Raw genomic sequence first — 57,671 nt, 5'->3', positions numbered from 1 at the left:
TTACAAGCTGATTTGCTGTCGTTACATGAACTTGAAGAAAAAAATACCCAAGGTCGTGAAGATCGTATTCAAGCCCAAAAACAATTAGATTCAACTCAAGAGCGTTTTTATACCATTGATGGTGAAATGAATCGTTTGCAGCAATCAATTGAACACAGCAGCGAACGCAACGAGCAATTGCAATGGGACTTAGAACAAGTTGAAGACAGTTTAAATACTAACCGTGGACAGTTGGAACAAGATCAGCAACAACTAGATGATTTAGCAGTGGATATTGCCGAATCTGAAGCACAATTAGACTCAGCTCAAGAATCTGAACAAGAAACGCAATTTGGTTTAGAACAAACCGAAGCACAGCTACAAGACTGGCAATTGCAATGGGATGAATTTAATCTAAAAGCCGCTGAACCCACGCAACGTTCCCAAGTGGAAAAGACCCGTTTAGAACACTTAGAGAACCAATTAGATCAAAGTCAGCAACGTTTATTTAAATTAGAGACTGAAAGCCAGCAAATTGATGTCAAACTGGTTGAAAATGAATTAAAAGTGCTTGAAGGTGAAATGGACGGGGTGAAATCGGAATTGGATGAATCCGATCTGCAACTGGCTGAATTTCAAGCTTCTGTAACTCATTTACGTGATGAAACCCAGCATTTATCCTCAGAATTGCATCAAAATCAAACGAAACTCAATCAACTCACTGGGCGTTTATCTTCTTTGGAAGTGTTGCAAGAGGCGGCTTTAAGTCAAAATGACGATGTGTTAAATCAGTGGTTAGCGGCACAGAATTTAACGGATGCTGAGCAAATTGCCCAAGCGATTCAAGTTGAAACAGGCTGGGAATTGGCAGTGGAAACGGTATTAGGTTCAGCTTTGCAAGCATTACGGGTAGCCAATTTTGATAATTTAACCACTTCATTGCAAAATCCGCCAACGGGACATTTATTCTTATTTTTAGAAAATTCTGCAACGCAATCGATACCTGAAAACAGTTTATTGCAAAAAGTCAGCACTGATTTAGATTTAGCTCCATTGTTAGCCCACATCAAAATGGCTGAAGATGTAGAGCAAGCTTTTGCGATGCAAGCTGATTTGTTGCCGCATGAATCAATTATCACAAAACAAGGTGTGTGGCTGGGACAGAATTGGTTATGCAGCGAACAAGGCGGTGATGCACAAACCAGTGTGCTGGCGCGAGAGCAGGAAATTAAGCACATCAAAGCTGAGTTAGTTGAGTTGAATTGTGTGGTTGAAGAATTAGAGCAACGCTTAGATATTCAGCGCGATGCTTTACGTCAAGCCGATAATCAACGCGATCAAACCCAAGCCCAAGTTAATGAAATCCGTCATCAATATTCACAATTGCAGTCACAACATGGTGGCAAGTCTGCACGCTTGGAAAATCTAAAATTACAAGTGCGGCGTTTAAATGATGAGAAAGACGAGTTAAAGCAAAGAATTGAGCAAGACAGTGAAAACTTAGATATTACCCGTGAAAATCTGTATCAAGCCCTTGATGAAATGGAAAAATATGCGGATGAACGTGAGCAGTTATCACAACAAAAAGCCGTATTGCAGGAAGCCGTTTTACAAGCCCGTCAACGTTATCAAATGACGAAGGAAAATCGGCATCAAGTACAAATGCGTTTAGAAACCATGCGTACAGATCACCAACGTTTACAACAGGGTATTCAACGTTTAGAAGAGCGTTTAGAGCAGTTAAGTGAGCAAAAATATGAATTAGAGCAAAATATGCAGAAAAATGATCCTGTTGCTGATTTACGTGAGGAATTAGAAAACTTTAGTCAGGAAAAAGCTGCGATTAGTGAGACATTAGCCGAAGCCAAACAAACCGTTGAAAATATTGAGAATAGCTTAACTGAATATGAAGAGCAACGCCGCCAATTAGAAGCCTGTAGTACCGAATTACGTGAACAATTGGAGAAATTGAAAATGGATTGTCAAGGCAAAGAAGTGCGTCGCCAAACCATTGAAGAGCAATTGGAAGAACAAGAATTAAGTGCGCTGAGTTTGTTGGCAGAATTGCCAGAATATGCGGATGAGGAAAGCTGGCTGTCACAAATTGAAGCGGTGGAACGTAAGTTGAGTCGTTTGGGTTCGGTGAATATGGCGGCGTTGGAAGAGTATCAGGAAGAGCAAAACCGCAAGGAATATTTAGACCAGCAGTCAGGAGATTTGACGGAATCGCTACAAACTTTAGAAAATGCAATTCGCTCCATTGACCGTGAGACTCGTAATCGCTTTAAGCATACGATTGAATCGGTGAATACCAGTTTACAGATGTTGTTTCCGCGTTTATTTGGCGGTGGTCAGGCGTATTTAGAAATTGTTGGCGATGATTTACTAAAATCTGGGGTGACGATTATGGCGCGTCCACCGGGCAAACGAAACAGTACCATTCATTTACTTTCAGGTGGTGAGAAGGCATTAACTGCAATTGCGTTGGTTTTTTCAATTTTCGAGTTAAATCCATCGCCATTTTGTATGTTGGATGAAGTCGACGCGCCGCTTGATGATACTAACGTTGGGCGTTTTTGTGAGTTGGTTAAGGATATGTCTGACCGAGTGCAAATTATTTTTATTTCCCACAATAAGATTGCAATGGAAATGGCTAAGCAGTTGATTGGTGTGACGATGCAAGAAGCGGGTGTGTCACGTCCTGTGCCTGTCGATGTCGATGCGGCGGTTGAGATGATTTTGGGGTGATTTATTAAAAGAAATATATCATTTTTAATAATAATCATGTGAGCTTGCAATAGTTGCTGCTAATAATTATGTTAATATACATAAAATCAATAAATACAAGCAGGGGTATAAGTAAAAATGAGCTATTACATGGTTAGAGCATATCAAAATCAATTTAAAGAGTTTTTTGACAATAGCATAGTGGCTGTTGGCTGGAGTAATGTTGATTTTTCTTCATTTTCGGGTACAAAAAAACTGGTTGATGAAATTCAATTAAAATACAAATATTTAGCAAGTCGTTCCCCTACATCAAGAGGAAAAACTCTAAATCAAATACGCCGATTCAAATTGATTAAAAAAGACGATAAAATACTTGTCCCCTATTGGAGTAATATTTGTCTAGCAATAGCAACAGGCAAAGAGGTTTATAAAGCAACGGCGGGTTCTCACGATCAATCTAATCAGCACGAAGTGGATTATCTTAGAGATGCTAGTGGTGATATTATTTTCATCCCAAGAACTCATTTGAGCGAAGCTTTACAAAGAAGACTTAGAGTCATGGGAAGTATTGTAAGTGACCTTGATAACTTTAGTAAAGAACTTGATGACTTGTTTTCTGGACAAACTTTTGATTCTACTTTTAGCTTAAAACAAGATAAAGAAATTGAGAAATTTAAACAAGACTTGTTGGGAAAAATCAAAAGCGGAAGCACGCTCTTAAAAGCAGGTGGTATTGGATTAGAACGCCTAATCAAGCACTTATTAGAACTCGAAGGTTATAATGCTAAAATTTGCGGAAAAAGTACTTTTTCTGGGCTTGCAGACGCGGATATTATAGCTACCAAGGAAGACAGGTTTTTGCCAACAAAACTGCTTGTTCAAGTTAAACACCATCAAGGAGTCGAAAGTACTTGGGGTGCAGAGCAATTAACAGCGATAGAAGAAGAGTGCCTTGATTGTTGTAAATTAGTGCTGGTCACTACAGCTAAGGCATCCGATGATTTAATAGAGATGTGTGAAAAAAAAGATATTACTTTGTTGGAAGGTGAAGATTTAATGGATTGGATTTACGACATGCTTCCTAAAATGAATGTTGATTTTAAAAAGAAACTGAGAATTAGCGATGTTCCAATAATCATAAACTAGCTCTATTTTTCTCTTCATTCAATTCTCCAGAGCTTTTTAAACCATGAAGTGTGTTGATCTTTTTGCAGGTTGTGGCGGATTATCCTTAGGATTTCAACAAGCCGATTTTGATGTTGTTGCCGCATTTGATAATTGGCAGCCTGCTATTGAGGTATATCAAGCCAATTTTTCGCACCCTGTTATTGAACAAGATTTAGCCAACGAAGCTGAATCAATAAAAAAAATACAGCAATACCAGCCAGATATAATAATGGGGGGTTCTCCATGTCAAGATTTTTCCAGTGCGGGTAAACGAGATGTCACATTAGGACGGGCAGATTTAACCTATAATTTTGCAAATATTGTCTGCTCAGTTAAACCAAAATGGTTTGTGATGGAAAATGTGGAACAAATCAAAAAAAGCTATATTCTTCAAGATATTGTTGAACAATTTATACAATGTAATTATGGTTTATCTTCTGTCATATTAGATGCTTCTTACTGTGGCGTTCCACAAGCTAGAACTCGTTTTTTCTTAATTGGTCACTTAGATGACAAGCATAATCAACTAAATCCAATTTTCAAAAAACATATTGCAACAAAACCGATGACAGTAAAAGATTATCTAAGAGACACTTTAGGCATCCAATACTATTATCGCCATCCTAGAAATTATAGCCGTAGAGGTATTTTTTCAATTGATGAACCCAGCCCTACAATACGTGGTGTTAATCGCCCAATTCCTCCTACCTACAAACTAAGCCCTTGTGATCCTAAGCATGTGGATATTAAAGATGTTAGACCACTAACGACAGTGGAACGAAGTTATATACAAACATTTCCAAAAACATTTAAATTTTTCGGTACAAAAACCAATTTAGAACAAATGATTGGGAATGCTGTTCCAGTTAAAATGGCTGAGTTTGTTGCAAATACAATTAATCGTTATTTAGACAATGAAATGATGACCGAAATAGATTTATTTAGTTCTATATTACATTCTTTAGATAAAAACGTGCAGTTTGAAATGCCTAATAAAGCCCTGAGATAGAAAGTATTTTTATTTCTTACAATAAGATTGCAGAGGTATTGGGTAGGACTCAATCAATGTGATTTTTGTAATACGATATGTCGAAACCAGCCATTCAATAATGCTGCTTGGTCACATTGTAATGTAAGGCCAGTGATATCCAAAGATTCAAATTCAACATTAGTACGCGTGGCAATTTTTCCCATGATAGGACTTAATAAGCGGCGGAAAGGGGCAAATTGATGTGGCCTAAGGAATTTATCAAAAATAATAAGCTGCCCATTTGGCTTTAAAATCCGTTTGGCTTCATCTAAAGCCTTCTGAGACTCTGGCACAACGGCAAGAATTAAGTGCATTACCACAAAATCAAAACTATTATCTTGATAAGGCAACTGCATGACATCACCTTGATGTAAGGTAACAGGGTGTTGCTGAATTCTTTTTTGAGCACGATGCAACATTGCGGCAGTTAAATCAATGCCTATATAATTTGCATCATCAATGAGATAAGGAATATCTAAACCACTACCAATTCCACATAGCAAAACATTACCATGTAAATTGACTTGAGTTAAGCTATGTTGACGGGCTTCTGCTGTGGGCAATTGCACTATTCTATCGTAAATCGGTGCAATAAACGTATAGCTCCATTGTAAGCTACGTTGAATCATTAGTGTAATGTATGCGGTAAGCTAAGTTGAAAGCGTGGAATTTCCACTTCAAATTCTGTACCATCTTCTGCTTGCATATAATAAGTACCATGCATATAACCCATTGGTGTTGCAATCATTGCCGTACTTGTATATTTAAATCCTTCACTTGGCTCTAAATAAGGCTGCTCACCAACAACGCCCACCCCGCGAACTTCTTGGATTTGTCCATGTGCATCTTGGATAATCCAGTGCCGTCGCATCAATTGTGCACCTGTGATACCAATGTTGTACATTGTAATGGTATAGGCAAAAGTATAACGCTTATCGTTTGGGCGAGATTCTTCAGGAATATATTTGGTTTCTACATCAATATCAATGTCGTAAGACGAAACCATGACGTGATGTCCGTATTTAACTTGAAGGAGAAAGATGGGGTGAATGATGGGGCTCGAACCCACGACCACCGGTACCACAAACCAGGGCTCTACCAACTGAGCTACACTCACCATAGATATTATATTATTTGATTAGCATCAAGCATGGCGCGCCTGGCAGGATTCGAACCTGCTACCCTCGGCTTAGAAGGCCGATGCTCTATCCAAATGAGCTACAAGCGCAGGATAGAAAGACACTAAAACATAATTAAAAAAAACTTGGTCGGGGCAGAGGGATTCGAACCCCCGACCCTCTGCTCCCAAAGCAGATGCGCTACCAGGCTGCGCTATGCCCCGAATTGAGTTGCACATTATATTTAGGCCTTTTTAGTTTGTCAAACATTATTTTATTTTTTATCATTATTTTGTTTGTCACAAACCTATCCTATGTTTGATTTAAGAACCCATCTTAACTTATGCAGAAAAAAATGGAAAAATGGAAATCAATAATTTACATCTTTAGGCATAATTCTGTAAGTCTATTGATTCTTCATAACAACTAACTAAAAACTTTCTTTGTATAAGCTGAATTATTAAAGTTAATAATCAGTCCATTTATACTGCTTAGTTTAGTAAGGTAAACAAGAGATGTCTCTTTGTACATAAATTGTTTGTAAAATAAAAAATTACTGGTACTAACGATTGTTAGCTCAATTAAAAGAGGGGAAATACAAATATCAAAAACAATACAAAATAGACTCCAAACGATTTTGTGGCTTATTTCCAACACACATATCTTAAAAAAACACAATATGCTACAATTTGTGTAAATATCGCAACATAAATATCAAGATGACAACAACGCAATTTGGTAAAGTGGCTGTGCTTATGGGTGGCAACTCGGCTGAGCGTGTCATTTCACTTAAAAGTGGACAAGCTGTATTAGAAGCACTACTCAAGCAACATGTTGATGCTATTGGGATTGACACCGCAACTCAGCTCCATTTATTAACTGAGCAAGAGATTGATACCGTCTTTATTGCGTTGCATGGGCGGGGTGGTGAAGATGGGACAATTCAGGGCTATTTAGAAACCTTGGATTTGCCTTATACAGGTAGTCGGGTTTTAGGTTCAGCTTTGGCAATGGATAAATTGCGCACCAAACAAATTTGGCAAGCAACAGAATTTCCTACACCAGCCTCTATTATCTTAACTAAAAATACTGATTTTGCCCAAGTCGCAGAGTTATTAGGTTTGCCGTTAATGGTTAAGCCTGTATTAGAAGGCTCAAGTGTAGGCATGGCAAAAGTTAAAGCTGTGGATGAATTAAAACAAGCATGGCAACAAGCAGCAGAATACCAATGTACTGTGATTGCAGAAAAATTTGTCACTGGCGTGGAATATACTGTTGCAATTTTGCATAATAGAGCGTTACCTATCATTCGTTTGGAAACGCCACGCGATTTTTATGATTTTGCAGCGAAATATACTGAAAATACCACACAATATATTTGTCCGTGTGGTTTGTCTGCAACAGAAGAGCAGAAATTACAAAATTTAGCGTTATGTGCATTTCATGCAGTCGGTGCAAGTGGTTGGGGTCGAGTCGATTTTATTTGTGATGAACAAGGGCAAGTGTATTTGCTAGAAGTGAATACCATACCGGGAATGACAGATCACAGTTTAGTGCCGATGGCGGCGAAAGTCAGTGGGATGAATTTTGAACAATTGTGTGTAGAAATTTTAAAAACGGCTAAAAAATAAGATTGATGCAAAAACTTAAAGAGTGCTAGTAGATAAACTGGATATAACTAAAAGAGTGCTAGTAGATAAACTGGATATAATATGAAAATAAATCAACTAACATATTTTGGATTTTACTTAAACGGGGCTCAAGGTTCTGGGCGTTATAACTCAATAACTATTGAAGATATTAAGGCACAACTTGCTAAAGGAACATTGTTTGAGTATTTACAAGTTTGAGTATTTACAACAGCATTTAGATCACGATATAGAAGTAGATATATTTTCAGATGAAGAAAAAACACTTCTAAGTAATGACTGGTTAGATATGTCTGAAGTGGTTGATGAAACTCGTAAGTTTGCTGTAGAAAAAGGTGGTCTTTGTTTGCTTATGGCATATACCTTAGAAAGTATCCAACGATTAAATAGTAAGTAACGATATGATTTTCACTAAAATTATAACCTAGTAAATCATAAAGTTTTGACTTTGCTATAAATAACATCATGAACATAAGCAATTTACAAGCCCGTCGTAAAGCAACAGATAACGAACCGTTGCAACGTATTAATGGCGGTCAATATTGGTTGATGGTGTTAATAATATTGGCAGGCAGTCTATTGATTGTCGGCATATTATTATGGTGGCTAAGCCATCCACAGAGCTTTTTAGTCAAAAAAATCATAATTGAAGGGCAACAACAAACAGACCCTAGTGAAATACAAAAAGCGATTGTACCTTACTTAAATGTAGGCTTATTTTATTTACAATTAGATAAAATTGAACAAGCGGCATTAACTTTGCCTTGGATAAAAAACGTTACGGCTAAACCCGTGTGGTTCAATAAATTACAGCTACAGATAACAGAATATCAACCACTGGCGAAGTGGCAACAAAATATGTATATAGACTCAACAGGCGAATTATTTAATATACCGCAACAACTTGTAAATGTGCCCCATTTTACAGGTGATAAAGACTGTATACCAGAAATGATAACACGCTATCAGCAAATACAAACAACCATGCAAGCTATACAATTAAAACTACAAAAATTAAGCTGTCAGCCACGCAAAGCATGGGCGATTCACTTAGATAAGGGTATTCAATTAAATTTAGGTCGTGGTGAAATTATGCCACGTTTACAACGTTTTACCAAAGTTTACCATCGCATCCTAGCACAGTACGCGTCTTCACTGGGTGGAGATTTAGGATTATACATTGATCTGCGTTATGCCAATGGCATTGCGGTGCGGTTAGCTAGGACAGAGTGAGGAGCTTATGCCAAGAGACAAAAATCTAATTGTTGGTTTAGATATTGGGACATCCAAAGTCGTAGCAATTGTTGGAGAAGTGTCTCCTGAAGGTGATGAAGTCGAAATTATCGGTATTGGTCAACATCCCTCACGCGGACTAAAAAAAGGCGTGGTTGTCAATATTGAGTCAACGATTCACTCTATCCAACGGGCGATTGAAGAAGCGGAGTTAATGTCTGGCTGTGAGATTCACTCGGTTTACACGGGGATTGCAGGCAGCCATATTCGCAGCATGAATTCTGAAGGTATTGTGGCAATACGTGACAAAGAAGTGACACAAGATGATGTCGATCGTGTCATTGATGCAGCACGCGCGGTCGCGATTCCAGCCGATCAGAAAATTATTCATGTTTTGCCCCAAGAATATGTCATCGATAATCAAGAAGGCATCCGCGAACCGATTGGTATGTCAGGAGTACGTTTAGAAGCTAAAGTGCATTTAGTCTCAGGCTCTGAAAGTGCGGCGCAAAATATTGTCAAATGTATTCGTTCTTGCGGCTTAGAAGTCGATGATATTATTTTAGAACAGCTCGCTTCTAGCTCTGCGGTGTTAACCGATGATGAAAAAGATTTAGGCGTGTGTCTAGTCGATATTGGTGGCGGTACGACAGATATTGCAATTTGGACAGAAGGCGCGATTCGTTACACTTCAGTGATTCCAATTGCAGGCGACCAAGTGACCAATGACATTGCAGTAGCGATGCGCACACCGACCCAATATGCAGAAGACATCAAAATTAAATACGCTTGTGCTTTAACCAAGTTAACCAATGCTGAAGAAATGATTGAAGTGCCTAGCGTAGGTGCAAGACCACCGCGTTATTTAGCACGCCAGACTTTGGCTGATGTGGTTGAGCCGCGTTATGAAGAATTATTTAATCTAGTGCAATCAGTGATTCGCCGTAGCGGTTATGAAGATTTAATTGCAGCGGGTATCGTGGTGACAGGCGGTAGTGCCAAAATGGATGGTGTAATCGAACTTGCTGAAGAAGTATTCCACATGCCTGTACGCGTCGGTTATCCAAAATATGTCACAGGCTTAGTTGATGTGGTGCGTAACCCAATTCATGCCACAGGTGTTGGCTTATTATTATTCGGCTACAAACACCGTGACGAAAGCATTTCTGACATCACAATGATGGGCGGTGACAGCAACATATTCACCCGTGCAATCAACTGGGTTAAAGGTAATTTTTGATAACTGGCGAATTTCGTGCGATGATAGCGAAATAGTGGATTTCAATCAGAATTTAAGTATTATCAGTAGACAGATGGTTTACTGTTAGAGGAGATTTCATCATGCCATTTGAACTAATGGATACTTATAGCAATAATGCTGTGATTAAAGTCATCGGTGTGGGTGGCGGTGGCGGTAACGCGGTTGAACACATGTTGCTTAGCAATATCGACGGTGTTGACTTCATTTGTGCTAATACAGATGCGCAAGCGTTAAAAAATTCATCTGCCAAAACAGTTTTACAATTAGGCACAGATGTCACTCGTGGTTTAGGTGCAGGTGCAAACCCTGAAATCGGTCAGCAAGCAGCTTTAGAAGATCGTGAACGGATCATGGCATTGTTAGAAGGCACTGATATGGTGTTTATTACCGCAGGCATGGGCGGTGGTACAGGCACAGGTGCAGCACCCGTATTTGCACAAGTCGCCAAAGAATTAAATGTCTTAACTGTCGCTGTAGTCACACGTCCATTCCCTTTTGAAGGTCGTAAACGCCGTGCAATTGCCGAAGAAGGCATCAAAGAATTATCCCAGCATGTTGACTCGCTCATCATCATTCCAAATGAAAAATTACTCAGCGTTTTAGGTCGCGATGTCACTTTAGTTGACGCATTCAAAAAGGCCAACGATGTATTGTTTAGTGCAGTACAAGGTATTTCAGAACTGATTACCCGCCCCGGTTTAATCAACGTGGATTTTGCTGACGTAACGACTGTAATGCAGGAAATGGGCTTAGCAATGATGGGTTCTGGCTATGCAAAAGGCGAAGGTCGTGCAAAAAAAGCTGCGATGGAAGCGATTTCCAGCCCGTTACTCGAAGATATCGATTTATCAGGTGCACATGGCATATTAGTGAATATGACAGCAGGTATGGATTTAAGTATTGGCGAATTTGACGAATTAGGTGAAGTGATTCAAGACTTTGCATCTGATGAGGCAACCGTGGTTGTGGGTACAGTACTTGACCCTGATATGACAGACGAATTACGCGTAACTGTGATTGCAACAGGGGTTAATTCTATCAGCACCCAACAAGTAAAACCGGGTGAACGCCCACCGATTAAAATCGTACCTAAAACAGCACCTGCTGAAAAAGCAGCGGCTAAAGTTGCAAATGTAGCTGATTACAAAGAATATGATAAACCAACCGTAGCCCGTTTGCATGGCGTAGAAACTAAACCGAAAGGCAATACTAATTTAGAAGATGCTGACACTCAGTTAGATAGTTATTTGGACATTCCGTCGTTCTTGCGCCGCCAAGCAGACTAATAGTTTTTTAATTGATAGACAACTGCTTTGACTTGACAGGCTGATATAATCATTTTATTGTGCATTGCAACAATATGTAACTAGTGATTTATCAGTTGCTTAGTTATTAGAAAATAGGGCTTTATTCGTTCGGCATGTTTAATCTAAGGAGTCCAAAACTTTAGTTTTTATGAGTATTTTTGAAAGCTAAAGCTTTGAATTTCTTGAAAGCTGACATAATTTAATCCTGTTTCTTCTAAGACAAGCCTGTTTAACATTTGACTGTGTCAAGTCATTTTGCCTTATAACTGGAGAGACGAATAAGAATGATAAAACAGCGTACTTTAAAAAATATCATTCGTGCAACAGGCGTGGGTTTACATACTGGCGAAAAAGTATTTTTAAGCCTTCGCCCCGCTCCCATTGACACAGGTGTTGTATTCAGGCGCACGGATTTAAATCCCGTCGTGGATATTGTTGCGCACGCTGAAAATGTGGGAGACACACGTCTTTCAACGACATTAAGCAGCCAAAATGTTCGTATTTCTACGGTTGAGCATTTATTATCAGCTCTTGCTGGTTTGGGCATTGATAACGCTTATATTGACATCAGTGCACCCGAAGTTCCTATTATGGATGGTAGTGCGAGTCCATTCGTATTTTTGATTCAGTCCGCAGGTATTGAAGAGCAAAAAGCCCCAAAACGTTTTATTCGTATCAAGCGTAAAGTTGAGTTCAAGCATGAAGATAAGTGGGCATGTTTTGAGCCTTTTGATGGGTTTAAAGTCAATTTTCAAATCGAATTCGATCACCCCGTATTTAAACGCAGTTCTCAACAAGCCACAATTGATTTCTCAAAAACGTCATTCGTGAAAGAAGTCAGCCGTGCCAGAACCTTTGGTTTTATGCACGAAATGGAATTGTTGCGTGAAAATAATTTAGCCTTGGGTGGCAGCTTGGACAATGCGATTGTAATGGATGAATATCGGGTACTGAATGAAGACGGCTTACGTTACGAAGATGAGTTTGTAAAACATAAAATTTTAGATGCAGTAGGCGACTTATATTTATTAGGTCATAGCTTAATCGGTGCATTTAGTGGTTATAAATCAGGTCATGCGTTGAATAATCAATTGTTACGTGCTCTACTTGCAGACAAGCAAGCTTGGGAAATGGTCACATTTGAAGAAGACCAGCAAGCTGTACCACATTTTTATTCGCAACTTGCATTTGCACACTAGTTTTTATGTGCTTGACCACCGTGTTGAGCCAGTTTTAATAAGGCAGATTTCAGTTTAGGGTGAGTGACTTGCTCGGCGGTGTCTCGTAGTAGTGACTCACTTTTTTTTGACAGGCTTGGATGATGGGTATAGCGTCGTGTGGGCTGGTGATCGAATCTGACTTTAATTTCTACTTTCTGAATCTCAGGCAAATAGGTTTCATTCTGCCATTGCTCCATCAATTTCGGTAGTAAATAGCGTAATTGGCTTGCCCATAATGCTGAGTCAACGTGCATAACCAGTGTCGTATGACGTAGATTTGCAATGTGACAATGTTCGCTGAGAGGGTTAGGAATAGTCTGATGTAGAACCACATCGATTTGTTTTAAAGCTTGGCATCTCTGATGGAGGCGTTGCAACGGCGTTTGATTTTTTTTTAGTACTTTCTTAACCGATTCCATGATTTTCTCACTTTACCGCTTTTCTTACATTTCCTTATTTATTTATACACTAAAATTAGGATTTTGAACAGATTTAGATAAATTAACCTAAGTTTTTTCACATTAAGTGTTTTTAACAAGGCTTGGGGTGACTTTTAAAATATAAAACAATGGTGTCATTTACAACTAATTGATATATTTTGTATTTTCTAAGGACAGCAAGAACCAGTCTGAAGTGTTATTCAATAAATTACAAACTATCAGAACATTTTTGAGCTTATTATTTATATACTTTGCGCGGTCATATTTTGGGATTTTAATATCGTGACCAAAAGCTCGATAAAACGATGATCCCATTTTTTTCCGAAAGCCTGAACGCGCGAAATATATACATAAACCAACTCAATATAAGCTTAAGAAAATAGCTTTTGATCTTGCGCTAACATATCTAATAATTGTTGCATGTCTGCGGGTATAGGTACAGACCATTGCATCCATTCTTGTTTTGTAGGGTGTTGCAAACCTAAAGTAGCCGCATGTAAGGCTTGGCGTTTAAAATCTTTTAGTATTTGCACAAATTCTTCACCGCTTTGTTTAGGTAGAATCACTCGCTTACCATACACGGGATCACCTACGATAGAGTATTTAATGTAGGCTAAATGCACTCGAATTTGATGTGTACGACCTGTTTCCAGTTTTACATTTAAATGGGTGTGCGCACGATAACGGGTTTTAACTCGATAATGTGTAATCGCAGGTTTGCCACTGTCGGTCACAGCCATTCGAGTCCGTAATGTAGGATGACGACCAATCGGCGCATCAACCATCCCTCCTGAAATCATCACACCATTAACAATCGTCTGGTATTCACGCAAAAACTCACGAGCCTGTAATTGCTCAGTTAAACGGGTATGTGCCACAACCGAACGAGCAACCACCAATAGACCACTAGTATCTTTATCTAAACGGTGAATAATCCCCGCACGCGGAATCCGATCTAATTCAGGCGCATGATGCAATAAAGCATTGACTAAAGTATTGTTTTGATTACCCGCTCCCGGATGAACCACCAAACCCGCAGGTTTATTAATAATCAGAATATCTTCATCTTCGTAACAAATATCCAATGGAATATCCTGAGCTTCCCATGTCACTGTTTGTGGCATGTCCGCTTCAATCTCAATTTGCTCACCGCCTTGCACTTTATCTTTACTGCGCATTTGCTCATCATCGACTAAAACTTGCCCTTGCTTAATCCATTGCTGCAAACGGGCACGTGAATAGTCTGGAAATAGTTCAGCCAATGCTTTATCTAAACGATAGCCTGCCATTGTCAACGGAATTTCTGTGCTAAAATGTGTTGTCGTCATTGTTCTCTAAACGTTATAAAAATTATGAAAAAGTTACTCTTGATTGCAATTTGTTTGCTCAGTTTAGCCAGTTGCAGCTCGTTACGCGATACGGAAAATAAGACTGCTGACTGGACTGCCCAACAAATCTACGCTGAAGCTCGAAATTTTTTAAATGAAAGCGATTTTGATTCAGCCATTCGCTATTATGAACTGTTAGAAGCACGTTATCCATTAGGACGTTATGCACAACAGGCACAATTAGACATGATTTACGCTTACTATAAATATGGTGAGTCTGAATCTGCCATCGCGGTTGCTGACCGTTTTATCAAATTTTACCCACGTCATCCTAATATTGATTATGCTTATTATCTCAAAGGTTTAGTCCATTTTGAAATGAATTCAGGTCTGGTTGACCGTATCGTAAAACTAGATAAATCTCAGCGGGATGCCTCAGCAGCGAAAGCCTCATTTGAGAATTTTTCTGAATTGGTTGAGCGTTTTCCAAACAGTAAGTATAGTGAAGATGCCCGCCAACGGATGGTTTTTTTACACAATAATTTAGCAAAATATGAATTGCATGTAGCTGAATATTATATCAAACGCGGGGCATTTTTAGCAGCAGCTAACCGTGCAAAAACCGTTGTAGAAGGTTATCCAACTGCGCCAAGTATGCCAGAAGCGTTAACTTTGATGGCAAAAGCCTATAAGATTTTAGATTTACATCCATTATATGAAGATGCGCTACGGGTTTTAAAAGCCAACTATCCTGATTATGCTGGAATTAATAAAGTTGAAAATCTTATTGTGAATTAATATTTAGGGCTGCTGGTCTTTGAAAGATAAACAGCCCTGTACGCTCTACATGTCAAAATTATTAGCTGCTCAACTCACTCATTTCCTAAGCCAATTCCCTGCCACACAACATATTTGGATTGCCTATAGTGGTGGTGTTGATTCGCATGTGTTGTTACATCTTTTGGCACAACAAGTTCCAACAACGACACTACATGCCATTCATGTTCACCATGGCTTACAAGCTCAAGCAGATGATTGGGCGCAACATTGTTCACAAATCTGCCAACAATTAGACATTGACTTTCATTTAGTACATGTACAAATTGATGTTGATTCAGGGCAGAGTATAGAAGCCTTAGCACGTGAAGCCCGCTACCAAGCGATTCAAAAATCAATCTCTGCTGATGACGTGGTTTTAACAGCACAACATGCTGATGACCAAGCCGAAACACTATTATTGCAATTGTTTCGTGGAGCGGGTGTAGCAGGCTTATCAGCAATGCCGAGTTTGATTCAGTTTGGCCAAGGCTGGTTAGGACGGCCATTTTTAACTTGTTCGAGACAAGATATTTTAAATTATGCTGAAACTCATCAATTACAATGGGTTGAGGATGGCAGTAATCAAGATAGGCGTTTTGCACGTAATTTTTTACGTCATGAAATGCTCCCTAAATTGACCCAACGCTGGCCACAAATCACACCGATTTTAGGACGTGTTGCACAACATCAGGCAGAAGCTAATCAATTATTAAACGAATTAGCAGAACATGATTTACAAACCTGTTTAAGCTCTCAACAAGGCTTGAATATTGAAACATTACAGATTTTATCCGAAGCCCGCCAACGCAATGTGATTCGTTATTGGTTGAAATCAAAAAAATTTATTATGCCATCCAGCTTGCATTTGCAACAAATCTTAAGCGAATGTATACAAGCCAAATCCGATGCACAACCGCTGATTAAATGGGCAAATGTTGAAGTCAGACGTTATCAAAATATATTGTTTTCAATGCCTGCTTTACCAAAAATACCAGAAACCCAAGCCTTTGATTGGCATCCTAAACAGATTTTAAATTTACCATTGGGACAACTTAAAGCCAATTCAGTTGCAAATGTGGGTTTATTCATACAAGGCGAGATACAGGTGCGTTTTCGGCAAGGTGGTGAAAAACTGTATTTGCGTGGGCATTCGCGGAGCGTGAAAAAACTATTGCAGCAATCACAGATTCCACCTTGGTTACGCCCATTTATTCCATTGATTTATATTGATAATCAACTGGTCGCGATTCCTCATTTAGGCATAGACCAACATTTTCAGGCAAAACAAGGGCAACAAGGTTGGCAATGTGAATGGCTTATCTGAGTGATATGTTTTGAGAGCGTAGAGATATAACTTTGCATTAACGCTGTGTTAGAATGAGCTGATATGTACTGAAAATAGGGTGCAATTAATGGCTGCAATTAGACTTTCTCACCGCTTGACAACTTGGCAACGCATTACAGGTTTCCTATCCAAAATTAGAGAGCTGTACCCCAAACTCATTAAATTCATGCTATCTGCATTATTTCTATTGATTGTATTCTTAGCCGCTTATGAACTGATCCGTTATGATTTGACGATTGAAGCATTTCAAGTGCCCAGTAATTTATCAAAAGAAGGCTATACAGGAAAAGTAGTGGCCTATCAGCTTGGTGAACAAATCCAACTGACCAATCTCCAAATTACCTCACCTTTGATGCTGAAACAAAAAGAAAAATCCTCATGGCTACCACAGGACTTGCAAAAGCCTAGTTCGCTAGTTGCTGCATCTCCTATCATTACCAATGAACAAGCCATGTCTATGCAGTTTCAGGGCTTAAACAAAGCGCAAAATATTTCTGTCCCCGGTATCGGCTTATCCCTTGATGTGATTATGAATTATTTGTCTGATTTGTTTGGTATTCAACAAAATCGGATTTATGGGGAACTGATTGAGAAAGATCAAGGCTATACGATAACCGTACGGATTACGGGACGAGCATCTAAGAGCATGTATTATGAGGATGTTAATAGTGCGATTGAAGCTGCTGGCGAATACGTGGCACGAACACTTGCACCGTTGCCGATTGGGGTCAATTACTGTTTTGAAGGCAGTCCAAAGAATTTAGATAAATTAAGTGATTTAATCACTGAGTTACAATTACAAACCGCCAGTTCTTCTGATGCAGAAAAATCAGTGACTTTCACTTTGCTGGGTTGTTGGTTAAAAACCTTAGGTGAATATGATAATGCTTTAAAAAGCTTAAAAAAAGCGGAAGTGCTCACTTCGGATAACCCCGTTAACAGTATTATCAGCGGCGATATTTTAATTGCTTACGGCGATCAGAATAATGATGAAGAAAAATATAAACAAGCGATACAAAAATATGAATACGCGCTTAAGTTACAAAAACAACAAGATAATTTAGATAATTTAGCGGTTTACTCACGTTTGGCTCAGGCTTATATTAAGTTAAACCAAAAGCATAAAGCCTTTTCAGTATATCGACAAGCATTGAAAAAAGGCTCGTTTATACACAAGTCCTTAATTTATGCGAACTGGGGTAATATTCTATTACGAGAAGAACCTGAAGCCGCGATTGAAAAATATCAACAAGCTTTAGCAGAAAATCCAGCTTATTATCTGGCTTATGCGTTTTGGGGCGATGCGCTTTATAAAATGAAACAGTATGACCAAGCCGCCGCCAAATACTCAAAGGCGTTGCGCTTGAATGACACCAATCCTGATTATGCCATTATTTACGCAAATTGGGGTGAAGCCTTGTTAAAACTGAAAAACTATGAAGGTGCAATTCAAAAATACAAACAGGCTCTGGGCCTAAACCCACAAATTTTATGGATTTATGGAAATTGGGGCTATGCTTTACAGAAGCAGAAAAAATATGAGCAAGCCATCGCAGTCTATAAACAAGCAACCGCTAAAGATAAATTAGATTCTTGGATTTTACGTGATTGGAAAGTGGCATTGACGGAAATAGGCAAACCACAATTAGAAATGTTGGCCTATTATCAAGCTTATACAGATGCCTATCTTGATCGTACACCTGCTTCAATTTATGGTGATTGGGCAGATACCTTGCGTAAATTAGAGCAATATGAGCAAGCGGTCAGCAAATATCAACGCGCCATTGAAACCATGTCGAGTAACAACACCAATTATAAAGCGATTGTTTATGCGAACTGGGGATACACTTTAGCAAAATTAAAGCAATATAATGCCGCTGAAGATAAATATAGACAGGCAAAAAATACCAAAGAAAAAAGGCGCGAAGTGTTATATGAATGGGTATACGCGTTTTGGGCTAGTGCGCTAAAAGATCAAGAGAAATTCCAAGAGGCACTTGATGTTTATAAAGAGGCCGCGCTGAAACATGATAAATTGCCATTGTGGATGCTCAAAGCATGGGGCAGTACGTTGAAACAGCTCGGTTATCCGAATAAAGAAGTATTGGTTTATTATGAAACTTATGTCAAAACCAATCCAAAGCAAGCGTCAACCTATCATGCTTGGGGCAATGTGCTTAAAGTCACAGGTCGCTTTAAGGAAGCTTTATCTAAATTTAAACATGCCGTGGCCTTGAGTGCAAATAAGCCAACTTATTGTGATGATTGGTGTAAAACGATTAAAAAGTTGCCTAAAACTTTAGAGCAAGATGCGTCATTACATCAGACTGAACTCTCAGCTTATCAAAAAACCAGTTGTCAGCGTTTAAAACCATGTATGGAATTAATTGATGGTTTTGGCGAGGTTTCGACAACAAGATAGTCATCTTAATTCATTAGGACTGCTAATCTGTAAAAGACTCGTAGTCCTATAAAATTTTAAATATCAATTACTTTTAAAACTAAGGACTGCCAGTCCTGTATCATTTTAGAATAAAACGACTATTATGACACCCAATAATTTACAACCAACTACCGATTAATAAAAATGCCGACCAATGATTAGGGTGATCGCCCGCTTCAATCAACTGCTTTTGTGCTGCTTGGAATGCTTTTGCTTTAGACATTTGAGTTAATTGCTGATAAAACGCCTGCATTAATCGCGAAGTCGCATCATCTTTGACCGACCATAAACTAGCCAAGGCACTTTGTGCTCCAGACTTAATCGCAACACCTGCGATGCCTAGCGCGGCTCGTTCATCGCCTGCGGCAGTTTGACAAGCACTCAAGGTGAGTAATGCCACAGGATGACCTTGTTTCTGATTTGATTTCAACACCGTTTCCAAACCATCAATATTTAAACGTCCATCAAAGGTGAGCAAAAAAGTTTCTGTTGGATCAGCGTTAAACTGCCCATGTGATGCAATATGTATGATTGAATAAGGTTTTAATTTCATATTTTGAGCAAAACGATCCAAGGTGAAATTCTGATTCAATAGCACCATGGGCTGATTAAACAATGCTTGAATATGCTTAATTTCAGATTCTACATTTTCTAATGGCGGAAAATCTGCTTCTACTTGCTGAGACAAACCATTTAATAAAATTGAAAACTGATGAATAGCTTGTTTATTATTGTCGATAGAATCATAACTGGGAATCGTTGCTAAAGCCACTTCTTGAATTAAAAATTGCTGGGTTTTCGGATTGAGCAAAGCAGAAAAAGGAATGGTACGCAATAATTCATCGGGTACAACAATTAGGGTTTCAATTTGATTTTGTTGCAATAAATCCCTGATTGGACTGATAAGCAGTTGATACAGACTTTTGGCTTCACGTTTGTAATGACGGCTTTCTGTTTCTAAATTCTGCCGTAATCGATACACTTGTTCTTTGATTTTATTGGCAATATTAGGCTTATTTTGTTTGATATGATGAATATCCCCATTGGCTAAGCGTAACAATAATGAAATTTGATTTTCAAAAATAATCGGATATAACAAAGCCGCATTCGGATCAGGAATCACCCACTGCTTTTGTTTTCTGACTTGCTGTGGCTTAGGAGGCAATTTTGCGGCTGGGGCTGGGTTGTGTTGCATCACATCAGTTAATAAATTATATAGTACGTCATTTTCTTCATCTAGCAGGCAATTGGATTGAAAGTATTCCTGCAATTCTGTTTTCTTAATAGACTCAATGCTTTGAATTGCACTTTCTAATAAAGTTTGACGTTGTTCAGGGCTGTGTTCCGCATGTTGTAACAACAATTCTGCTAAGCCAAAATAAACGGGTTTAATTCTTTCTTGTAAAGCTTCTTGGCTATTACGCTGTCCTGTAATCAATTCAGATTGAATCGGTTGTAATACTTGAACTGCATTTTGATAAGCCAACAACGCATTGTATAAATGTTGACTGCATTGTGTCTTAGACTGTTGTTCACAAACTAATTTCGCTTTATTTTGCAACATTCTCCCAGTATGCCAATACCATAGATACAACAAGCTTGGGGTATAGGTTTCTGCATTTTGAAGCGCATAACTGATAGCCGTTCTGGTTTGCAACAAACCGATTTCATACGCGGCTAATTTATTGGCATTAGCATCTTGTTTACAAAATAAAATGTCTTGATTATGATCCGTACATGCTTGCTGATGTTCTGGGCAATATTGACAGGCAATGTTCTTCGCAATTCGCTGACCTGTCATCAAATTATTAGTACAAGCACGATAAGCATTGTTTGCAACATCAGGGTTGGGACTTTGAATATAATATTCGCAAATTTGCCCCAATAAGCCATTAGCATAACTTTGGATATAAGTTGCATCATAATGGCTGTTTTTTTCATGAGCTAAGAACGCCAGCTTAAGTGTATATTTAAACAGTAATTCTGCAATTTGTAATACTACAATCGGTGATTCAGGCTGCATTCGATAATGGCGCAAAGCCAACTGACCTAAACTTAACATTAAGAATGGTTTGTCTTGATTACTATCGGAAAGGCTGAATAAAACGTGATCTCGCGCAATTAATAACTGAGGCAAGGCATTTTTTATATTAATTTCAATTTCTTGCTTTAGTGGACGTAAAATCCGACTTAGTAATTTGCCTAATAAAGCTTCTAGCGCAAGCAATTTTTCCTTTGCTTTTAAATGGGCTTGGATTTCATTACTGAGAATATTGACCAGCATCGCTTGGTTGTCAGAAAAAAGGGTAGCGTAAAACGCAATATCATAATCTTTGATTGCTTGACGATAATGCTTTTTAACAATTCGATGGTCTTTTGATTCAGATAGCAGCAACATCCACATATTTGCCCGATTATTGAAAAAATGGGCTTGTACCGCGTCATCATTGGTTTCACGGGCTAATTGGGTAATTTCAGCATTATCAAGATAATAAGCAGCAGCTTGCAATTGATTACTGGCCAATTTTGCATCGCCTAACAAGCTGTAAGTCAGAATTTTTTTATCTTTATCTGGCGTGCTGGTAGATAAATATTGTTGCCAATGTTGGATCGCTTCAGCATAATTTTGCTGTTGATACGCGGTAAAACCTTGTTGCCATGAATCCGCATTGGCGATAGGTATCAATAACAGCAACCAGATAAAAACTAACCCGTGTTTCAACATGACATTAATCGCTTTAGTAAGTGAGTCCAACAACGTTGAAATAATACGGCTAAACAGGCACGAGTGTAAATCAGTTTATCGCTTCTCCCCCGGCCCTGCAGGCACTGATTTGCCAAATAAAAACATATTCGGATTTTTTTGCATTTCTTGGCTCAAAGAGCGCAAAGCCTGACTTAAAGCATTAAGTTCCATGACTAAAGTATTGATTCGCGGCAAAGCATCGCCCGTAAAATGTCTAACATCACGGCCAATTTTTGTCACTTCTGTGCCGACGCTATCAGCCGCCTTAGCTGTGGATTCAGTAATTTTCTGGATATTTTTCTGATTACTGACCAAAGTTTCAATTGCTTCGCCCGCAGTCTCATTGATTGTAGAGGCTGTTTTAACTAAAATCCCCGTCATTTTCTCTACAGAAACCAAGCTCTTATTTAACTCTGTGACCATGGGTGATAAGGCTTGGGTGGTTTTTTCAATATTTTGCATGGTTTTGGCCATATCTTTTAAACCAGAGTCCATGAATTCAGCATTATTCGAAAAGGTTTTAGTAATCGTTTCAACATTGACTAGGGTTTTATTTAATAAATCAGCATTGTCATACAGCAGCCCATAATACTCATCAATTTTCCCTGCAAGTTGTTGTGTATACTGATTTTTAGCATGTTCAGATAATGACTCGATTTGCTTATTAATCTCTTTTCCACCTGAATGGATTAAAGATTCCGCTTGCCATTTCAGACTATAAACCAAGTAAAACAAGGCAATATTCAAAATTACCATAAACACCATTGTGCCATAAATAATTTTACGGCTGCGACGCTCTGCTTTTTCAATAAATTCAGAACGTTGCACCATTGTTTGCTGAAATTGAAACATGGCATTTTCAATGATTTCAGCCATTTCACGGGTTTGCTGTTCAGGCATTGTGTATCATCTCTTCAGTTTTTGCATAATTGGTGGATGTCGAACTAGCAGTAATGTTGCCAAAATAGTCATATAGATTGCGGGTTCAGTGATATGGGCTTTACTTTGCGACAGCCAAAAGAAATGCACCACCGCTCCAATTGCAACTAAATAAACTAATTGATGTAATTGTTTCCATTTTTTACCTGTTAGATAACGGATCGCCGCATTATAAGATGTCAAAGCCAGTGGCAACATGAGCAAAAAGCTTATCATACCCACCATGATAAAAGGGCGTTTTAAAACGTCATTGAGAATGTCGATGATATCCAGTGATTGGTCAAAAGCACTGTAAATACAAACATGTAATAAGGCATAGAAAAAGCTGAACAGGCCTAACATGCGTCGTAGTCGAATCAGACTTGACCAGCCAAAAATCTGCCGAATCGGGGTGACAGCCAATGTCACGAGTAATAAACGTAATGCCCATTCCCCCGTTTCTTTTAATAAAAGCTGGATTGGGTCTGCACCTAAATTATCATTGATAAATCCATAGCTTAGGGTTGCAAAGGGCAATAAACATACGATAAAAACAATCGGTTTGATAAATTTCAGGGTAATTTCGGTTGAAAACATATAAAGTCTCTTAAAAATGCTTGTGTAAATCCATGTCTGAATACAGGCTGGCAACCTGTTCAGCATAGCCATTGAACATTAGGGTTTTACGTTTGAAGTAGTCTTTGCCAATTCGACGTTCCTTGCTTTGACTCCAACGCGGATGAGACACTTCAGGATTCACATTCGCATAAAAACCATATTCATCTGCTGCAGATTTTGTCCAGGTGGAAATCGGTTGTTTTTCAGTGAAGCGTAATTTCACCACTGATTTGATACTTTTAAATCCATATTTCCAAGGCACAACTAAACGAATCGGCGCACCATTTTGATTTAATAAATTATTCCCGTATAAACCCACACTTAAAATCGTCAATGGATGTACAGCTTCATCAATACGCAAGCCTTCTTCATACGGCCAGTCCAACACATCTTTAGTTTGCCCAATCATTTGTTGTGGATCATGCAAGCTAACGAAGTGGACGTATTTTGCATTTGATGTTGGTTTGCAACGTTTAATCAAATCTGCCAATGGAAAACCAATCCAAGGAATCACCATTGACCAGCCTTCAACACAGCGCATACGATAAATATATTCTTGTAGTGGGAATGCTTGCAAAATGTCTTCAATATCTAAAGTGAAAGGTTTTTCTACTTCGCCTTCAATCTCAATTGTCCATGGCCGAGTTTGTAATAAAAAGCTATAAAAAGAGGGTGCAGATTTGCTGGGGCCAAATTCATAAAAGTTGCAATAGCTGGTGATTTTTTCGTAAGCGGTTATATCTTCTTGGGTACTAAAAGCATGGCGGACAATATCAGGATAATCTTGGTAGGATTGGAGCGACTCTGCCACAGCATTGCTTGGGTTTTGACAGGCTGTGAGTTGTGATGCACCTAAACCAATTGCGCTAGCGGCAGCGAATTTGCCCATTTGCTGTAAGAATTGGCGACGATTTTTATAATCGGACTCGGCGGTAATTTCGGAGGGTTTAATATCAGTTGGAGGTTTGATGAGCATAACGATACCTCAGTATTAATTAGCAGGAAAGCATTAGTCATTAACAAGTTAATGTGTAATCTATTTGCTTACATGATTGAGGTAAAATAGTGGTTTCACAACGTATTAAGGAATGAAAAACTATCAGCCCCAGAATTAAGCATTCTGCAAGACTGAGTCATATTTTTCATCCCAAACCATTATTTACTTAGTCGTCAGTTTGTGTTTGTTGTTGCATACCTTCATTATTATTATCATTACGACGGTATTTGTTGATAATATCTTTTAAATTCATTGGGTCTTTAATACCTGAGATTTCAATTTCAAACCCCGAATGTGCCGCGCTGGCAATCCGCATTGTACCGACGTTAAATAGGCGTTGGAATAAAGTTTGTTCAATTTCGATATTACGGATATTGCTGTGAAAGACTTCACTAATGTGACGTGAGAAAAAGCCTTTTTGTAAAATAGTGCGTTTTTCAGTAATAGTGAGGGTAATGAATAAAGTGCTAATCCACCAAGACAATAGGCATAGTGCGCCTGTAGCAAACATAAGGCCGCCAATAATCCAGCTAAAATCTTTGATTACTAAAGGTAAAATCAAACCAGATAATGCCAATAGTTTACAGAAACTAAAGGAAATCGGTTTATATTTAAACATCGCAGGGTGTGATGAGAATAAGGTTTTTTCGTCCATTTGAGCCTCGATGAATTAATAGGGAATTTACCGCATGATAGCCCATTTATGTGATTCTTTACACCAAGAAACAAGAGCAGATGAGAACTTTTTACACAAAAATGTTAAAGATGTTGAAATGTTCAATTATTATCAATAGATTAAGTGCTACTTATGTAAAAAAATAGGTAGGGAGGAAAAGCACAATATCTTCCAGTAAATGTTCTAACATTGCTGTTGATTTGGAACTGTGGAAAATGCTTAACCCCTACATATTATTGGATTGAACAAGATAGAAGACGATACGTGAAAAATCGTGGCATTTAAAATAAAACCTATTTTTCATCTTGTTGCAATAACAAAGGCAAACCCGCACGCAAATACAAATACATAGACCACAATGTTAACAAAGCGGCTAAACCTAAACAAATCATACCTGCCCAATACAAATCAATGCCTGCAATAGGTTGCTGATACATTAATAAAACCAAAGCTAACATTTGTGCAGTGGTTTTCAATTTACCAATGAAAGAAACTGCTACTTTAGAACGTAAACCCAATTCCGCCATCCATTCACGCAATGCAGAAATCACAATTTCACGACTAATAATAATCGCAGCAGCAATTGTAATCCAAATAGAATCATAAGTTTGCACTAATAATATGAGCGCGACTGAGACAATCAACTTATCGGCAACAGGATCAAGAAATGCCCCAAAAGCCGAAGTTTGTTGCCATTTTCGAGCTAAATAGCCATCAAACCAATCAGTAATCGCAGCCAAAGCAAAAATAGCCGTTGCCCAAACCGTGGCGTTAGCAAAAGGCAAATAATAGACGGCAACCAAAATAGGAATGAACACCACACGGATTAAAGTTAAGATATTAGGAATATTCACACAATTTACTCTTTGGATAAATCTACGATATTTTAGCACTATTTTGAAAACTGCCCGTTATAGTCTAAAGGATTCAATTATCATTCAATGCGTCACAATTCAAAATAATCCCAGCCAATGGTGGCAAACTCACTAACAACGAATAAGGACGACCCATCCACGCTTTAGGCTCTGTACTCAATGTACCATTGCCCATATTACTACCACTATAATAAGCTGAATCTGAATTGAAAATCTCGTGATATTCACCACTTTGATCCACCCCAATTCGATATAAATGACGTGGCATCGGGGTAAAATTCAACAACACAATCACTTGTCTTAATTTACCATCCACTTGAATTTGGCGGACAAACGAAATCACCGATTGTTCTGCATCATGACGGTCTATCCATTGGAATCCCATTTGAGTAAAATCATCAGAATGCAAGGCAGGCTCAGTCAAATAGAGTTGATTTAAATCACCAACCAGTTGTTGCACCCCTTGGTGTAGATCAATGTCCAACAAATCCCAATCTAAACTTTTTTTAAACTGCCATTCTTGCCCTTGAGCAAATTCACAGCCCATAAACAATAATTTCTTACCCGAATAACACCACATATAAGTGTAGAGCAAACGCAAATTAGCAAATTTCTGCCACGCATCCCCCGGCATTTTATCCAATAACGAACATTTACCATGCACCACCTCATCATGAGAAAACGGCAACACAAAATTTTCGCTAAAGGCGTATGACAAACTAAACGTGAGGTGATCGTGATGATAAGCCCGATGTACAGGGTCTTTGGACATATATTGCAATGAATCGTGCATCCAACCCATATTCCATTTCATGCTAAAACCCAAACCACCAACATAAGGCGGCTTCGTCACTTGCGGCCAACTGGTTGATTCTTCAGCAATTACAACAATACCTTTACACTCAGTATGCAATACCGTATTCATTTGGCGCATGAATTCAATCGCTTCCAGATTTTCATTGCCACCGTATTGATTCGGAATCCATTCTCCTGGTTCACGTGAATAATCCAAATATAACATCGAAGCCACCGCATCAACTCGCAAACTATCAATATGAAATTCTTTCAACCAATACAAAGCATTAGAAATCAAAAAACACATCACTTCGTAACGACCATAATTAAAAATCAGCGTGCCCCAATCTTGGTGTTCCCCTTGGCGTGGATCAGCGTACTCATATAATGCAGTACCATCAAACCAAGCTAAACCATGCGCATCTTTAGGGAAATGTCCCGGAACCCAGTCTAAAATCACCCCAATATCATGAAGATGACAATAATCAACAAAATAGCGAAAATCATCAGCCGAACCAAAACGACTGGTGGGCGCGAAATAGCCCGTGACTTGATAACCCCAAGAATCATCTAGCGGATGCTCTGCAACAGGTAATAATTCAATATGGGTAAAATGTAATTTTTTGACGTAATCGACTAATTGATGTGCCAATTGGCGATAATTTAAAAAATCATTGGTTTCATCACGTAACCAAGAGCCTAAGTGCACTTCATAAACACTCATAGGCTCAGTTTGCCAATCATATTGTTCCCGCTGTTTTAACCAGTTTTGATCTTGCCATTGATGTTCGCTAGGATGGACAACATAAGATGAAGTTTGAGGGCGTTTCTCAAATCCTTTGCCATAAGGGTCTGATTTAAGATGAATCGTATCATCAGCCCCTAAAATTTCGTATTTATACAAAGTATTGGCTTTTAAGTTAGGAATAAATAATTCCCATACTCCAAATTCAGCATGACAAAACATTGGATAGCGTCGCCCGTCCCATTCACAAAAATCACCAACCACACTAATACGTTGTGCATTTGGCGACCACAGTGCAAATAAAACCCCTTCCACACCATCCACGATATGTAATTTCGCGCCTAAAAATTGATAGGCATACCAATGTTTACCTTGTTGTAGCAAATGCAAATCAGCTTCATCCACTTGTAAATCAAAACTGTAAGTATCGTAATTTTTATGCTTTTTACCTGTGTCATCTTGCCATTGAATTTGATATTTATCTGAAACAGTGCCAACAACCCCGCGCCATTCAAATAAACCCGCATTGTCTATTTTTTGCAGTGGAATATCACCTGGTTGAATAAAGACCGATTGGGCTTGAGGTAGCCATACACGGACAATTTGTTGTTTCTTAGTTTGATGTTTGCCCAGAATACAAAAAGGGTCTGCATGGCGACCTTCAATGAGTTTTTGGATATCGGCTTGTGTTGTGTTTGACATAATTCACCCATTGAACAGAAGGAAACTGTGGTTTATTTAAATAATAATCTAGTGTCAGCGACTTATTTGCAAATATAATTTAAATCATTAGGCTTTAAACTTTAATAAATAATATTATTTTTAGTATAAAACCTGTGTTTGATGCAATAAACCAATGGCCTAACAATTTCAGAATAAAAAATAAATCTATAGAATCAAATGATTAAAAGTCATATTAAACTCAGATTACTTATCTAAAAATGAATGACTAAAATAAATGATCTTGAACAGGTTGAATTTGCATTGTAGGTATATGTAATTGAGTCTCAAAAATTTGGTTTAGGCGTTGAGTCAGATAAATTGCTAATTGCGGGGCTAAAAGATTATGTTGTGGTTGGTGCACAAAAAAATAAATTTGCTGCAATCCTTGTTGTACCCACAATCTTAAGCGTTCTAACCACGCATCTAAACGTTGATAATCCGTGTCATGCAAGCTATTGCCTACAAAGCGAATAAATGCAATAGGTGTAGTCAAACGATTGTGTAATACGTCACGCCGCCCTGCCACATCAGTTAAAACCGTGGTAATGCCCAAATATTCTAACCACGCTGCAATATGTTCAAAATAATCCTGTTCAAACCAGCTTGGATGTCTAAATTCAACCGCAAGTGGTTTTATAGCTGTGTTTTGCAAATAATGAATCAATGAATGGACTTTATGCGCGGTTAAAGTCGGTGGTAATTGTAAAAACTGAATCCCTAATTTTTGCCCTAATTGATCCATTATTAATTGAAATTGTTGGGATGCTGCTAGTCCCTGCGGCGTAAATAAGGTGTGATGACTGATGGTTTGCGGTACTTTGGGACAGAAATGGAATTGACTCGGCGTGGCCTGCAACCATTTATCTAAGGTTTCAAGCGAAGGCGGGCTGTAGTGAGTTGAGTTTAACTCAATGCAATTAAACTGTTGGGCATAACAATGTAAAAAATCAGTGGCTTTGGTTTGCTCAGGATATAGTGTGCCGACCCAGCCTTTATTGCCCCATTCTGGACAGCCAACATAAATAGAGAGTTTCTGCTGAGGTTTTGCAAGTCGTTGTAGTAAGGCTGCGGTTTGTGGTGGGTCTGGAGGTAAACCAAAATCAACGAGGTCTATATTTTTTAATTTGCCAAATTCCATTAGTTTAAACTCTGTTGCATTTTTTGCCTGATTAATCCTTGATTTCCAAAGGTGTTTTTTTTCTTTGGTCACCTCACTACATTTAACTTGAGATAAATGTTTAAATACGGATTGGATCAGTTGCGATAAACTCTACAACAAAACAAGCTCCTTTGCCTAATTTACTCTCACACCATACCTGACCATTGAGGGCATTAACCAGTTTTTTCACAATAAACAAGCCCAACCCTGTTGAATGCTCATCACCCGTAGGTTTAGTGGATAAACGTCTAAATTTACCAAATAATTTGGCTTGATCTTCTTGGCTTAAGCCTTCGCCTTCGTCTTGAATTTCAACTCTAATTTTTTCTGTAGGATGTGAAATCCGAATGTAAACTTGTTTGTCAAATGGTGAATATTTCACCGCATTAGAGACTAAGTTATCCAAAACCTGATACACCGTACTTTCATCCACACGGGCTAAATATAATGAAGCTTCTGGCTCAAAGTTAACTTGAATATTTTTCTGCTGGGCTTTTTGAATATATTCATTTACCACTCTTTGTAAAGTCGGGAGAATATCAACATCAGCTAAGTTTATTTGTATTTGCCCTGATTCAATGGCATTAACATCTAATAAATTAGTAATTAAGGCAAACATACGCTCAGAACTCACACTAATCATTTCTGAAAATTCTAGTAACTCAGCATCCTCAGTCATCATTGTAATTAATTCAGATGAGCCTTGAATCGCTTGGAGTGGGTTTTTCAAATCATGTGCTGCAATCCCTAAAAATTCATTTTTTTCTTGGTTTAAGTGCACTAAGTTGGAATTCGCTGTTTCTAGTTCTAAAGTACGCTGTTGTACTCTTCGCTCTAATTCTTGATTAAATTGTTTTAGCTCTTGTTGTGCGTTATCGGTTAGTTTTTGACTTTCGTACAAACTGCCCGCCATTTTTTCAAATTGTAGGGCTAAATAACCTATTTCATCTTTCCGATGCCAATTAAGCTGTATGTCAAATCGACCTGATTCAATATGCTCAATTGCAAGACCTAATTGAAGCAAGGGTTTAACAATCAGATAATCTAAAACCAAAAATAATAAGGCCACAGTCATGATAATAGTTAATAGTAATATACTGATTACAATGACTCTTAATGAATTTGCCCCTTGTAATAAAGCTTGTTCTGGTAAGGCTGTGAATAGTATTAATTGATTATTCAACTGATGTGCTTGAAATAAAAATTTCTGGTTTTTAATCTGGCTCAATATAGGTTCACTAGTATCGGCGTGTTGTACTCGTCCAAGTAAGGATGACGGCAGTTGAAACCCTGCGGGGAAACTGTTTGAACCAAAGATGATATTGCCACTGGTATCAGTTAAAAATAAAGTGCCATCATCACCAATTTTTGTATTTTCAATTTGCTGCTGGATAAAGTCCAAACGTATACTAATCAGTAAATAAGCCCGTAATTTAGGTTTTGCCGTGGTGTCATCAAGGACGGGGTCTGTGTAATATAGAGGTTTTGCCACTAATAGTATGGTGTTTTTGGTATCAGGGCTAAGTAGGTATTCAGAATAAACTTTTTCACTCTGGGCTTGAATATGTTGAAAATAAGGAGCTTCGCTTTCATCTTCAGTTATATTAGGTATCTCTTCTGAAGCAAAACGCACATCTTCATATCCGTCGAGCAACAAAACGCGGATTTCGTAATAATCAGGGTAGGCTTGATTATAATTGGCAAATAAATTCATTAATGATAACAATCCGACAGCATAACGCTCATACTCAGGCATAAATATATAGTTTTCAAGCAAATCAGAACCTGCAAATAACTCTATATTAGCCTGAGCTGTATTTTTATGAGAATTAATATGTAATTCTACTTGATCCAACAACGTTGTCATCTGGCGGAAGACGACATTTTCATTAGTCGATTTGAGCTTGCCAAAAGCAATCCAACCCACACCTAGTAAAGGTAAAATGACTAATGGAGCCAAAATCAAAAGAATTTTAGTTCTAAGTAACAAAATTGCGTTACCTGTCAGAGGTATTTAGTGAGTGAGTTTAGACCATATCATAACGAATTTCCGCTTTACCCGAGATGAAGACGTTACTGATGCAAACTCTGAATTTTTCAATACTGCTTCATCTGGATAAATGATGGGATTACCCAAATGTTCTGCTGACAAAAATGCTTTGGCTTCGGTATTTGTTGCTGCAAACGAAAGCGATTCTGCACAGCGCGCATTAATTTGAGGCTCTTGCATGAAATTGACAAATTGTGTAGCCAATTCTGGCACTTTTGATTGGCTCGATACGGTAAAGTAATCTACCCACATTTCAGTCCCTTCTTTTGGTATGACATAACGTATCGATTCACTAAACTCTTGTAGTGATAAGGCATCGCCATTCCAAGCTTGCCCCATTAATATATCACCTGTGATAATGCCTGAATCTTCAGCAATGCTAAAAGAATCATAAGCTTGAACGCTTGGTTTTAGGGCTAATAGGAGTTTCTCAGCCTCAGCTAATTGTTTCATATTTTCGCTATTAAAAGAATATCCCAAGGCTTTCAAGGCTAGACCAATAGTGGCTCTATAGGTATTAAGTAATATGAGTTTGCCTTTTAAATATGCTTCAGGCTGATAAAGTTGCTTCCAACTTGTAATGTCTTCTTTAACTAAATCAGAGCGGTAAACAATGCCAGTCGTTCCCCAAAGATAAGGCACTGCATACTGTTTTGTTTGTGGCCAAGCATCAACCCAACGTGACATAGCATATTTGAGGTTTGGAACTTTTTCTTCACCTAGCGGTAAAATCCAACCCCGTTTTTGATAGACACCGATATCGACACCAGACACTAAGATAACGTCATAACCTTTACCATTGGTTCTAAACATGGTTTCACTGCGCATATCATCTGATTCAAAATAGGCTTGGTTGATTTTTGCGTTAAAGCGTTGTTCAAATTCTTGGATAACTTCTTCATCTAAATAATCTGACCAATTGTATATTATCAACTCTGTAGGCTCTGCAGCCATAGCATTAGATGCTATACATATAAAAAATAATAACCATAGTTTTTTCAACATAACCTTCCCTCCGTTTATTATGCAGATAACTAAGTTCACGACCTAAATGTGATATTATCTATACTGGGACTTAGGCTTGCTAAACCTTAAGTAGCAGGCAAAATAATAGCTACTTTATTCTATCATTTCATACTCACATTGTAGTCATTGTTGAAGCAGACATAGATTAGGAATATTGTCAGTTAAATCTAAAACCCCTAGTAATTTGCTGATTAATAATAACTTGAAAACAGCACCTTTTCCATAGTAACTTGAGCTATTAATATTTAAATAAATATATGAAAATACATCTTTTTGATAGAATCAACGGGGTGTATTATATTCCAAAACAGGGTCAATGGTATTGAATTAATATATCATGTTTTTTATAAATTATAACCGCTTCGGCATCATTCTAAACCTATTGACTTCTATGAATTTTATGTGGTTTATGCTTGCTTGCATCATTACAGTTTTCAATATACTTTTATAACATTTAGCAAAAAAAATCATATATGATTGTCACCAATGCAATAAGTCAAAAGATAAGCGTTGGAAATATAAACCTGATATTTAATTCAACGACAGTACCCACACAAAAATACATTGCAAAATATATGCGGATAAAGAGACTGGCCTTGTTTATTTTTTACGTAACTTATTCAATATAGAATGTATCAAACAGGTTTAGATTAAAATTTTGCCAAAAAAATAGCGTGCTCTGCATCAACTTAAAACACGCTATTCAACCCTAAGTATTATTCCAGTAAATCAACTTCAATCATACCGATGCCTTGACCTGATAAGACATTGAGTAAGATTGCATACGCTCCAGCACCAATTTCAATTATAGAGCCTTTTGCTAATGTGCCATTGATGACAGTTTGTGACGTTGCCAGATTTAACATGAATAACTGTGTTGAGGCTTGGCCGCTTAAAATCCGTGTATTGACTTTGATTTGCTGTGTGCCTTCTCCATCAACAATAAAATTAAGTGCTAAAGCATCTTGCAAATAACCGCGAACACTGAGATTGGTCAAATTGAGCTGATTATTTTTCAGACTGATGCCAGCCATCCCCCGACCTTTCGTACCCATTGATCCCAGCTGAATAGTGTAAATACCAGGATTAATTATTCGGTTCTGGGTGAAACTATTGGCGTGTTGTTCACGGCTGAGCAATTGGCCGTACCAACCAATATTGGTATCAAATAACACTTCGTTTAAGTCAAGCAACGGCATGACACCTGTGTCCAAAATATCAGCATGAAGCGTTATATTAGTAGTGCCTTCACCCTTGAGAATAAAACCTAAGATGACATCTTCAGCATCACCACGTAATAGGCTATGACCACTAAAATTTAAGAAATTAAGCTGACCTGTTGTCGTATTATTTGAACCCGTAGAGTAATCAATTCCTTGTTTGCCATATACTTGAACTAAACATTGATAACTATCATACATGGTCATCGTATGAGTTGAATTACCACAGCCACCATCCCATATGACGGTGTAATCATCTTGTGTCATACCTGTTGCAACATCAATCGATTCAAGTACAAGCTGTACCGTTTCACCTCGATCAAATAAGTGTGAGCATGTGCCAGCACCATATTGACAATCAATACCGCTGGGTTGACTGGTGATATGGGCTTTTGTACCTGCAACTGAAAGTAAGTGGTAATTAGGCTGTGGCGCAGGAGGTGCAGCATTTGAGCTTGATGAGTTGGTATGAGATGAGTTATCAGAGCTGTCTGTGTCACCTGAACTACTTGAATCCGATGAATTATCAGAGCTGTTTGTATCATCTGAACTATTTGAATCCGATGAGTTATCAGAATTGCTGCTATTTATCACTGTACCTGTGAAATTAATACTAAAACTACTTTCATCAGTATCATTGCTGTCAAAGCTTAATGTGCCTGAATAATTTCCTGAGCTTGAAGTATTGGATAATTCAATTGCAAACTCATAGCTGCTCGATGCTGAAATCGTAATGTCAGAAGCAACAGAATTACTAAAACTAAAGTTGCCTGTTAAAGATATTGAACTGAGTTCTAAATCCACATTGCCTGTATTTTCAATGGTTAAAGTTTTAGTTAACGCGCCATTTATCAAAGCACTTCCTAAATCAACGGTTGCAGAAGTGATTAATTCATCCTCTCTGTCTTTTACCGCAATTTCAGCCGCGCTGCTTAAACTGAGACCAATAACAACAGGGTCATGATCGGATGCACGGTAAGGCGTTGTTGGATCAAATAGAGTAATATCATTAAAATTTTCATCATAATCGAAAGCATCAGGCTCATCCGCATTAGTATGCCAAATTGTGCTACCCGTTACTTGTGTGTTTAATGTGGGACTGGCAAAAGCATAATCTAACGCACCTTTTTGACCATCATATACATAAGAATAGTTATTTACGCCAATGAGATTGGTATAAGTTTGTTCCATTTCAATAACAGGGTCTTCTTTCACATACGCATTGAAATCACCGACAATTAAAAAATCATCATCATCACTATTCGTCGGGTCTGTTGCCAACCATGCTTTTAAAGCCTGTACGCCTAACAACCGAGTTTGATTAGAGTAACCTTGCCCATCATTTGAGTCATCATCATCGGGATAATTGCCTGCACTGCTTTTAGATTTCATGTGAGCAACAACAAAGGTAAACGTTTCATCTGTGGCTTTGTGTGTAAACGTCATCGCAAGTGGGGAGCGGTTTGATCCAGAACCATTAAATATAGGCTCACTCATGCCCAGAGTAGGTAAATCAGAATCATCTAAAACTTGTATTGAAGTGCTGGCGGCTTGCTGAAACACAGCGGATTTAAACAAAATGCCAACCGCAATATCATCATCACCAATATCCTCTCCCGCATCTGCATAGGTATAAGTACCCGCTCCAACTCTGGCATTCAATTCATCTGTTAAATATTTAGCAGCACTATTACCTCCCTGATAATTATTCTCTAACTCAGTCAAACCAATAATATCTGCCTCCAAAGTATCAAGTAGTCTTATTAATTTATCCGTTTGGCGAATAAGCTCAGATGAGGTATCAGCGCCACGTTCATTTAGCGTTGTAAAATAATTGTGTACATTGATGGATGCCGCTTTGAGTGTGCCACCGACATTTTCTGGACTAGAAGGGCGTGTATTGATATGAGTAAAAGAAGGGTTTTCGGTAGGATGTAAGCGATAAGTCTGTTTGCCATAATTACCAGAGCCTCGGCTGTAATGGATAACTCCCTTTAAATTGGCGACCGTATCACCCATACGAAATACATCAAAAATGTCTAATTCATCATCAGGATAGATAGGGATATTATTTTGCGTAAAACGTCCATCATCAATCATAATACTGCGCGTCGCAACATCTAATAAATGTGTACTATAAGCGGTTATATCAGGCGCGTTTGATTGGGTAAATTGACTTAATCGCCCACCTTCAGAAGCAACAAATTCACCAAAACGATCTAAGTTATATAATTCATTCACCGTCAATGTGTCGTTAAATGTTACTAACATGCCTTCATATTGTTCTAAATTGCCAATTAATTCGCTATCATCATTAAATACCGTTGAACTAAGTGGTAAATCGATATTTGTAACAATGGGCAATGTATTGCCTTTATTTATGACAACAATTGTTGGGTCAATGAGTTCTGTAATGCCAAAATATTCTCTGACTTCAGCCGTTACACGTACTTTATCCCCTATATCCATATCATCAATAGGAGAATTTCCATCATAAACAAAAATCCCTTCTGAAGTATTGGTATCTTCATCAATATCACTGTCTTCTTCTTGGACAAAAAAACCACCTAAATTTCGCACTTCATCAACATCACTATATTGAAAATCACCAACAACAATACCTTCAATCGTTACTGTCATTCCATCAAGTGGACTTGTTACATCTGAGCCTTGAATGGTATGAATACAGTGCGTAACAGGTGCACTCCTATCACAACTTACTTGGTTTAAAAAAGTTAAATTGGTGTTATCACTACCCGTCCAATTAGCATTATTGTTAATTGCTGCGCGTAAAGTTGTTTTATCACCTGTTATTGTTCCTGTATATGTGGCGTTATCAATTTCATTTAGCACAACCGCATTTGTCCCATTGGTTAACCCTTGTGGTAGTGCAGAAGTATTGGTATTAGTTGCATCCGCTTGCCAAACTGCCGAACCTTCATTATTTAATGCAGCAATCATTGTATCTGTATTTTGATAAGCAATAATCTGATCGCCAGTTACAGCGAAGTTTAAATTTCTATATTCAGTGACAGAACCTTCAGAAGCTGAAGGCATTGTGGTAATGGTGATAACGCGACTTGTTGCAATGCCTCCTACAGGTGCAGTCCAAGTAATAATACCTTCACCCGTGCGCCAAGTATTATCACTTTTCCACCCATTATCAGTAAATTTAATCTCTTCATCTGCTGCAATATCGACTAATGCCACAAAACTAAAATTATCTAAATTAACCGCGTTATATGCTACAAATGCGATGTCACCTGCATTTAAAGCCGCATTAGCATGAGAACCCGAAAAAAATATAATACAGATACCTAACATCAGTACCCGTTTAATAAGATAACTCATTGCGCCTACCTCTGCTTAATTAAAGAAATTAAAATAACGATATGACTTTTATAATTCTAATTTGATACACATGAAATTCCAATGTTTATTTTAAATAAGCAGCGATTTAATATTGTGATTTATCGTATTACCCCATTTGAAATTATCTCAATTTTAAAAATGGGCTATTCAGTCTATTTTACTCAAATCTTTAAAACCATTAGAAATTTAAAATTTATCTACAAGATGCTGTTTATAAATAATTCCAATATTGAAGCCTATAAAATGTGAGGTATAACCCCAATCTATATAAAAAATCTGGCGAGAGATAAAGGAAGCATCATGAGTCAATTTAAATACGGCCATGCCAACGCATTACATTGGAAAGAAGCGGCAGTTAGTTGTTCAAAACAAATAGGAAAAATCAATAATGAAAATTTAGGTTTTTTATATATTACCGACCATTTTGAAGAAGAAATAAATCAAATAACCTATTATTTTCAAGAACAGACAGGTATTGAAAACTGGGTTGGAACAATTGCCATTGGTATTTGTGCCACAGGACAAGAATATTTTAATGTGCCTGCAGTTGTCGCAATGGTTGGGGAATTTCCTGAAGGCTCATTTAAAGTGTTTACTCGAGTTAATGAAGAAGATGACGGCTTAGAAAAATTTGTATTAGAACATCAGTCATGGTTTGACAGTAAAATCCCACTGTTTGGTCTTGTTCATGCCAATCCACGCAACAGTGAATTACCCGACATGATTTTGCAATTAAGTGAAAATTTAGGAGATGGCTTTTTAGTTGGTGGCTTAACCAGTTCACATAAAGAGCAAAGCCAACATCCACAAATTGCGAATGATGTTTTTGTTGATGATGATTTAGATGTATCGGGGGTTATTTTTTCCAGTGCTGTCACCGTTTCAACACGTTTAACTCAAGGATGTTCAATTATCGGCAAACGGCATGAAATCACCGAAGCTGACCGAAACATTATTGTGCGCATTGATAACCTACCGGCATTGCAAGTGTTTAAAGAAGATATTGGTGCAGAGTTTTCCGATGATCTACATAAAGTTGCAGGGCAAATATTCACCGCGTTACCCATTCAAGGCTCTGATACGGGCGATTACATGGTACGCAACATCATCGCGCTTGATCCAGAACATCAGTTGATGGCGATTGGTGATTTTGTTAATGCCGGGATGCCAATTTTATTTGCCAAACGAGACGTGCGCAGTGCAAAAGAAGATTTGGTTAAAATCCTGAATAGCTTAAAACATGATTTACGTGGTAAAAAGCCGAAAGGCGGTGTGTATATTTCTTGCCTTGGACGTGGAGAGAGCTTATTTGGTAAAGATTCGCAAGAGATGAAGTTAATCCAAGAAGTATTAGGCAATTTTCCTCTTGTCGGTTTTTTTGCCAATGGCGAAATTTCACATCAACGTTTATATGGTTATACTGGTATTTTAACCTTATTTTTATAGAAACTGAGGTCAAGTTTATGAAACAGCGTTTACTTTTCACCCTATTTGCTTTGTTATTGCCTTTACAAGTTATAGCTGAAACATTGCAGTTCACAGGTGAAATCACCGAATTAGCAGAAACAGGACGCGGAGCAGAGGTCTGGTTGCGTTTAACTCAAGCTGAAGATGGGAGTAGTTTAGATTTTATTCTATCAGATGAAAAAGCATTAGAGCTTGAAAGAAGTCAATGGTTAACGATCACTTATCAAAAAGTTTTAGAGCCATTAATGATTGGTTTGCGTTTAACTAGTGAGCCCATCAATGCACGCTTTTCATCTGATACGCCCCAACGCTTTTTAGAACAAGCACAATACACTCAAGTAGGTGACTATATTTCAGGTCAGTTAGGTGATGCGGGTATGTATTTGCAGTTAAAAGATCGCTATCAAACGGTGTATGAATTTGTTGGGGTATTTGAGTTAGATGCAGATAATGCAGAAAAATATACAGGCAAAGAAATCGAAATCACTTATATTAAGGAAGAAAAAACCAAAGTCCTTGATTATGAAAATCCAGCTTCTAATGCAGATGAAACCATCGATTGTACTGAAAATGCTGTGACTCAAGTTGATATTAATCGTTGTAGTTATGAAGGTTATGAGCAAGCTGATTTAGAATTAAATAAAATTTATCGTAAGATTTTAACAACATACAATGATGAAGTTGAATTTGTTAAAAAATTAAAAGTAGCTCAACGTGCTTGGATCGCTTTTCGTGATGCGCATTTAGAAACAATCTATCCTGAAGAAGATAAACGCTTTGCTTATGGCTCAACCTATCCATTATGCTCCAACAATGCGCTAACTGAATTAACCAGACAACGTATTACACAATTACAACAATGGTTAACAGGTTTGCCTGAAGGTGATGCATGTGGCGGCTCAATTCGAGTCAGCACTGAATAATCCAAATATTTTGGCAAGCAATGGGGTTGTTTGCCAAAAAACGATGTTTACCTATTTCAATTAATAAATTCCATATTAAACTCAACTCGGCTTTGCAATACAATTTCTTCAATCACGTATATTCCATTACCATCATTTAGTACTTTTTCAAATATTTCTATCAGCTTTGGAATATTGATAACTTCTTCTATTGATTCAATGTATTTTTGTACAATAGTCTTAATTTGATATTTATTTTTAGCCTGCGTTTCTATTTTTTGTAATATGATGTGAATAGGGTCTTCAGTTTTAACAACAAAAGTGATTGGATAACGTTGCACTTTATCAATATCTAAAAAATATTTGCCTGCATTTATCGTTTCTGTAACTTGAAAAAAGCGTCCTAAAGGCTTCATCACAAAATCAATACCACCATCATTTGCATTAGTTCTGCCTGTTTTATAAAGTGTTAGAGATTCTTCAATCAATTCTTCAGGCGACCATCCCCAATAAATTCTTTGTTCTGCATAATATTGTTTTAGAACAGCAAAACTTGCTATTTCAAAAATGCGGGCATCAACATTAGGTTCAAATAAACTTTTTATAAATTGGATCGCTTTTTCTGGTGAGGTTTGCTGCATATCTATTATTTTTTGGCAATAAGACATGAAATCAGAAAAGGCACTTTGTCTTGCTTCAATATAAGTCTCAATAATTGCTTTAACTGCTGCGGCAATATTTATTTTTTCTGTACCCAATTTCACCTTAATTAATTGCTCATTTATCCAATAATAATTTGTTTCTGCATCTCTTATAATTGGTAAGTATTCACAAATAGGAAAATATTTTTTAAATTCTTGATTTAAGCGATGATTAAGAGCGTGATTTTGCAATTTACTACCAAATGGAAGCTCACGTTGGCGGTATAGTAAATCGTTAAATTTTGCGCCTTCATAATTTAGGTAGTTTTAATTTTTATCAAATCCATGATTCAAATAGTCCTCAACTAATACATAAATAGCATAATTATTGGCAAAGCCTGCTCGTGATTTTGATCCACGATTAGCTGCTTTAGTTTTGATGTTTAAGTATTGGATTATTTCACTCTGCTGTAATAATGCTTCACCTTGATTATTAGTATGCATATCTAAGATAGAAATTATTTTTTGTGTGAAATCATGCTTTTGAATTAACATGGAAAAGGTCTCCCATTGATTCTTGCCTTTTTACACCACCTGTGTTTTTGACTTTAGTATTTTTAGTCAGTTTTTGTAATTTTTCATCTCGATAAGTCTGAAAGCCTAGCACGCGACGCAAACCTATTTTGAGATATTCTTCTTGTGATTCTATGCTAATGGATTGTCTATTTAAAAATTTGGCGACTGCACCCGTTGTAAATGTGCCAGAAAAAGGATCGAGTACGATACTATTTTGATGACTACTTGCACAAATAATCCGCTTTAATAATGCCTCTGGTTTTTGCGATGGATGTTGTTCATATTCATCCATTCGATACCTTACTCTAGGAAATTCCCAAACATTCCCTGGTACTTTCTTTGTGTTATAAGGCTTTGGTGTTTCTCCACGATAATCAATCAATTTACGTTTTGCGCCTGTTTTTGCTTCTACTAATATGTCATCAGCATTGAAAATATAAGATTTAGGATTTTTAACACAGTGTAATATCGGTTCATACATTGAGCCAAAATATTTTTTTGCTTGGACACCAGAGCTATCATAAGACCACACAATACGACTCAAGACTGTTAATTTTTCCCGTACGTACAAATCAAAATAAGGCATTGCTTGAGTGCTGGTCATAAGATACATCGAGCCTGTTGGTTTTAACACGCGGATGCACTCATCAATCCATTGATAAGCCCACTGGACATATTCCAAATCTGAAGCCCATTTATCCTCAAACTCAGAAAATGTTTTTCCAATATTGTATGGAGGATCAACAAATATTAAATCAATAGATTCATCATCAATACAGGTTTTCAACACATCAAGTGCATTACCATGATAAATAATGTGTTTACCTTGTTCATATTTATTCATTTAACCGAACTATTTTGGGAACAGACTTATATCTTGTGTGAAAGCGCTTATTAAGCAGGCAAGCTCTGAGGTATTAATTGAATAACAATCTCAGAGCTTTTTTAGTTATTCCCAAATAATTTAGGAATGAGCAGGTTTAATCAAAAATTCAATTACATACTAATTGTTTTGGCTTTCTCAATTAAGTTTTCAGCCATTTTGATACTTGCAACGTCAATCAAACGACCGTCTAAACTCACTGCGCCTTTACCTTCTTTTGCCGCTTGTTCCATTGCTTCTAAAATACGTTTAGCGTGAGTAACTTCTTTATCTGATGGGCTGAAGACTTCATTGGCTAAATCGATTTGTGAAGGATGAATTGCCCATTTGCCTTCATAACCTAAAATCGCCGCTCGTTTTGCCGCAGCAACATACGCATCAGGATCGCTGAAATCACCGAAAGGTCCATCAATTGGACGTAAACCATAGGCGCGACACGCAACAACCATACGCGCTTGAGCAAAATGCCACATATCATTCCAATGGAAATCACGCGGGCTGTCATCTTCATTTTTATCAGTCAATACGCCATATTCAGGATGTGCACCACCGATAACCGTTGTTCTAGCACGGGTTGATGCAGCATAATCTGCTACGCCGAAACTCATTGCTTCTAAACGTTTGCTTGATTGTGCAATCGCTTCCACATTTGCCATGCCTAAGGCAGTTTCGATTAATACTTCAAAACCCATTTTTTTCTCACGTTTTTTCGCAATTTCAATTTGAGAAACTAAAGTATCTAAAGTATAAATGTCAGCAGGAACACCCACTTTAGGAATCAATAACATATCTAAACGTGGGCAGTTTTCAACCACATCAATCACATCTTTGTACATGTATTGTGTGTCTAAACCGTTAATCCGCACCAACATAGTTTTATCACCCCAATCAATATCATTGAGTGCTTCAACCACATTTTTACGTGCTGTTTCTTTTTCATCTGGCGCAATTGAATCTTCTAAATCTAAGAAAATACAATCCACATTTGATTGAGCTGCTTTCTCGAAAAACGCGGGGTTTGTACCTGGAACGGCTAATTCTGAACGGTGTAAACGTGGCGTTGCTTGTTCGATAATCGTTGCACTCATTTGCGACTTCCCTTTTTGTGTTTAGTTGATGCGGTTATGTATTAAGTAGTGTAAAAAAATTGTTTATCAATGCCTACAACATGTGCATAAAATCACAGGCGGTTATACTATCATATTTGATAGATTTATCTTATAGTTGCTGAATGATATTCAAAATAGCCCAGTCTTATGCCTATTCGTGTAATTTGTTTTGATTTAGATGATACATTATGGCCTGTAGCACCCGTGATTCGTCATGCAGAAAATGCTTTGCGTCAGTGGTTTTTTCGCTATTATCCGAGAATTCCTCAAAAATTTAGCATTTCAGATATGCAGGCAATGCGACAAGATTTATTGCGTGAACAACCTGAATTGTATACAGATTTACATGAATTACGCCGTATCAACATCAAACAGGTGATTAATACAGTTGGTTATGACGAGTCAGTTATTGGACCTGCTTTAGAGGTTTTTGATAACGCTCGACACAAAGTAAAACCCTATTATGATGTGATTCCTACCTTGGAACGCTTGCATAAAAACTATACTTTATGTGCATTGACCAATGGCACAGCCGATGTGAAACGGATTAATACATTGTCACGTTTTTTCACCATATCGCTACGAGCAGGTGATGTTGGACACGCAAAACCCCACCCCGCCTTATTTGAAACCGTGTGTCAACAATGCGAAGTTGAACCAAATCAAGTGTTACATATTGGTGATTGTGCCAATGCTGATGTGCTTGGTGCGTTACAAGCGGGGATGCACGCCATTTGGATCAACCGTAAAAAACAACCATGGGACGCTGAACACCAACCTCACGCCATCATTCATTCCTTGGAAGAATTAGAAGCAGTGCTACAGCAAAATTTCTAATATAGTCAATTTCGTTTTGGGTGTTAGGGCTGACATTCCTATAAAACTTTAAATATCAATCGTTTTTAAAACTAAGGGCTGCCAGCCCTGTATCATCTTAGAATAAAACGACTATATTCTGTGAATACGATGTCTCACCTATTTTTTTTTATTTGGCTTGCTGTTTTCTGAGTTTGGGCATATTTTCTCGCGCCCAAACTCAACACCAATGACTCTATCTCTTTTAATCCAGACGCGACAGGTATGCAGGAATGACCCGTTTAACCAGCAACTGATTTAAAAACTGCAATTCAGGATAAAGTTCGCTGACTTGTGCAATGTAGTTTAAGGTATCTGGGATATGCTGAAAATAGCTGTCTTTGCCATCACGGTGATATAGACGCGCAAAAATGCCACTAGCTTTGAGATGACGCTGAATCCCCATTAAATCAAACCAATGTTTGAATTGGGCAAGCTCAACGTTAGCCTCTAATAATTGATGCTCAATAGCTAACTGATAATAATCGCTTAACCAAGCGTCAACCCGTTCAGCAGGCCAAACTTGATAACAATCACGTAATAAAGAAACGAGATCATAAGTTATTGCACCTTTGACGGCATCTTGAAAATCTAAAATCGCAGGATTATTGGCATCAACCAGCATCAAATTGCGTGAATGGTAATCGCGATGTACAAAGACTTGAGGTTGAGATAAAGCAGACTGTTTGAGCAATGCAAAATTTGCAAGTAACTGTTGTTGCTCATCCGCGTTTAACACAATATTCAAATGTTTTGCCATCAACCAATCTGTAAATAGACTTAATTCTTGACTGAGTAAAGCATCATCGTAAAGTGGCAAGTTATCTGCGTCGATTTTTTGCATTTTAACCAAAGCTTGGAACGCATCGTTGTAAAGAGCATCTGCCTGCTCAGTTTGTAATGCTGGCCAATACAGTTGTGAGCCAAAATCGGTTAATAGTAAAAAACCTTGTGTCGTGTCTTGGGCAATAATTTCAGGGGCATTTAACCCTGCTTGACGTAATAAGCGTGCAATATCAATAAAAGAATGGCAGTCTTCTTTATTAGGCGGTGCATCCATGACGACAAAAGGCTGTCCTTGTTTATTGTTCACGCGAAAATAGCGGCGAAAGCTTGCATCATTAGTTAATGGCTGAAGAGTGTTATTTTCAAGATGTAAGGTATTGAATAACCAATTATTCAGTAAATTCAATCTATTAGACATTGTGTTTTTTCCATAATTCATCATCAAAATCATATCATAATACAAAAAACGTTTGACATAATAATACCCGATAATTATACTCATGACATAATAATACCTGATAGATAAACTTGGTTTTAAGTCGGGTAAGTGAGAACAAAACGACTGAAATTTATTAGCACTCTTATCTTATGAGTGCTAGAATAAATCACTAAATTCTAGGAGAGAGGATGCCATGAGAGCACTATCACCTGCTTTAAGTTTAAATGCTAATTTGTCTGTTCCTGGACAAAGCATTGAAAATTATGCGCAAGCAATTAAAGCAATTCCTATGTTAACCGTAGAGCAAGAGAGAGCATTAGCGGTTAATTTACGAGAAACTGAAGATTTAGAAGCTGCACGCCAATTAGTTATGTCGCATTTGCGTTTTGTAATGCATATTGCAAATGGCTATCGTGGTTATGGTTTGCCACAAGCTGATTTAATCCAAGAAGGTAATATTGGTTTAATGAAAGCAGTTAAACGTTTCGATCCGACAGTAGGTGTACGCTTGGTCTCATTTGCAGTGCATTGGATTCGTGCCGAAATTCATGAATATATTTTACGTAATTGGCGAATTGTCAAAGTGGCTACAACCAAAGCCCAGCGTAAATTATTCTTTAACCTACGTAGTTCTAAAAAGCGTTTAGGTTGGTTAAATCAAAAAGAAGTTGAAATAGTTGCGCATGATTTGGGTGTAACACCTAAAGATGTGCTTGAAATGGAAACCCGTTTAAGTACCCAAGATACTTCATTTGATGCGCCAACTGATGATGAAGAGTCAGAGATTCTTGCACCTTCTGGTTATTTAGAAGATCATCGTTTTGATCCTGCGAAATTAAATGAAAGCCGCGAATGGTCAGCACATGGCAGCGGTCAATTATATTCGGCTTTAGAAAAATTAGACCCACGTAGCCAAGATATTTTACGCAAACGTTGGTTAGGTGATGGTAAAGCAACATTGCAGGAATTAGCTGAAGAATATAGCGTTTCAGCCGAACGTATTCGTCAAATTGAAAGTAATGCAATGAAAAAATTGCGCAAAAATATTTCATTGGCAATTTAGAAAATACCTTCTCTCTAAACGTTTTTTCTCCTTAGCATTTTCGCCCTTATCTTATTCCAAGGTAAGGGTATTTTTGTTTTTATATTAAAGCAATAAAGCGACTATAGATTCAGTTTGAAATCGTTCCATCCAGCAAAGAGATTTTTTAATACCTCAAATACATCTCTTTATAGTCAATTTCGATTTGCATGTTAGGACTGTCCTTTTATATCTTAAATATCAATCATTTTTAAAATCTAGGACTGCTAGTCCTGTATCACTTTAAAATAAAACGACTATATTGCTTGTCTCATTGGATTAGATTAACTTAAATCCTATTCTTTGACAGCCCCAAATATTTGGCATTATTTACATTATTGTTATTAAAATTTCCACTCGATACCTAAAGAATAAGTTTGACCACGATTTAACACACCATCAGCCACAACCGCATATTTAGTCGAGCTATAATAAGCCTCATCCAATAAGTTATGCACCCGTCCAACTAGCGTTAAATCATCAGTCATCGCATAACGAACCGCAGTATTTAGCAACCAATAGTCGTCTAATACATTATCTTCTACTTGTCGTAAAACTTGTTGCTCAGTCTCATCATGATAATAGCCATTTAGGTTGAAATTCCACTTGTTATATTGATAATTCAAAGCTGCGGAAAAAGTCTGCTTGGGAAAACGTTGGGGATTTTCTTCCATTTTTGCCATGTAAGTGTAGGCCATGCGCAATGACAAGTGATCGCTCAATTGGCTAGATAACTCGAACTCCCAGCCTGACGAGCTAAGCTCATTGGGTAAATTTTGAAATTGTCGTCTAAAGCCTAAGCCGCTTTGAGCAATCAAAATCGTATCAATTTTATTTTTAGCCTGATTGTAAAAATAGGTTAACGTCGTTTGTGCACGCTTAAATTGCTGTAGCCATGCTAATTCCAAAGTTTTAATCGTTTCAGATTTCAAATCAGGATTCGCCAATTGATTTAACTTAATGTAGCCTTGGCGTATTGCAGGGGCGCGGAATGCCTCACCATACATCCATTTAAATTTAGTTTTTTCAGTTGGTGCATAAGTTAACGCAGCGCGTGGAGTCACTGTGCCGCCAAAATCAGAATAACGGTCATAACGTAAGCCTATCGTCATTGCCCACTGCTGATTTAACTGATATTTATCTTGTATATAAGCCCCAAAAATATCTCGATTAAAATCAGGTTCAATTAAAATGACCGTATCATATAACACCCCAGTATAAGGAACACTTCCCGTAGGTGGCGATTGACTCAGTGCTTGATTTAAAGTAATCGGATCATAATTATACGAATTGTAAGCAAAATTACTTGTCGGTTGACGATACTGTAAGCCTGCAACCAACTCATGCGTATCACTAAAAATATAACGGCCTTCAATATTAAAAGCCAGCTCTGATTCTTTAGAATTACGCCCACCTGTTAAATTGCCCAAATTAGATTGACTCAAGGTTTCAGGTAAATTAGCAAAAGAAGCATCTAAAGCCACACTTTTAGTACGCATTTGAATATAGCTCAAATCTAGGTTTAAGCTAAAATCATCAGTTTCAAATAATTGATAGCCTACTTTAATCGATTGATGTTCAGTGAAATCTTTATTTACTCCTTCTAAACTCTCGCTTAAAAATGCAAATTCATCTCTATCCCGTTGGGAATGTCGAAATTGAACATTAAACTTATCATATTGTGCAGATAAATAAATATCATTGCCTTGCATGGGGTCGGAAGTTAATTTGCTTGGATCGATAATGTTTTTATAATCATTTTGGCCATTATCTTCAAAATGACGGGCAAACCCCGTAAAATAGCCATTATCAAATTGCTTAGAAAAATTCACATACGCTTCGCGACTGGCTAAATTACCTGCACTGACAAACGCATCATTCACATCTTTATTGGTCACAATATTGACCACACCAGAATATGCACTAGTGCCATATAAGGCTGATCCTGGCCCTCGAATCACTTCAACTTGTTTCACATTGGCCAGTGGAATATAAAAATTATGTGTCAACGCACCCCCACTAATATCATTGTTAAGTCGTTGTCCATCCACCATAAATAAAATATTATATGATGCTTGGGGAGTGGTCATGCCACGTGCAGCAACCATATAACCGGAACCAAATACCAGCTCGCGTGTACCAATAAATCCGGGGATATAATTTAATAGTTCTTCAACCGAAGTCAGCCCCATATTAAGTAATTCTTGGCGGGTGAATACAGTCACAGATGAGGGTGCATCAAAAATCGTTTCTTTGCTTTTGGAGGCAATATCAATTTCAATTTGCAATAATTCAGTTAAAGATAAGCCAAGCAATTCATTTATGACCACCTTGTCTTGAACCGCCATCACTGAATGGGTATTCAAATACAAAACTAAGCCGACAAGTAACGACTGAAGATTCATGATATTCCCCCCTAAAGACCATAAAGCATTCAGGCTTTTTAATTCAAGTATTAGACCAAAACCTTGACCTAAAACTGTAATTCAATACCCAAAGAATAAGTGCGACCACGATTTAATACACCATCGGTCACAGATGCATATTTGGTTGAATTGTAATATGTTTCATCCAATAGATTATGAATACGTCCAACAATGGTTAGTTCTGGTGTTAGCGCATAACGGACGGCGGAATGTAGAACCCAATAATCATCAAATACTTTGATTTTTCCTCCTATAATCTGCTGTTGCATCGTATCATGATAATAAGTATTTAGATTGAGATTCCATTTATCATGTTGGTAATTTAAAATTGCGGAAAAGGTTTGCTCGGAAAAGCGTTGCGGTTTTTCCTGCATTTTTGCCATATAAGTGTAGGCGGTACGTAACGATAAATGCTCAGTCAATTGGCTAGATAATTCAAACTCCCAGCCTGCGGAATCCAGTGCCCCCGGTAAATTTTGAAATTGGCGTAAAAATTCACCTGTAGTCGCTGATGATAACAAAACGGTATCAATTTTATTTTCAGCTCGACTGTAAAAATACGTGAGCATGGTTTGCGCTTGCTCAAATTGTTGTAACCAAGCCAATTCTAAGGTTTTAATGGTTTCAGGCTCTAAGTCAGGATTACCAAGCCCCTGTATTTTTGTAAAACTCTGACGTAGTGAAGGTGCTCGAAATGCTTCGCCATACATCCATTTAAATTTAGTTTTTTCAGACGGTGCATAAGTCAATGCAGCACGTGGGTTGGTGGTACTGCCCGCATCAGAATAACGATCATAACGCAAACCTAATGTCATTGCCCATTGTGGATTAAATTGATATTTATCTTGCACATAAATCCCTAAAATATTTTGACTGATTTGGGGTTCGTAGTCAGCAGTATCATACGGAATGCCGGTATAATTAAAAGACCCTGTTGGCGGTGATTCAGCTAAGGCTTGATTATATTCGGCAACATCATAATTCAATGAAATATATGCATATTCTGTGGTTGGTTTTCGGTACTGCAAGCCTGTAATTAATTCATGATGATCGTTGAAAGCATAATGACCCTCAAGGTTAATTGACCATTCGGTTTCTTTGGCATTGCGCCCGTCTAATAAATTACCTAAATTGGATTTATCTAAGCTGTCAGGTAAATAAGCTAATGAAGAGGTTAAAAATGTTTCTTTATTTCGAGTGCGCATATAATCAAAATCAATGTTGAGATTAAATTTATCCGTTTTGTATAATTCATAACCTAATCTAATTGATTGATGTTCAGTGAAATATTTTTCAATGCCTTCTAAGTTTTCAGTAAAAAATGCAAATTCATCCCGATCACGTTGAGCATTCCGAAACTGGAAATGAAACCGATCATATTCAGCCGATAAATAAATATCACTGCCTTTTAAAGGGTCAGAACTTAATGTGTTTGGATTGAGCACATTTTGATAGATTTTTTGCCCATTATCTTCAAAGTAACGCGCAAACCCTGCAACATAACCACCCTGTTCAAATTGTTTAGAGAAATTCATATACGCTTCTCGACTGGCCATATCACCTGCACTGAAGAACGCATTATTCACATCGGTATTGGTCACAATATTCACCACACCAGAATATGCACTAGTACCATATAATGCAGAACCAGGTCCACGAATCACTTCAACTTGTTTCACATTCGCCAATGGAATATAAAAATTACGGGCTAATGCACCACCACTAACCGCATTGTTAAGTCGTTGTCCATCCACCATAAATAAAATATTGTATGATGCTTGAGGGGTGGTCATGCCACGTGCGGCAACCATATAACCAGAGTTAAATACCAGTTCTCGGGTCGCCATAAACCCAGGGATATAATTTAATAATTCTTCAACTGAAGTTAGCCCCATATTGAGTAATTCTTGGCGCGTAAATACAGTAACTGATGAAGGCGCATCAAAAATTGTTTCGCTACTTTTAGACGCAATTTCGATTTCAACTTGCAATAATTCCGCTAAAGATAAGCCAATCAGTTCATTCAATCCGATTTTATCTTGGGCATAAGTTGCTTGGGTATTTAAGCACAGAGCTAAACCCAAAAGTAAGACTCGAAAATTCACGAATATCCCCCTCGAACATTTTAGAAATATGGCGACTTCAGCCTTTTTAACTCAAGCCCTAGATTAAACCTGTTTTTCATATAAGACATTTTTATTATTACATAAATAAATTATTGGGTATATTTTATTTTAAAACCAAGGTGTTGAGTCAGGTTTTGTGGAGGCGTATTGATAATGGTTTGGTAAGTGGGAAGTGGATGCTTGGGTTGGAAAATAAGTTGTAATTGTTTCGGTTGTTGAATAAATTGAGCAAGGTTGTCAATGCTACTTATTTCAAGTTGAGTACGCAGTGATTCAATATCACGACGTAATTTATAAGCCAATTGTTGCTTAAATAGTTTTTCAACTTGTTTATTGCGGTGAGCTAAGAAAGTAGTGGTTTTTTGCATAAATGTACTGTCATCATAAGTGAGTATGAATTGCTCTAATTGGATTTGATTCATCTGCTTTAACCAGTTTAAAGGTGATGCTGGCATATTCAATAAAGTCGCTGCAATGTTTACATTCGCCCAGTGTTGACCTTGAACATTGATTAACACATCGACAGTTTTAGCCACTTGCTTGGCCTGAATATCTATATCCATTGCAAACTGAGGAAAACCCAACTGACGCAATTCACGTAAACTTAAGTAATAGGGCTTATAGCTGAATAAAATATCAGGGGCTTGGCTCGCAATATCAGGGACATCCATTTGCACCCCAAATAATTCCACATGCGATTGTTCTGGCAAACTATTTTTCACATCGTAGAATAAATATGCTTGATGTAAAACCAGCTTTTCAATTGCAATATTGGGCTGATTTTCAGTATTTAACTCTACATTTTCAATCACCAACGTTCCTGTCCATGATAGATTGGCATCAGTGTAGTTTAATTGAAAATTCTTTCCTGACGATTGACTAAATTCGGTTAATTTTTGCTGGATTTGGGTATCGATATACGCTTTAATGCCACCAAATAAAGCTGCAATTAAAGCGAGTAAACCAATAGCAACATTTTTAAAATTAAACATAATAACTGTGACACCTGTTTTATTTGATTTAAATGTATCGAATTATGTGAGTGCTAATCTATTGTAAGATATAGCCAATTCCAGTTTATGTGTTAGGACTGGCAGTCTTTTTATACTTTAAATATCAATCAGTTTTAAAATTGAGGACTGCCAGTCCTGTATTACTTTAAAATAAAATGTCTATAATTGTTTATTTTATGCATTTTTCTAGTCAATCATGACAAATCTCTAAATTAGCGCATATTCTTATGTTATGTTCATAATTCATGTTGAACCCAAAAAATAGCTATTTACCGCAAAAAATCCAATTCAATTAGCCAATGCGGATAGTTTAAGCCAAATTATTTTAAATCAAAAATCAATATTGATAATGAAGTCTATCAGCAAGAAATTACGGGATTGCTTACCCAATTTGTATGGCTTAGCTTTTGTATATTAAAACCAAAAAACACATTGAAACCAAATTCTAAAGCTTGCATTTTTTGCTGAAATAGTTTAAGAATGACTCAACTTATCTAAAGGCTCAAAAAGTTTAACATTGTTTAACACTAAGGCTATGAGCACCCAATTACCACTTGGTATCAATTTGCAATTCAGCCAATCATTTGCAAACTATAACGCCACTTTTAATCACACTGCTTTATTAGTACTGAGGCAAGTGATTGCAAGACAAAGTGAAAATAGTTTGTATTTATGGGGCGAATCTGGCACTGGTAAAACGCATTTATTACAAGCAGCTTGCCAAGAGATGGCTTATTTTGACCAAACACCTGCTTATATTCCTCTTTCCGAACTAAAATCAGAAGGTACGATGGTGCTCGAAGGTTTAGATAGCTTGGATTTAGTTTGCTTGGATGATTTGCAAGTCATTGCAGGCTCTAGCGATTGGGAGCATGCGTTGTTTAATTTATTTAACCGCTTGAAAGATAAAAATATTCCATTGCTAATGGCAGGCAAGACGGCTCCTAATGAACTAGGATTAGAGCTACTGGACTTAGAATCACGCTTATCTTGGGGTGGGGTATTTAAACTGCAAGGCCTAGATAATAAAGAGAAAATAAAAGCACTACAGCAACATGCTAAACAATTGGGCTTTGAATTATCTGAAAAAGTAGCACGCTATTTACTTAAACAATTTGCGTATGATTTAGAAACCCTCATTCATCAGTTGAGAAACCTTGATTATGCTTCTTTAGCTGCGCATCGTAAAATCACCTTGCCATTTGTACGGCAGTGGTTAACGACGGTTAAATAGAAGGCTTTCATCTCCCTAAAGTATATTGAGTAGTTTGTACAAAATAAATCAAGACATCGAGCAAAAACGCACTATCAAACTGGAAACAGAGAATAATAACGTAATACAACCAATATCCGACAGTTTTTTATGATTAGTTATGAAATCGGAAAACAGGCTGATATTATGCTGGAATTCGTAACAATGTCAGTCTAAAAAATCTAAAAATCAGCCACATTTAATTGCATTATGTTCAACTTAAGCTCATGCCTGTGAATAATACCTCCATCATTCATTCCAAATATAAGCTAAAAATCTCCATACTACGCCCTAAAATTAAGTTGAGTGGTTTACTTTTCATGAAATTATTATACAGTGACCTCCTTTCGGCTAAAAAAACGTAGTATTTCAAAAATAATTTTGCTTAATAATAAAAATATAATGCTACCGAGAACTGGCAATTGCATGGAATCCAAACGGATGTGATGCCGATTCTTAGTTATAATACATACAAGAAATCGACCAAAGGTTAGCGAATGAATCAGACCGAATTAAAGGCAACTTCGTCTATTGCCATTATTATTGCTTTGCGCATGATTGGCCTATTTATGATATTGCCCGTTTTTGCTTTGTATGCTGAACAATTAGACGGTACAACACCGTTTCTGATTGGGGTTGCAATTGGCATTTACGGTTTAACTCAAGCCAGTTTACAAATTCCATTTGGCATGTTGTCAGATCGTATTGGACGTAAAACGGTGATTACAATTGGCTTATTGATTTTTGCCTTTGGTAGTATTGTGGCTGCGATGTCGACTGATATTACAGGGGTGATTATTGGCCGTGCTTTGCAAGGTGGTGGCGCGATTGCCGCTGCATTATTAGCATTGACCGCCGATTTAACTTATGAGGAACACCGCACCAAAGCCATGGCGATAATTGGGATGACGATTGGGATGTCATTTATTTTTGCCTTATCTATTGGCCCTGTATTAAACCATTGGATTGGGGTACAAGGCATCTTCTGGGCAACTGCGGGTTTGGCCCTTATTGCAATCATTATTTTACACACCGTCGTACCTCAACCTCATCACTGTCGTTTTCACCGTGATACAGAACCTGTCTTATCTCAATTCACCAATATTTTCCATGATGCTCAATTGATGCGTTTAAACATAGGTATCATGATTTTGCACTGTATGTTGACGGCGTTATTCGTTGTAATGCCACTGCTTTTAAAAGATAAACTGCCTGTTGCACAACATTGGATGGTGTATTTTCCTATTTTATTGGTTTCCTTCCTCAGTATCATACCGTTGATTATTGTTGGTGAGAAAAAACATCATTTGAAATTTGTGTTTGTGTTCGCCATTGGTTTATTAGTCATCGCACAATTTGGTTTTGCCTATTTTCATCAGTATTTTTGGGGATTAGTTTTATTATTATTCGCATTCTTCATGGCATTTAATTTGTTAGAAGCCAGTCTTCCATCATTAGTCAGTAAAATTGCACCACCCGAAAATAAAGGTACTGCAATGGGGGTTTATTCCAGCTCACAGTTTTTAGGCGCATTTATTGGTGGGGTTAGCGGTGGTTGGTTTCATCATCAATATGGGGATATGGCCGTGTTTTTATTTTGTGCAGTCTTGGCAATTATTTGGTTTATACTTGCGATAACCATGCATAGCCCACGTTATTTAAGCCCTCATTTTTTAAATGTAGGTGATTTAGATAAACAAAAAGCAACCCAGTTAACCAAACAGTTAGCACAGATTCCGGGGGTTGCCGAAGCGGTTGTGATTTTAGAAGATGGTGTGGCGTATTTGAAGATTGACCGCGACATTTTAGATATGAGCGCATTAGAACAATTTTCGATACCCGAAGAGGCACGTTATTAATTTTAGTTTTCAGGAGAAAAGTCAGTGGCTAAGGGCACTTTAAATAAAGTAATGTTGATTGGGCGACTAGGGAATGACCCAGAAATTCGTGCAACTGCAAGTGGTTCATCTGTGGCAAATTTAAGCGTGGCTACTAATTCAGGCTATAAAGATAACCAAACAGGTGAATGGCGCGAAACGACAGAATGGCATCGAGTTGTACTTTTTGCACGTTCTGCGGAAGTGGCACGGGATTATTTGCGTAAAGGTTCTCAAGTTTATATTGAAGGGCGTTTGCAAACTCGTAAATGGCAAGATCAGACTGGCATTGAAAAATATACCACTGAGATTGTTGGTGAACGTATGGAAATGATTGGCGGTCGTGGTGATAATGCAGGAGGGGGCTATCCGTCACCACCAGCACAACAGAATACTTATGCGCCACCTGCTGCACAAAATACAGCAGCTTATGCACCGCCACCACAAAATACGGGTGCACAACCAAACTATACGCCACCGCCACCGAACCCAACCCCGACAGCACCACCTGTACCTGCGCCACCACCAATGGATACTGTAGCGCCAAGCTCAACATCGGGTGGTTCGCCAGATAATTTTGATGATGATATTCCATTTTAAGCAATGATGATATTTTGGAGTATAGAATTCAAACCCTATGCTCCAGAATATATTCTTGATTAGCCAATGTTATACAATGGGTTAGCAGAGTTTTAGAATAACTTTGAATTCAGTTGGATATTTAAAACTTATATATGAATGGTTTTGCATTTTGGGTGGACTATTTTGAATCCATTGGCTTATTTTCAAAGTGTTGGATTTCGATAAACTTAGATTATTTTACCTAACATCTATTTGTTAAACTTAAGTCAAGCGGTATAAGCAACTAAAAATGAATAGGTATTTTTGACATTTATTTGAAAAAGCAATAAAATGCTCGTTTAGTTTAAGTGCGCCCGTAGCTCAGTTGGATAGAGCGTTGGCCTCCGGAGCCAAAGGTCGGACGTTCGAATCGTCTCGGGCGCGCCATTCATCACTTTCATAAGCTTGAAATATTCTTTCGCTTTGAGTCTCTAATACTTCCCCCGGTTGCAAAGCAATTCGTAAATTATTACGCTGTTTTAAAACCACAAAAACCGAATTATCTGCCTCATTAAGTTCAATATAATAACTCTGCTTCTTAAAATTCAATTTATTACTGCCATTAACCCAAATCATAATATCGCCATTATTTTTACGATACAAGCCATTGAATATAATATATTTTGGTGGTTCTGGTAATTCAAAACTCTCAACTTCTTCTTTGCTTGGTGCAGGCTTTAAACGCTCTTGTTCTAGGCCATAACGTTGTTCTGGCGTGGTAAATAGTCGATGAATGGTCTCAGCATCACTATGATCTGCAATAATAAATCCAAGAAAAACAAGAAGCGTTGCACGAATCATTTACACCAACTGCCATAAAATCTCACTACCTGCACGCAATGGAATCACTTTGTGTTCACCAAGTTCAAAAGACTCAGGCATCGCCCATGTTGCTTTACGTAACGTAATAGTTTGTTTATTGTGAGGCAATTTGTAGAAATTAGCACCGTAAAAACTTGCAAAGCCCTCTAATTTATTTAATTTTCCTTCTGCTTCAAAGATTTCAGCATATAGTTCAATAGCCGCAGGTGCGGTATACATGCCTGCACAGCCACAAGCTGCTTCTTTAGCATGTTGAGGGTGTGGCGCACTGTCTGTACCTAAGAAAAATTTAGGATTACCACTGGTTGCCGCTCGAATGAGGGCTTCACGGTGCACCTCACGTTTTAATACAGGCAAACAATAATAATGTGGATTAATCCCGCCTTGGAAAATAGCATTACGATTCATTAGTAAATGATGAGCGGTGATTGTTGCTGCTAAGTGATGCGACATTTCTGTAACATATTCAACGGCTTCTTGAGTTGTAATATGCTCCATAACCACCCGTAATTCAGGAAATTCAGTTAAAATAGGATCAAGTACATACTCAATAAAGTAACGTTCACGGTCAAAAATATCGATGCTAGTCGCGGTCACTTCTCCATGAATAAGTAATGGAATATCAAGTTGTTGCATCTTTTCCAATACTGGCCACACATTCCGTAAATCGGTCACACCAGCATCTGAGTTGGTTGTTGCACCTGCAGGGTAGTATTTGACCGCATAAATATGCTCACTGGCTTTTAATTTTTGAATTTCTTCTACTGTAGTCTTATCAGTTAAATATAACACCATCAATGGGTTGAACTGGGTGTTATTAGGTAAAGTGCTTAAAATATCTTGCCTATATTGTTCAGCTTGTTCAACAGTTGTTACAGGTGGCTTGAGATTAGGCATGATAATCGCGCGAGCGAAACAGCGTGCTGTTGCAGGTACAACCGCGTGCATTGCTGCTCCATCACGAACATGTAAATGCCAGTCATCTGGTTGGGTAATAGTTAACGTTTGGCTCATAGAATTTTCGATTTTTGATTTGGCGTAAAAAAACGCAATAGAACTTGAGTTTGGTATTTAAACAAATCAGCCAATACTGCTAGGTTCTGGATGTTTTAGATTAATAAATTATATCAAAAAGCATTAGCTTACGTTCAAAATATAGTTTAGTTAGGGCGAAAGCCTAATATAGTAGGTCATAATTGCATTTTTATGACTGCTGTATTGTCATAAGCAATTTTATAGTATCAATAGCTATCAGTCTTTCAAGCATCCCATCATATCATTGTTATCATCTGTATTGAGGTTGCTATTTTTGGTATGCTCCGTAATCGTAATACGGTGTGAATTTTTTAAGCTAGCATGGTATTCAATTATTTTTTTATAATGCTTTTTCTTTTTCTAAAGCTTGTTTCAGTCAATGGTATGCGTCGACATTTACTGAGGATGGTATTCAATATTTAACCTCTGAACATTATATGATGGCAGAAAAAGCTAAATTATTTGATGATACAGAGAATTACCAAAAAATAATTCATGCAACAAACCTTGGTGAGGCAAAAGCATTAGGGCGAAACGTACTCAATTTTGATGAAGTGATCTGGCTAGCGCAGCGGTTTGAGATTGTGGTACGTGGTAATTTTTTAAAATTTAGTCAGAATAAGGCATTAGGTAAATTTTTAGCCAATACAGGCAAGCGAGTATTAATTGAAGCCAGTCCCATTGATAAAATATGGGGAGTTGGACTTGCAATAGATGATCCCAATATTGAAAATCCTAATTATTGGCAAGGCTTAAATTTGCTCGGTTTTGCAT

The 57,671-nt window shown here is 37.6% G+C and carries 44 protein-coding genes and 4 tRNA genes (1 of these 48 running past the window's edge); 21 read left to right on the top strand and 27 right to left on the bottom strand.

Annotated features, from left to right (window positions below; genetic code table 11):
* The 3 genes from smc to ABXH34_RS01185 form a co-directional block, all read left to right on the top strand.
* Window positions 1–2,727 carry the 3' portion of a chromosome segregation protein SMC gene (gene smc, locus ABXH34_RS01195; RefSeq protein WP_353570019.1) on the top strand. 762 nt of this gene lie to the left of the window's left edge, so the window shows 2,727 of its 3,489 coding nt (coding positions 763–3,489); its start codon lies off the left edge, out of view; its stop codon occupies window positions 2,725–2,727.
* Window positions 2,728–2,856: 129 nt separating this feature from the next.
* Window positions 2,857–3,852 (top strand): restriction endonuclease, encoded by a 996-nt coding sequence (locus ABXH34_RS01190; protein ID WP_353570018.1) that lies wholly within the window; start codon window positions 2,857–2,859, stop codon window positions 3,850–3,852.
* Between the two features lie 43 nt (window positions 3,853–3,895).
* Window positions 3,896–4,882 carry a DNA cytosine methyltransferase gene (locus tag ABXH34_RS01185; protein WP_353570017.1) on the top strand — a complete coding sequence of 329 codons (987 nt, stop codon included), beginning with the start codon at window positions 3,896–3,898 and terminating at the stop codon, window positions 4,880–4,882.
* Between the two features lie 53 nt (window positions 4,883–4,935).
* Here the strand turns inward: ABXH34_RS01185 and ABXH34_RS01180 are convergent, their stop codons facing one another.
* From ABXH34_RS01180 to ABXH34_RS01160, 5 genes are all read right to left on the bottom strand, one after another.
* Window positions 4,936–5,532, bottom strand: coding sequence for a class I SAM-dependent methyltransferase (locus ABXH34_RS01180; protein WP_353570016.1), 597 nt, complete (start codon window positions 5,530–5,532; stop codon window positions 4,936–4,938).
* Window positions 5,532–5,972 (bottom strand): Co2+/Mg2+ efflux facilitator ApaG/CorD, encoded by a 441-nt coding sequence (gene apaG / locus ABXH34_RS01175; protein ID WP_353570015.1) that lies wholly within the window; start codon window positions 5,970–5,972, stop codon window positions 5,532–5,534. Before apaG ends, ABXH34_RS01180 begins: the two co-directional genes overlap by 1 nt.
* A tRNA-His gene (locus ABXH34_RS01170) sits at window positions 5,945–6,020 on the bottom strand. The genes apaG and ABXH34_RS01170 overlap by 28 nt, the downstream gene beginning before the upstream one ends.
* A gap of 34 nt (window positions 6,021–6,054) precedes the next feature.
* Window positions 6,055–6,131 (bottom strand) — tRNA-Arg (locus tag ABXH34_RS01165).
* A 37-nt stretch (window positions 6,132–6,168) separates the two neighbouring features.
* Window positions 6,169–6,245: transfer RNA gene (locus ABXH34_RS01160), tRNA-Pro, on the bottom strand.
* Window positions 6,246–6,740: 495 nt separating this feature from the next.
* Between ABXH34_RS01160 and ABXH34_RS01155 the strand changes: the two genes are divergently transcribed.
* The 6 genes from ABXH34_RS01155 (at window position 6,741) to lpxC (ending at window position 12,670) form a co-directional block, all read left to right on the top strand.
* Window positions 6,741–7,652 carry a D-alanine--D-alanine ligase gene (locus ABXH34_RS01155; protein ID WP_353570014.1) on the top strand — a complete coding sequence of 304 codons (912 nt, stop codon included), beginning with the start codon at window positions 6,741–6,743 and terminating at the stop codon, window positions 7,650–7,652.
* Between the two features lie 199 nt (window positions 7,653–7,851).
* On the top strand, window positions 7,852–8,067 hold the full coding sequence (locus tag ABXH34_RS01150) for a hypothetical protein (RefSeq protein WP_353570013.1): 216 nt from the start codon (window positions 7,852–7,854) through the stop codon (window positions 8,065–8,067).
* Window positions 8,068–8,135: 68 nt separating this feature from the next.
* Window positions 8,136–8,903, top strand: a complete 768-nt coding sequence (locus ABXH34_RS01145) for a cell division protein FtsQ/DivIB (protein ID WP_353570012.1) — start codon at window positions 8,136–8,138, stop codon at window positions 8,901–8,903.
* A gap of 7 nt (window positions 8,904–8,910) precedes the next feature.
* Window positions 8,911–10,143: a cell division protein FtsA gene (gene ftsA, locus ABXH34_RS01140; RefSeq protein WP_353570011.1), complete on the top strand. Its 1,233-nt coding sequence runs from the start codon at window positions 8,911–8,913 to the stop codon at window positions 10,141–10,143.
* Between the two features lie 101 nt (window positions 10,144–10,244).
* Window positions 10,245–11,450, top strand: coding sequence for a cell division protein FtsZ (gene ftsZ / locus ABXH34_RS01135; RefSeq protein ID WP_353570010.1), 1,206 nt, complete (start codon window positions 10,245–10,247; stop codon window positions 11,448–11,450).
* 305 nt (window positions 11,451–11,755) lie between these two features.
* Window positions 11,756–12,670: a UDP-3-O-acyl-N-acetylglucosamine deacetylase gene (gene lpxC / locus ABXH34_RS01130; protein WP_353570009.1), complete on the top strand. Its 915-nt coding sequence runs from the start codon at window positions 11,756–11,758 to the stop codon at window positions 12,668–12,670.
* On the opposite strand, the gene ABXH34_RS01125 is transcribed toward lpxC, so the two are convergent.
* Together ABXH34_RS01125 and rluD are read right to left on the bottom strand one after the other, a co-directional pair.
* Entirely contained in the window at window positions 12,667–13,110 is a 444-nt protein-coding gene (locus ABXH34_RS01125) for a DUF721 domain-containing protein (RefSeq protein WP_353570008.1), read from the bottom strand. The two genes, lpxC and ABXH34_RS01125, sit on opposite strands and share 4 nt — an antisense overlap.
* A gap of 392 nt (window positions 13,111–13,502) precedes the next feature.
* Window positions 13,503–14,459: a 23S rRNA pseudouridine(1911/1915/1917) synthase RluD gene (gene rluD / locus ABXH34_RS01120; protein ID WP_353570007.1), complete on the bottom strand. Its 957-nt coding sequence runs from the start codon at window positions 14,457–14,459 to the stop codon at window positions 13,503–13,505.
* 24 nt (window positions 14,460–14,483) lie between these two features.
* Here rluD and ABXH34_RS01115 point away from each other — a divergent pair, with 24 nt between their 5' ends.
* From ABXH34_RS01115 to ABXH34_RS01105, 3 genes are all read left to right on the top strand, one after another.
* Entirely contained in the window at window positions 14,484–15,257 is a 774-nt protein-coding gene (locus tag ABXH34_RS01115; protein ID WP_353570006.1) for an outer membrane protein assembly factor BamD, read from the top strand.
* Window positions 15,258–15,306: 49 nt separating this feature from the next.
* Entirely contained in the window at window positions 15,307–16,602 is a 1,296-nt protein-coding gene (gene tilS, locus ABXH34_RS01110) for a tRNA lysidine(34) synthetase TilS (protein WP_353570005.1), read from the top strand.
* Window positions 16,603–16,690: 88 nt separating this feature from the next.
* Window positions 16,691–19,045, top strand: coding sequence for a tetratricopeptide repeat protein (locus ABXH34_RS01105; protein WP_353570004.1), 2,355 nt, complete (start codon window positions 16,691–16,693; stop codon window positions 19,043–19,045).
* 139 nt (window positions 19,046–19,184) lie between these two features.
* On the opposite strand, the gene ABXH34_RS01100 is transcribed toward ABXH34_RS01105, so the two are convergent.
* From ABXH34_RS01100 to ABXH34_RS01050, 11 genes are all read right to left on the bottom strand, one after another.
* On the bottom strand, window positions 19,185–21,791 hold the full coding sequence (locus ABXH34_RS01100) for a CHAT domain-containing protein (RefSeq protein WP_353570003.1): 2,607 nt from the start codon (window positions 21,789–21,791) through the stop codon (window positions 19,185–19,187).
* A gap of 75 nt (window positions 21,792–21,866) precedes the next feature.
* Complete coding sequence (locus ABXH34_RS01095; RefSeq protein ID WP_353570002.1) at window positions 21,867–22,712, bottom strand: MlaD family protein; 846 nt, start codon at window positions 22,710–22,712, stop codon at window positions 21,867–21,869.
* A gap of 6 nt (window positions 22,713–22,718) precedes the next feature.
* The gene (gene msrQ / locus ABXH34_RS01090) at window positions 22,719–23,327 is read right to left on the bottom strand and encodes a protein-methionine-sulfoxide reductase heme-binding subunit MsrQ (protein WP_353570001.1); all 609 of its coding nucleotides are present in this window, start codon (window positions 23,325–23,327) and stop codon (window positions 22,719–22,721) included.
* Window positions 23,328–23,337: 10 nt separating this feature from the next.
* Window positions 23,338–24,324: a protein-methionine-sulfoxide reductase catalytic subunit MsrP gene (gene msrP, locus ABXH34_RS01085; protein WP_353570000.1), complete on the bottom strand. Its 987-nt coding sequence runs from the start codon at window positions 24,322–24,324 to the stop codon at window positions 23,338–23,340.
* Between the two features lie 187 nt (window positions 24,325–24,511).
* On the bottom strand, window positions 24,512–25,000 hold the full coding sequence (locus ABXH34_RS01080; RefSeq protein ID WP_353569999.1) for a PH domain-containing protein: 489 nt from the start codon (window positions 24,998–25,000) through the stop codon (window positions 24,512–24,514).
* Window positions 25,001–25,314: 314 nt separating this feature from the next.
* The gene (gene pgsA / locus ABXH34_RS01075) at window positions 25,315–25,875 is read right to left on the bottom strand and encodes a CDP-diacylglycerol--glycerol-3-phosphate 3-phosphatidyltransferase (protein ID WP_353569998.1); all 561 of its coding nucleotides are present in this window, start codon (window positions 25,873–25,875) and stop codon (window positions 25,315–25,317) included.
* A 73-nt stretch (window positions 25,876–25,948) separates the two neighbouring features.
* The gene (glgB, locus tag ABXH34_RS01070; RefSeq protein WP_353569997.1) at window positions 25,949–28,138 is read right to left on the bottom strand and encodes a 1,4-alpha-glucan branching protein GlgB; all 2,190 of its coding nucleotides are present in this window, start codon (window positions 28,136–28,138) and stop codon (window positions 25,949–25,951) included.
* 247 nt (window positions 28,139–28,385) lie between these two features.
* Window positions 28,386–29,297, bottom strand: coding sequence for a DUF72 domain-containing protein (locus tag ABXH34_RS01065; protein WP_353569996.1), 912 nt, complete (start codon window positions 29,295–29,297; stop codon window positions 28,386–28,388).
* Between the two features lie 100 nt (window positions 29,298–29,397).
* A complete protein-coding gene (locus tag ABXH34_RS01060; RefSeq protein ID WP_353569995.1) occupies window positions 29,398–31,308 on the bottom strand; it encodes an ATP-binding protein in 1,911 nt (636 codons plus the stop codon).
* A gap of 24 nt (window positions 31,309–31,332) precedes the next feature.
* A complete protein-coding gene (locus ABXH34_RS01055; RefSeq protein ID WP_353569994.1) occupies window positions 31,333–32,322 on the bottom strand; it encodes a polyamine ABC transporter substrate-binding protein in 990 nt (329 codons plus the stop codon).
* A gap of 788 nt (window positions 32,323–33,110) precedes the next feature.
* Window positions 33,111–36,965, bottom strand: a complete 3,855-nt coding sequence (locus ABXH34_RS01050) for an ExeM/NucH family extracellular endonuclease (protein ID WP_353569993.1) — start codon at window positions 36,963–36,965, stop codon at window positions 33,111–33,113.
* Between the two features lie 321 nt (window positions 36,966–37,286).
* Here ABXH34_RS01050 and ABXH34_RS01045 point away from each other — a divergent pair, with 321 nt between their 5' ends.
* Complete coding sequence (locus ABXH34_RS01045) at window positions 37,287–38,432, top strand: FIST signal transduction protein (protein ID WP_353569992.1); 1,146 nt, start codon at window positions 37,287–37,289, stop codon at window positions 38,430–38,432.
* Between the two features lie 17 nt (window positions 38,433–38,449).
* The gene (locus tag ABXH34_RS01040; protein ID WP_353569991.1) at window positions 38,450–39,376 is read left to right on the top strand and encodes a lysozyme inhibitor LprI family protein; all 927 of its coding nucleotides are present in this window, start codon (window positions 38,450–38,452) and stop codon (window positions 39,374–39,376) included.
* A 56-nt stretch (window positions 39,377–39,432) separates the two neighbouring features.
* On the opposite strand, the gene ABXH34_RS01035 is transcribed toward ABXH34_RS01040, so the two are convergent.
* From ABXH34_RS01035 to ABXH34_RS01020, 4 genes are all read right to left on the bottom strand, one after another.
* A complete protein-coding gene (locus ABXH34_RS01035) occupies window positions 39,433–40,248 on the bottom strand; it encodes a hypothetical protein (protein WP_353569990.1) in 816 nt (271 codons plus the stop codon).
* 75 nt (window positions 40,249–40,323) lie between these two features.
* Window positions 40,324–40,551, bottom strand: coding sequence for a hypothetical protein (locus ABXH34_RS01030; protein ID WP_353569989.1), 228 nt, complete (start codon window positions 40,549–40,551; stop codon window positions 40,324–40,326).
* On the bottom strand, window positions 40,532–41,416 hold the full coding sequence (yhdJ, locus tag ABXH34_RS01025; protein ID WP_353569988.1) for an adenine-specific DNA-methyltransferase: 885 nt from the start codon (window positions 41,414–41,416) through the stop codon (window positions 40,532–40,534). The genes ABXH34_RS01030 and yhdJ overlap by 20 nt, the downstream gene beginning before the upstream one ends.
* A gap of 152 nt (window positions 41,417–41,568) precedes the next feature.
* A complete protein-coding gene (locus tag ABXH34_RS01020; protein WP_353569987.1) occupies window positions 41,569–42,543 on the bottom strand; it encodes an HpcH/HpaI aldolase/citrate lyase family protein in 975 nt (324 codons plus the stop codon).
* 168 nt (window positions 42,544–42,711) lie between these two features.
* Between ABXH34_RS01020 and ABXH34_RS01015 the strand changes: the two genes are divergently transcribed.
* Window positions 42,712–43,401, top strand: a complete 690-nt coding sequence (locus tag ABXH34_RS01015; RefSeq protein ID WP_353569986.1) for an HAD family hydrolase — start codon at window positions 42,712–42,714, stop codon at window positions 43,399–43,401.
* Window positions 43,402–43,624: 223 nt separating this feature from the next.
* On the opposite strand, the gene ABXH34_RS01010 is transcribed toward ABXH34_RS01015, so the two are convergent.
* Complete coding sequence (locus ABXH34_RS01010; RefSeq protein WP_353569985.1) at window positions 43,625–44,623, bottom strand: aminoglycoside phosphotransferase family protein; 999 nt, start codon at window positions 44,621–44,623, stop codon at window positions 43,625–43,627.
* A gap of 214 nt (window positions 44,624–44,837) precedes the next feature.
* Between ABXH34_RS01010 and rpoH the strand changes: the two genes are divergently transcribed.
* A complete protein-coding gene (gene rpoH / locus ABXH34_RS01005; protein ID WP_353569984.1) occupies window positions 44,838–45,707 on the top strand; it encodes an RNA polymerase sigma factor RpoH in 870 nt (289 codons plus the stop codon).
* A 362-nt stretch (window positions 45,708–46,069) separates the two neighbouring features.
* Here the strand turns inward: rpoH and ABXH34_RS01000 are convergent, their stop codons facing one another.
* The 3 genes from ABXH34_RS01000 to ABXH34_RS00985 all read right to left on the bottom strand — a co-directional run bounded on the left by ABXH34_RS01000 (window position 46,070) and on the right by ABXH34_RS00985 (window position 51,269).
* Window positions 46,070–48,130: a TonB-dependent receptor plug domain-containing protein gene (locus ABXH34_RS01000; RefSeq protein ID WP_353569983.1), complete on the bottom strand. Its 2,061-nt coding sequence runs from the start codon at window positions 48,128–48,130 to the stop codon at window positions 46,070–46,072.
* A 68-nt stretch (window positions 48,131–48,198) separates the two neighbouring features.
* Window positions 48,199–50,256, bottom strand: coding sequence for a TonB-dependent receptor plug domain-containing protein (locus ABXH34_RS00990; protein ID WP_502710387.1), 2,058 nt, complete (start codon window positions 50,254–50,256; stop codon window positions 48,199–48,201).
* A 110-nt stretch (window positions 50,257–50,366) separates the two neighbouring features.
* Window positions 50,367–51,269 (bottom strand): aq_1923 C-terminal domain, encoded by a 903-nt coding sequence (locus tag ABXH34_RS00985; RefSeq protein ID WP_353569982.1) that lies wholly within the window; start codon window positions 51,267–51,269, stop codon window positions 50,367–50,369.
* 556 nt (window positions 51,270–51,825) lie between these two features.
* Between ABXH34_RS00985 and hda the strand changes: the two genes are divergently transcribed.
* The 4 genes from hda (at window position 51,826) to ABXH34_RS00965 (ending at window position 55,427) form a co-directional block, all read left to right on the top strand.
* Window positions 51,826–52,524: a DnaA regulatory inactivator Hda gene (gene hda, locus ABXH34_RS00980; RefSeq protein ID WP_353569981.1), complete on the top strand. Its 699-nt coding sequence runs from the start codon at window positions 51,826–51,828 to the stop codon at window positions 52,522–52,524.
* Window positions 52,525–53,039: 515 nt separating this feature from the next.
* On the top strand, window positions 53,040–54,401 hold the full coding sequence (locus ABXH34_RS00975; protein ID WP_353569980.1) for an MFS transporter: 1,362 nt from the start codon (window positions 53,040–53,042) through the stop codon (window positions 54,399–54,401).
* A gap of 24 nt (window positions 54,402–54,425) precedes the next feature.
* Window positions 54,426–55,019: a single-stranded DNA-binding protein gene (ssb, locus tag ABXH34_RS00970; protein WP_353569979.1), complete on the top strand. Its 594-nt coding sequence runs from the start codon at window positions 54,426–54,428 to the stop codon at window positions 55,017–55,019.
* A 331-nt stretch (window positions 55,020–55,350) separates the two neighbouring features.
* Window positions 55,351–55,427, top strand: a tRNA-Arg gene (locus ABXH34_RS00965).
* Window positions 55,428–55,841: 414 nt separating this feature from the next.
* Here the strand turns inward: ABXH34_RS00965 and pyrC are convergent.
* On the bottom strand, window positions 55,842–56,876 hold the full coding sequence (gene pyrC, locus ABXH34_RS00960; RefSeq protein WP_353569978.1) for a dihydroorotase: 1,035 nt from the start codon (window positions 56,874–56,876) through the stop codon (window positions 55,842–55,844).
* A 347-nt stretch (window positions 56,877–57,223) separates the two neighbouring features.
* On the opposite strand from pyrC, the gene ybiA reads away from it, so the two are divergent.
* Window positions 57,224–57,671 (top strand): riboflavin biosynthesis intermediates N-glycosidase (gene ybiA / locus ABXH34_RS00955; protein WP_353570020.1); only part of this gene is annotated, 448 nt, incomplete at its 3' end.

The organism is Candidatus Albibeggiatoa sp. nov. BB20 (assembly GCA_016744725.1).
Lineage (GTDB): Bacteria > Pseudomonadota > Gammaproteobacteria > Beggiatoales > Beggiatoaceae > Albibeggiatoa.
The sequence above is the reverse complement of the archived record's forward strand: the minus strand, read 5'-3'. Positions and strand labels throughout refer to the sequence as shown.

Excerpts from the sequence above, each read along its gene's own strand:
- ABXH34_RS01190 (WP_353570018.1), top strand. The coding sequence starts at position 2,857 with ATGGTTAGAGCATATCAAAATCAATTTAAAGAGTTTTTTGACAATAGC.
- ABXH34_RS01185 (WP_353570017.1), top strand. The coding sequence starts at position 3,896 with ATGAAGTGTGTTGATCTTTTTGCAGGTTGTGGCGGATTATCCTTAGGA.
- ABXH34_RS01180 (WP_353570016.1), bottom strand. The coding sequence starts at position 5,532 with ATGATTCAACGTAGCTTACAATGGAGCTATACGTTTATTGCACCGATT.
- ABXH34_RS01155 (WP_353570014.1), top strand. The coding sequence starts at position 6,741 with ATGACAACAACGCAATTTGGTAAAGTGGCTGTGCTTATGGGTGGCAAC.
- ABXH34_RS01145 (WP_353570012.1), top strand. The coding sequence starts at position 8,136 with ATGAACATAAGCAATTTACAAGCCCGTCGTAAAGCAACAGATAACGAA.
- ftsA (WP_353570011.1), top strand. The coding sequence starts at position 8,911 with ATGCCAAGAGACAAAAATCTAATTGTTGGTTTAGATATTGGGACATCC.
- ftsZ (WP_353570010.1), top strand. The coding sequence starts at position 10,245 with ATGCCATTTGAACTAATGGATACTTATAGCAATAATGCTGTGATTAAA.
- lpxC (WP_353570009.1), top strand. The coding sequence starts at position 11,756 with ATGATAAAACAGCGTACTTTAAAAAATATCATTCGTGCAACAGGCGTG.
- ABXH34_RS01125 (WP_353570008.1), bottom strand. The coding sequence starts at position 13,110 with ATGGAATCGGTTAAGAAAGTACTAAAAAAAAATCAAACGCCGTTGCAA.
- rluD (WP_353570007.1), bottom strand. The coding sequence starts at position 14,459 with ATGACGACAACACATTTTAGCACAGAAATTCCGTTGACAATGGCAGGC.
- ABXH34_RS01115 (WP_353570006.1), top strand. The coding sequence starts at position 14,484 with ATGAAAAAGTTACTCTTGATTGCAATTTGTTTGCTCAGTTTAGCCAGT.
- tilS (WP_353570005.1), top strand. The coding sequence starts at position 15,307 with ATGTCAAAATTATTAGCTGCTCAACTCACTCATTTCCTAAGCCAATTC.
- ABXH34_RS01105 (WP_353570004.1), top strand. The coding sequence starts at position 16,691 with ATGGCTGCAATTAGACTTTCTCACCGCTTGACAACTTGGCAACGCATT.
- ABXH34_RS01100 (WP_353570003.1), bottom strand. The coding sequence starts at position 21,791 with ATGTTGAAACACGGGTTAGTTTTTATCTGGTTGCTGTTATTGATACCT.
- ABXH34_RS01095 (WP_353570002.1), bottom strand. The coding sequence starts at position 22,712 with ATGCCTGAACAGCAAACCCGTGAAATGGCTGAAATCATTGAAAATGCC.
- msrQ (WP_353570001.1), bottom strand. The coding sequence starts at position 23,327 with ATGTTTTCAACCGAAATTACCCTGAAATTTATCAAACCGATTGTTTTT.
- msrP (WP_353570000.1), bottom strand. The coding sequence starts at position 24,324 with ATGCTCATCAAACCTCCAACTGATATTAAACCCTCCGAAATTACCGCC.
- ABXH34_RS01080 (WP_353569999.1), bottom strand. The coding sequence starts at position 25,000 with ATGGACGAAAAAACCTTATTCTCATCACACCCTGCGATGTTTAAATAT.
- glgB (WP_353569997.1), bottom strand. The coding sequence starts at position 28,138 with ATGTCAAACACAACACAAGCCGATATCCAAAAACTCATTGAAGGTCGC.
- ABXH34_RS01065 (WP_353569996.1), bottom strand. The coding sequence starts at position 29,297 with ATGGAATTTGGCAAATTAAAAAATATAGACCTCGTTGATTTTGGTTTA.
- ABXH34_RS01055 (WP_353569994.1), bottom strand. The coding sequence starts at position 32,322 with ATGGCTGCAGAGCCTACAGAGTTGATAATATACAATTGGTCAGATTAT.
- ABXH34_RS01050 (WP_353569993.1), bottom strand. The coding sequence starts at position 36,965 with ATGAGTTATCTTATTAAACGGGTACTGATGTTAGGTATCTGTATTATA.
- ABXH34_RS01045 (WP_353569992.1), top strand. The coding sequence starts at position 37,287 with ATGAGTCAATTTAAATACGGCCATGCCAACGCATTACATTGGAAAGAA.
- ABXH34_RS01040 (WP_353569991.1), top strand. The coding sequence starts at position 38,450 with ATGAAACAGCGTTTACTTTTCACCCTATTTGCTTTGTTATTGCCTTTA.
- ABXH34_RS01030 (WP_353569989.1), bottom strand. The coding sequence starts at position 40,551 with ATGTTAATTCAAAAGCATGATTTCACACAAAAAATAATTTCTATCTTA.
- yhdJ (WP_353569988.1), bottom strand. The coding sequence starts at position 41,416 with ATGAATAAATATGAACAAGGTAAACACATTATTTATCATGGTAATGCA.
- ABXH34_RS01020 (WP_353569987.1), bottom strand. The coding sequence starts at position 42,543 with ATGAGTGCAACGATTATCGAACAAGCAACGCCACGTTTACACCGTTCA.
- ABXH34_RS01015 (WP_353569986.1), top strand. The coding sequence starts at position 42,712 with ATGCCTATTCGTGTAATTTGTTTTGATTTAGATGATACATTATGGCCT.
- ABXH34_RS01010 (WP_353569985.1), bottom strand. The coding sequence starts at position 44,623 with ATGTCTAATAGATTGAATTTACTGAATAATTGGTTATTCAATACCTTA.
- rpoH (WP_353569984.1), top strand. The coding sequence starts at position 44,838 with ATGAGAGCACTATCACCTGCTTTAAGTTTAAATGCTAATTTGTCTGTT.
- ABXH34_RS01000 (WP_353569983.1), bottom strand. The coding sequence starts at position 48,130 with ATGAATCTTCAGTCGTTACTTGTCGGCTTAGTTTTGTATTTGAATACC.
- ABXH34_RS00985 (WP_353569982.1), bottom strand. The coding sequence starts at position 51,269 with ATGTTTAATTTTAAAAATGTTGCTATTGGTTTACTCGCTTTAATTGCA.
- hda (WP_353569981.1), top strand. The coding sequence starts at position 51,826 with ATGAGCACCCAATTACCACTTGGTATCAATTTGCAATTCAGCCAATCA.
- ABXH34_RS00975 (WP_353569980.1), top strand. The coding sequence starts at position 53,040 with ATGAATCAGACCGAATTAAAGGCAACTTCGTCTATTGCCATTATTATT.
- pyrC (WP_353569978.1), bottom strand. The coding sequence starts at position 56,876 with ATGAGCCAAACGTTAACTATTACCCAACCAGATGACTGGCATTTACAT.